Origin of the sequence: Pseudomonas sp. EA_105y_Pfl2_R69 (assembly GCF_963970915.1) — a bacterium.
Classification (GTDB): domain Bacteria; phylum Pseudomonadota; class Gammaproteobacteria; order Pseudomonadales; family Pseudomonadaceae; genus Aquipseudomonas.
In genome coordinates this window covers 167,824-224,982 of sequence record NZ_CAXAOO010000008.1, presented here as the reverse complement: position 1 = coordinate 224,982, position 57,159 = coordinate 167,824, and the positions used below count along the sequence as shown (strand labels likewise).

Here is a 57,159-nt window from a genome sequence, read left to right as displayed (position 1 = left end):
TGCACAACCTCGGCCTGGCCGCGCTGGTGCTGACCACCATCATCCTGCTCAATCGCGCCAAGTCGCCGATGCTGCGCCTGTCGGCTGTGGTTATCGGCCTGACCCTGGGCTTCCTCGCCGCCTGGTACACCGGTATGGTCGACTTCGCCAACATGGCTCAGGTGCCATTGGTCAGCGTGCCGGTGCCGTTCAAGTACGGTTTCCACTTCGACTGGGTGGCCTTCGTCCCTGTAGCGGTGATTTTCCTCATCACCCCGCTGGAAACCTCCGGTGACCTGACCGCCAACTCGATGATCTCGCGCCAGCCGGTCAGCGGCCCGCTGTATCTGTCGCGGATCAAGTCCGGGGTCCTGGCCGACGGCATCAACTCGGCCATGGCCGCGCTGTTCAACAGCCTGCCGATGACCACCTTCAGCCAGAACAACGGGGTGATCCAGCTGACCGGCGTGGCCAGCCGCCACGTGGCCTTCTATATCGCCGGCATCTTGGTGCTGCTCGGCCTGTTCCCGCAGATCGGCGCGGTGCTGCAGCTGATGCCCAAGCCGGTGCTCGGCGGTGCCACCCTGATCATGTTCGGCACCGTGGCGGTGGCCGGCATCAAGATTCTCAGCGAGGCGGGCCTGGGCCGGCGCAACATGCTGATCGTGTCGATTTCCATCGGCCTGGGTCTGGGTGTTGCCGGCGTCCCCGAGGCGTTGTCGCAGATGCCCGAGGCGCTGAAGAACATCTTCGGCTCGCCGATCACCATCGGTGCCTTCGCGGCCATACTGCTGAATATACTGATGCCGGAGGAGGCTAACGAAGAGCTGCCAGAGCTTGCCGCCGACGGGTCTCAGGCGCAAAGCAAGGTCAGCTCCGAACTGGGCTAACCGGCAACCAGCCCGGCTGTATCGACCCAGGTCGATACAGCCGGGGCATACCTTCTCGGCCTGTTCGGGCCGCTAGAACACCGACCAGCCGATCCGCTCGCTAAGCAGCTCCAGGGCCTTGATCCCGGCCAGGGAGTTGCCGGCGGCATTCAGTTCCGGTGACCACACACAGACGCTGAAGCGCCCCGGCACCACCGCGACGATGCCGCCGCCGACGCCGCTCTTGCCCGGCAAACCGACCCGGTAGGCAAAGTTGCCGGCCTCGTCATACAGGCCGCTGGTGGCCATGATCGCGTTGACCTGCTTGGTCTGTCTGGGCGTGAGAATCTGCACACCGCTGTGCTTGCAGAAGCCGTCGTTGGCCAGAAAGCAGAAGGCCCGCGCCAGGTCGACGCAGCTCATGCGCAGGGCGCAATGGCTGAAATAGCTGCGCAGCACCGTCTCCACATCGTTATGAAAATTGCCGAAGGACTGCATCAGGTAGGCCGCCGCGGCGTTGCGCGCGCGGTGCTGGTATTCCGAATCGGCCACCCGGTTGTCCACCGCCACCAGCGGGTTGCCGGCCAGGCGGCGGACGAAATCGCGCAGCGACGGCACCGGCGCGGCGAAGCGCGACTGGTTGATATCGCAGATCACCAGGGCCCCGGCATTGATAAAGGGATTGCGTGGCCGGCCACGCTCGAACTCCAGCTGCACCAGGGAGTTGAACGGCTGCCCGGACGGCTCGTGGCCCAGGCGCTGCCAGATAGCCTCGCCGGAATGCTCGATGGCCTGCACCAGGCCGAACACCTTGGAAATGCTCTGCACCGAGAACGCCGTTGCGGCATCGCCGGCGCAGAACAACTCACCCTCGTTGCTGTACACCGCGATGCCCAGCTGGTTGGCCGGCACATCGGCCAGAGCGGGGATGTAATCGGCCACCTTGCCCCGGCCGATCAGCGGGCGGACTTCATCGAGAATCTCATTCAACAGCGCTTGCATGCTCGGGCTCGCAGCAGGGCCCGGGGCCACCCCGGACGATGGCTGATAGACGCCCACGCGGCGCAGCGGATCACACCGCAATGGCATCCCGAAGCCTGGATTCCCTGTCGACGACCCGTAGGGTGGATGACGCTTTACCCATCCAGCAGACCGCGATGGTGGATGAAAAAGGCGTCATCCACCCTACACAGCCATCGCGCACGGGAGCGCGCTTGCTAGAACTTTTCCGCGCGCAGCACTTCCACCTGGGCCAGGTAGCAGACCATGGCGAAGTTGGCGTAGTACCTGTCCTGCAGGTGGGTGGCGATGCGTTCGGCCACGTCCCGGGCGCAGATGATCTCCACGCGGATATTGCCTTCGGCCTCCCAACCGGCGCTGCGCACACCGCGGCCGCCGCGACCGCGGGCGTCGGAGAGGGTCCAGCCGGGCGCGCCGAGGGTTTCCAGGTCGGCCAGCAGTTTCTTCTCCAGGGCCGCCTCGCAGATCACGGTAAGCAGGGTGCGGGTGTGTGCGTTCATCTCAAAGCCCCCAGGCGATCAGTTGTTCGGCCAGCGCCAAGTACAGCGGGATGCCGATCAGGATATTGAAGGGGAAGCTGATGCCCAGCGAGGCGGTCAGCGACAGCGACGGGTTGGCCTCCGGCAAGGCCAGGCGCATGGCCGCCGGCACGGCGATATAGGACGCCGAGGCGGCCAGGGTGGCGAGCATCGCCGTGCCGCCCAGGCTCAGCCCCATCATGCGCCCCAGCAGTGCACCGACCAGCGCCCCGAGTAGTGGCATCAGCAGGGCGAAGCCGAGCAGGCGCAGGCCGAACTGTTTCAGCGCGCCAAGCTGCCCCGAGGCGATCAGGCCCATCTCCAGCAGGAAGAACGCCAGCACCGGCTTGAACATGCTGGTGTACAGCGGCTCCAGCGGCTTGATGCCCTCCTTGCCGGCAACCGCGCCGATAATCAGACCGCCGAGCAGCAGCATGATGCTCTTGCCGAGAAAGATCTCCCGGCCCAGTTCGCGCCAGTCGGTGTCCCGCGACAGACCCTTGGCCAGCAGGATGCCGACCAGAATCGCCGGGATCTCGAGGATGGCGACGAACAGCGGCATATAGCTTTCGAACGCGATGCCCTTGGCCAGCATAAAGGCCACCACCACCGCGAAGGTGCCGGCGCTGACCGAGCCGTAGTGCGCCGCCACCGCCGCCGCATTGACCCGGTCGAAGCGCAACCCGCGCAACACGGCAAAGGCCAGCAGCGGCAAGGCCACGCCCAACCCCAGCACCAGCCCCGCCTGGCCCAGCAACTGCCAACTGGCCTGCTCGGCCAGTTCCACCCCGCCGTGCAGACCGATGGCCAGCAACAGTATGATCGACAGCGTCTCGTAGAGCGCCGGTGGCAGCTTCAGCTCGCTTTTCAGCAGGCCGGCTGTCAGGCCGAAGACGAAGAACAGCACCACCGGATCCAGCCCCACCGCGCAACCCTCTCGTTGACTACCTGACCATAGACGCTTGCCGCGTCACATGGCGCTAACAGTCCGTTGAAAAACGACCTGCTGAAGAAAAGGCTATGCCCCAGCCCAGGCAGTGCTGAAACCCGGGCCGTGCGACCTGCCCGCCGGCGGGGAGCTGGCGTAACAGGTCGCGCGGGGCATAGCCGGAAAAAATGGAGCCTTGCGGCTCCCAAGGGACTTAACCCTGTTGCGTCTAGCTAGCGCCGCCGAGTCTCGTAGGGTGCGCTGTGCGCATCTGTGGTTCCTCGCCTGATTGGTGCGCACGGCGCACCCTACTGAAAGGCAGCGCGCCGCTCGTGAATAAAAAAGAAGCCCCGGCAATCTGTTCGAATGCCTGTCCAAGCAGCCCGGGGCTTCGAGGTTAACCTTCGATTTCCACCAGTACGTCGCCCGGGTTGACCCGGTCGCCCTTGGCCACATGCACCGCCTTGACGGTGCCGGCAATCGGGGCCTGCACTTCGGTTTCCATCTTCATCGCTTCGCTGATCAGCACCGCCTGGCCGGCCTTGACCGCGTCGCCGACCTTGACCAGCACATCGACGATATTGCCCGGCATGCTGGTGCTGACATCGCCTGGGGCGCTGGCCTGCTTGCGCTTGCCGCCGGTGCCGGCGACGAAATCGTTGAGCGGCTCGAACACCACCTCTTCCGGCATGCCATCGATGGACAGGTAGAAGTGGCGCTTGCCATCGGTCTTGACGCCGACCCCGGTGATGTCGACCCGGTAGCTCTCGCCGTGCACGTCGACGACGAACTCGGTCGGCACGCCCTCGCCACCCGCCTGGGCCACGCCGCCGGCTTCGGGGATCGGCAGCAAGGGTTCGGCGGCCAGGGTGCCGGCCTCGCGCTCCTCGAGGAACTTGCGCCCGATGTCCGGGAACATGGCGTAGGTCAGCACGTCTTCCTCGGACTTGGCCAGGGCACCGACCTCGCCGCGCAGCTTGGCCATTTCCGGCTTGAGCAGATCGGCCGGGCGCACGTCGATCACCTCCTCGCTGCCGATCGCCTGCTTGCGCAGCTTCTCGTTGATCTTGCCTGGGGCCAGGCCGTAGCGGCCCTGCAAATACAGCTTCACCTCGTTGGTGATGGTCTTGTAGCGCTCGCCGGCAAGCACGTTGAACACCGCCTGGGTGCCGACGATCTGCGAGGTCGGGGTGACCAGCGGCGGAAAGCCCAGGTCTTCGCGCACCCGCGGGATCTCCGCGAACACTTCGTTGATGCGGTCCAGCGCGCCCTGCTCCTTGAGCTGGTTGGCCAGGTTGGACATCATCCCGCCCGGCACCTGGTTGACCTGCACCCGGGTGTCCACCGTGGTGAATTCGCTCTCGAACTGGTGGTACTTCTTGCGCACCGCATAGAAGTACAGGCCGATCTCCTGCAACAGCTCCAGGTCCAGGCCGGTGTCGTACGCGCTGCCCTTGAGCGCGGCGACCATCGACTCGGTGCCCGGGTGGCTGGTGCCCCAGGCCATGCTGGAGATGGCGGTGTCGATATGGTCGGCACCGGCCTCGATCGCCTTGAGCTGGCACATCGCACCCAGGCCCGCAGTGTCGTGGCTGTGGACGAACACCGGCAGGTCGACCTCGGCCTTCAGCGCCTTGACCAGGTCGAAGGCCGCATAGGGGGTCAGCAGGCCGGCCATGTCCTTGATCGCCACCGAGTCGATGCCCATCGCCTGCATGGCCTGGGCCTGCTTCACGTAAGCCTCGACCGTGTGCACCGGGCTGACGGTGTAGGCCAGAGTGCCCTGGGCATGCTTGCCCGCGGCCTTCACCGCCTCGATCGAGACGCGCAGGTTACGCACGTCGTTCATCGCGTCGAAGATGCGGAACACATCGATGCCGTTGACCGCCGCCTTGGCCACGAACGCCTTGACCACGTCGTCGCTGTAGTGGCGATAGCCGAGCAGGTTCTGTCCGCGCAACAGCATCTGCAGACGGGTATTGGGCAGCGCCGCCTTGAGCTGACGCAGGCGCTCCCAGGGATCTTCCTTGAGGAAGCGGATGCAGGCGTCGAAGGTCGCGCCGCCCCAGACTTCCAGCGACCAGTAACCGACCTTATCGAGCTTGTCGCAGATCGGCAGCATGTCCTCGGTGCGCATGCGCGTGGCCAGCAGCGACTGGTGGGCATCGCGCAGGATGGTATCGGTAACGGTGATTTTCTTGGACTTGCTCATGTTCTGAATCCTTCCCCTACAGGCCGGCGTGGGCGGCAATGGCGGTGGCGATGGCGATGGCCAGGTGCGACGGGTTGCGTTTGATCGAGTACTCGGTCAATTCCGGGTGGCTTTCGACGAAGCTGGTGTTGAACTCGCCGCTGCGAAACTCCGGATTACGCAGGATTTCCTGGTAATAGGCGGCGGTGGTCTTCACCCCCTGCACGCGCATGTCGTCGAGGGCGCGCAGGCCGCGGTCCATCGCCTCTTCCCAGGTCAGCGCCCAGACGATCAGCTTCAGGCACATCGAGTCGTAGTAGGGCGGAATGGTGTAGCCGGTGTAGATCGCCGTGTCGGTGCGCACGCCGGGGCCGCCGGGGGCGTAATAGCGGGTGATCTTGCCGAAGCTGGGGAGGAAGTTGTTCTTCGGGTCTTCGGCGTTGATGCGGAACTGCAGGGCGAAGCCGCGATGGATGATGTCCTCCTGCTTGACCGACAGCTGCAGGCCGCTGGCGATGCGGATCTGCTCGCGGACGATGTCCAGGCCGGTGATTTCCTCGGTGATGGTGTGCTCCACCTGTACCCGGGTGTTCATCTCCATGAAGTACACCTCGCCCTCGGCCAGGAGGAACTCCACGGTACCGGCGTTCTCGTAGCCCACCGCCTTGGCCGCGCGCACCGCCAGGTCGCCGATATAGGCGCGCTGTTCGGGGGTCAGCTGCGGGCTGGGGGCGATCTCGATGAGCTTCTGGTTGCGCCGCTGGATCGAACAGTCGCGCTCGAACAGGTGCACCACGTTGCCGAAGCTGTCGCCGAGAATCTGCGCCTCGATGTGCTTGGGATTGACGATGCACTTTTCCAGGAACACCTCGGCGCTGCCGAAGGCCTTGGTCGCCTCGGAAATCACCCGGGGAAACGCCTGTTCCAGTTCTTCCCGCGAGTTGCAGCGGCGAATGCCGCGGCCGCCACCGCCGCTGGTGGCCTTGAGCATGACCGGATAACCGATGCGATCACCCTCGAGCAGCGCCTCGGCGATATCGGCGACATTGCCCTCGGTGCCCGGCGTCACCGGCACGCCGGCCTTGATCATGCTACGCCGCGCCTCGGTCTTGTCGCCCATGCGGCGGATCACTTCCGCCGAGGGGCCGATAAACTTGATCCCACGCTCGGCGCAGATCTCCGCCAGCTCGGCGTTTTCCGAGAGAAAACCATAGCCCGGGTGCAAGGCATCGCAGCCGGTTTCCACCGCCAGATTGACCAGCTTGCGCGGGTTCAGGTAGCCGGCCAGCGGGTCGGCACCGAGGCTGTGGGCTTCATCGGCACGCTTGACGTGCAGGGCCATGCTGTCGGCATCGGAATAGACCGCCACTGAGCGAATGCCCATCTCGGCGCAGGCGCGCACGATGCGCACGGCAATCTCGCCGCGGTTGGCTATGAGAATTTTCTTGATCACGGGCCTGGGTCCTCGATCGCGTCAGCAGGCGACCGCGGAAAGCGGTCGACGGATGACCGCAGCTCAGCTTGCGGTTATGCAATTAAGCTACGCTCCGCCAGCGATTAACAAAAATCAGTATTTATTGGGCTAAGCATTAGTAAAGACTTATAGTCAGCCCGAAACGGCCTTCTGGCGAAGGCCCGCAGCCACCCTGCGCCGCTCAGAGCGCAACCCTTCGCGAGCCAATAACCATGCGTAAGTCACTGCTGCGTATGACTTTTCGTCAACTGCAGGTGTTCCGTGCGGTGTGCGCCCAGCGCTCCTACAGCCGCGCGGCCGAGGAAATGGCCCTGACCCAGCCGGCGGTCAGCCTGCAGATTCGCCAGCTGGAGGAACTGCTCGGCCAGCCGCTGTTCGACTATGTCGGCAAGAAGCTCTACCTGACCGACGCCGCCGAAGCCCTGCAGCTTGCCAGCGCAGATATCTTCGGCCGCCTGGAGAGCCTCGACATGCAGCTGGGCGACTTGCGGGGCTCACTGCAGGGGCAACTGAGCCTGGCGGTGGAGTCCAGTGCCAAATACTTCGTTCCCCACCTGTTCGCCGCTTTTCGTCGCCAATACCCCGAAGTCAGCCTACAGATGGTGGTCACCAATCACAGCCAGGCGCTCAAGCGGCTGAACGCCAACCGCGACGACCTGCTGATCATGTCCCAGGTACCGACCGACCTGAATCTGGAGTTTCTGCCCTTTCTCAACAACCCGATCATCGCCGTGGCTCCGGCCGACCACCCGCTGTGCGGCCAGAACGGGCTGACCCTGCACGACCTCAGCGCCTGGCCCCTGCTGATCCGCGAGGCCGGTTCCGGCACCCGACAGGCCTGCGAGGCTTACTGCCACCAGAAGCGCGCGCACTTCGCCCAGACCCTGGAAGTCGGCTCCATGGAAGGCCAATGCGAAGGGGTGATCGCCGGCCTCGGCCTGGCCCTGCTGCCCCGTCACGCCGTGCGCCGCGAGCTGGACTGCGGCGCATTGCGCGAACTGCCGGTGGCCGAATTGCCGCTGCTGCACAGCTGGTGCCTGGTGCACCCGCGGAGCAAATACCTGTCGCCGGTGGCCCAGGCGTTTTTCGCCTTCGTGCGCGATCAGCGCAGCCAGATCAACGCCCTGGCTGAGCGCTTCGCCGCCCCAGGGCCTGGGCGGCCGTCAGGTAGTTAGCCGCGATCAGCTCGGGAAAGTCGGCCAGTTGCTGCTGCAATTGGCGCTGCTCGGCATAGCTTTCGATGGCGCGACGGTATTCCATGCGGCGCTGGTCAATCACTTTGCGCCGGGCACGGGCCTCGCTGGTGGCGTGACTCTGGGCTTTATCCAAGTAAGCAGACATAGGGTGCAACTCCCAAGCTGAATAACGGGAGTCACAGCATCGGCCAGGGATATGACGCTTTGATGGCCGCGCAATAGGTTATGTATCAATGACCTTGCTGCATGGGCCGCCTGGGGAAAAGTGGCACTGCCTGCAGAGACCGCAATGGGTAGGGTGCGCCGTGCGCACCGAGCATCTGCAGCCGACGCTGGTGCGCATGACCTAGGCGGCCCCGCGTCACCCTACGAAGTCAGCGCCTAGCCCTTTCAGTCTTCGACGTTCTTATGCGCCTTGGGCGACAGGCGCAGGCTGCGCAGACTGCGCTTGACGCTCTTGAGGTGGTTTACCAGGCCCGGGCCGCGGGCCATGGCCACGCCCATGGCGAGCACGTCGATCACCACCAGGTGGGCGATACGTGAGGTCAGCGGGGTGTAGATCTCGGTGTCTTCCTGCACGTCGATGGCCAGGTTGACCGTGGCCAGGTCGGCCAGGGGCGTCTGGCTGGGGCACAGGGTGATCAGGGTCGCGCCGGTTTCGCGCACCAGGTTGGCGGTGATCAGCAGATCCTTGGAGCGCCCCGACTGGGAAATGCAGATGGCCACGTCGGTGGGTTTCAGGGTCACCGCGCTCATCGCCTGCATATGCGGGTCGGAATAGGCGGCGGCGGTCAGCAGCAGGCGGAAGAACTTGTGCTGGGCGTCCGCCGCCACCGCACCGGACGCACCGAAACCGTAGAACTCCACGCGCTGGGCATTGGCGATGGCGGCGATGGCGCGCTGCAGGGCCTGGGTGTCGAGCTTCTCGCGCACCTCGATCAGGGTGTGCAGGGTGGTGTCGAAGATCTTCAGGCTGAAGTCGGCCACCGAATCGTCTTCATGGATCGCGAACTGGCCGAAGCTGGCACCGGCGGCCAGGCTCTGCGCCAGCTTCAGCTTGAGGTCCTGAAAGCCGGTGCAGCCGATGGCGCGGCAGAAACGCACGATGGTCGGCTCGCTGATACCGACACTGTGGGCCAGCTCGGCCATGGAGCTGTGCATCACCGAGGCGGGATCGAGCAGCACGTGGTCGGCCACCTTGAGTTCGGATTTGCGTAACAGATGACGCGACTGGGCAATGTGCTGCAACAGGTTCACAGAAATAGGCTCGATTTTGGCTAGCGAATCCATCAAGCACGCCTCATGGGAGTAATGACTCGGTTATGATCGGCGCACGACGGGTTGTAGTGGCCTTGTAGTTATACTACATGGCCGCCTCCCTCGCACTTATAAACCGAGTCGGAGTTCCCACCTTGAGCATTCCCTGCGACATGCTGGTGTTTGGCGGCACCGGCGATCTGGCCCTGCATAAACTGCTGCCGGCGCTCTACCACCTGCATCGCGCCCGCCGCCTGCATGGCGATACGCGCATCCTCGCCCTGGCCCGCAGCCAGCACAGCCGCGAAGCCTATCAGGCCCTGGCCGAACGTCATTGCCGGGCCCAGGTGGCCCGCGCCGACTTCGACAACGACACCTGGGCCAGCTTCGCCGCGCGCCTCGACTACTTCGCCATGGACGCCAGCCAGAGCGCCGACTTCGGTCGCCTGGGCAAGCGCCTGGGCAGCGACCCCGAGCGGGTGCGCATCTACTACCTGGCCACCGCCCCGGACCTGTTCGAGGACATCGCCACACACCTGCAGGTGGCCAACCTGGCCGGGCCCAAGAGCCGCATCGTCCTGGAAAAACCCATCGGCCACTCGCTGCAGTCGGCCCAGGCGATCAACGCCGCCATCGGCGCGGTGTTCGACGAATCGCGGGTGTTCCGCATCGACCACTACCTGGGCAAGGAAACCGTGCAGAACCTGATGGCCCTGCGCTTCGCCAACGCGCTGTTCGAGCCGATCTGGCGCGCCGGGCATATCGACCATGTGCAGATCAGCGTGTGCGAAACCCTCGGCGTAGAGAATCGCGGCGCGTACTACGACAACGCCGGCGCGATGCGCGACATGATCCAGAACCACCTGCTGCAGCTGCTCTGCCTGGTGGCCATGGAAGCCCCGGTGCGCTTCGACGCCGAGGCGGTGCGCAACGAGAAGGTGAAGATCCTCGAAGCGCTGAAACCCATCTCCGGTCTGGATGTGCGCGACAAGACCGTGCGCGGCCAGTACAGCGCCGGCAAGATCGGCGGCCAGGAAGTCCCGGCCTACTACTTCGAAAAGAACGTCGACAACGACAGCGACACCGAAACCTTCGTCGCCGTGCAGGTCGAGATCGACAACTGGCGCTGGGCCGGCGTGCCCTTCTACCTGCGCACCGGCAAGCGCCTGGGGCACAAGAGCTCGGAAATCCTCATCCAGTTCAAGCCGGTGCCGCACCAGCTGTTCGGCGGCGGCGAAGCCAACCGCCTGCTGATCCGCCTGCAGCCGGAAGAACGCATCAGCCTGCAACTGATGGGCAAGAGCCCAGGCAAGGGCATGCACTTGCAGCCGGTGGAGCTCGACCTCAACCTGGCCGACGCCTTCAACAAGCAACGCCGTTGGGACGCCTACGAACGCCTGCTGCTGGACGTGATCGAAGGCGACTCGACGCTGTTTATGCGCCGCGACGAAGTGGAAGCCGCCTGGGCCTGGATCGACCCGATCATCAAGGGCTGGCACCAGCACCACCAGAGCCCGCGCCCCTACCCGGCCGGCAGCAACGGCCCGGAACAGCTACAGAACCTGCTGGAACGCCACGGTCGGCAGTGGATGGAATAGCCGCCCGGCCCGACCATTCCGTGGGGTGCGCCGTGCGCACCGAGAACCGGCTATCTGCCCAGGTGCGCATGGCGCACCCGAAAGATTCAAGCGGTTAAACCGGGTTGAGCGGATAGAGCCGCTCATCGAACTGCTCCAGGCGTGGAAATGTCAGGGGCTGCTCCTGCGCCAGCCCCTCAAGACGCTGCTGGTAGGCCCGCAGAAAATCCTCGCGGGCCTGGTGGCTGATATAGGGCACATGCCAGGCGACGAAAGGTTCCAGCACCTGCAGGCCGACATAGGCCAGGGTGCCGCGCAGCAGCGGGCGCAGCATGTCCTCCAGCGGACCGTGGATCGCCCCCTCGCCGAACATATGCTCGCGCCCGCCCAGGGTCAGGCTGACCAGGGCCTGCTTGCCGGCCAGACCGCCCTGGTCGTAGAAACGCTTGCCGCCATAGCAGACGCCGGAGACCAACACCCGGTCGATCCAGCCCTTGAGCATGGCCGGCACCGAGAACCAATACAGCGGAAAATTGAGGATCAGCAGGTCGGCCCAGAGCAGCTTGTCCAACTCGGCCTGGATGTCGGCCGCCAGCTCGCCGCTCTTGACCCCTTCGCGCTGCTCCAGGGCATAGACCAGGTAATCCGGATTGGCCCGCGCGGTGAAATCGGCGGCCGAGGCCACCGGGTTCCAGTTCATCGCATAGAGGTCGGAGACCTGCACCTCATGGCCCTGGCCCTGCAGGGTCTCCTGCGCCAGGTCGCGCAAGGCCGCGGTAAAAGACTGGGGTTCGGGGTGGGCGTGGACTATCAGTACCTTCATAACAACTCCTTCACCGGGGCGCGCCTTGCGCACCGATTCGATGGCTGGTGCGCACGGCGCACCCTACGGATCACAACTGGATGGCCTTGGTCTCGACGAATTCGGCCAGCCCTTCTTCCCCCCACTCGCGGCCATTGCCGGACTGCTTGTAGCCGCCGAAGGGCGCGCGGTAGTTGAAGGCCGCGCCGTTGACGAAGCACTGCCCGGCGCGCAGTTGCCGCGCCAGTTGCAGCGAGCGTTCGCGGCTGACGGTCCACACCGCGCTGGACAGGCCGAACGGCGAGTCGTTGGCCATGCCAACGGCCTCAGCCTCATCGGCATAGGGAATCAGGCACAGCACCGGGCCGAAGATCTCCTCCTGAGCGATGCGCATGCGGTTGTCGACATCGGCGAACAGCGTCGGTCGCACATAATAACCACGCTCCTGCCCCGCCGGCGTGTCGCTGCCGCCACAGAGCAGGCGCGCGCCCTCCTCCTGGCCCAGACGGATATAGTCCTGCACGGTGCGGCGCTGACCGGCCGAGCACATGGGGCCGATAAAGGTCAGCGGATCAAGCGGGTCGCCGAGGCGCAGCGTCTCGCACTCGGCGCGGGCCAGCTCCAGGGCCTCGGCATAGCGGCTGGCTGGCAGCAGCATGCGGGTCAATGCGGTGCAGGTCTGCCCGGAGTTGATCATCACGTCCTGCACGCCATGGCGCACCGCCGCCGCCAGATCCGCATCCGCGCCGACGATAAAGGGCGACTTGCCGCCCAGCTCCAGGCACACGCGCTTGACCGTCGGGGCAGCGGCTTCGGCCACCCGCACCCCGGCACCGGTGGAGCCGGTAAAGGAAACCATGTCCACGTCCGGGTGCCGCGCCAGCGCCTCGCCGACCTTGCTGCCGGGGCCACTGACCAGGTTGAACACCCCGGCCGGCAAGTCGCAGGCCTGGATTATCTCGGCCAGCAGAAAGGCGTGTAGCGGGGTTTCCTGGCTGGGTTTCAGCACCACGGTGCAGCCCGCGGCCAGGGCCGGCGCCAGTTTGCCGAGCAGCTGGTGCAGCGGGTAGTTCCAGGGATTGATAAAGGCGCACACGCCCACCGCTTCGCGTAGCACCAGGGAGTTACCGACCTCGCGCACCTGATCCATCAACGCGGCCATCTCGGCGTAGCTGCGCAGGCCTTCGATCGGCCCATCTACCTGCACCGCGCGGCACCATTGCACTGGCATACCCAACTCGGCAGTGATCAGCGCGGCCATCTCGTCGGCGCGCGCCTGCAACCGCTCGGCCAGGGCGCGGATATAACCGGCACGCACGCTGGACGGGGTGCGCGACCAAGGACCGAAGGCGCGCCGCGCGGCCAGTACGGCGCGATCCACATCGCGCTCGTCACCCAGCGGCACGCGGCCGATCACGCGTTCCGTGGCCGGATTAAGTACCTCGGCCAGGCCGCCACCATGGGGGGCTTGCCAGGTGCCGTCGATAAACAGCTTGTTGTGGTTATGCACACACTTTCTCCTGCATCAGTTCCGCAGCGCAGCGGGCGATTCGTCGGCAGGCCTCAGCCAGCGGCGCGCTGCCCAGCACCAGGCCGACGCGGATATGCCCGGCGGCGCTGGGGCCGAAGGCTTCGCCGGCCAGCACCGAGACGCCGTGCAGGTCGAGCAGGCGCTCGGCGAAGGCCTGGGCGGACAAGCCGGTGGGACGAATATCGACCATGACGAACATGCCGCCGTCCGGCTTCAGGGCGCGCAGGCCGGGGCAGTCCTGCAGGGTGGTGCAGACCAGGTCGCGGCGCTGGCGATAGGCTTCGCGCATCGCCTCAAGCTCCGGCAGGTTGGCTTCCAGGGCCACGCAGGCGGCATCCTGAATAAAGTCGGGCAGACCGTAGAGCATGCACAGGGCGAGGTTCTCCAGGTGCCCGGCCAGCGACCGCGGGGCCACCACCCAGCCCAGCCGCCAGCCACTCATGGCGTGGGACTTGGACAGGCTGTTGAGCGTCGCCGTGCGTTCGGCCATACCCGGCAGGCTGGCCGGGCTGATGTGCTCGCCCTCGAACAGCAGCTCGCTGTACACCTCGTCGGAGATCAGCCACAAATCATGATCGATGCACAGCGCGGCGATGGCCTCCCAGGTGGCCCGCGGCAGGCTGGCCCCGGAGGGGTTGTGCGGGCTATTGAGCGCCAGGGCGCGGGTACGCGGGGTAATGGCGGCCGCGACATCGGCGGCCTGCAGGCGAAAGCCGTGTTCGGCGCGCAGCGGCACCGCCACCACCTTGGCCCCGCAGGCCCCGAATACCGCTTCGTAGGTCACGTACATGGGCTCCGGCACGATGATCTCGTCGCCGGGATCGAGCAGGCACTGGGCCACGCTGAACAGCCCGCACTGGGCCCCGGGCAGCACCACCACCTGCTCGGCGTCCACAGCCTGGCCACTGCGGCGGCTGTGGCGCGCGGCGATGCGCTGACGCAGCTCGCGCTTGCCACGCACCTCGGCGTAGTGGGTGTTGCCGGACAGCAGGCTGTCGATGGCGGCCTGGATGATCGGCTGCGGGGTGTCGAAGTCCGGGTCGCCCACCGACAGCAGAAGAATGTCCTCGCCACGCGCCTGGCGCTCCAGGGCACGGTAGTGGATGGTCCAGGCGGCGGCACCGTCGCCGGCGATACGTTGGGTCAGTTGCGAATAACGCATAGATGTCTCCTTTGGCTGGCAGCGGGGCGGCCAGGCTTCGTAGGGTGCGCACGGCGCACCCTACCCATTGCCCCGGTTATTGGGCGCAGGCGTGCTTGAGTTCGATCAGGGTCACACCGGGGTGGGCGAAACCGGCCGCGAGGTCGACCTGCAAGTCGTCCAGGCTCTGCGGCTGACGCACCGCGCAGCCGAAGGCACGGGCCAGGCCGATAAAGTCCGGGTTGCGCGGCAACACGCCGATGGGCTCGATATCCAGACCGAGCATGTCGTCGCGGATCTGCCCCAGGGCATCGTTGTTCCACAACAGCACCACCAGCGGGCTGTCCAGCTCCTCCACGGCGGTGGCCAGTTCCTGGGCGGTGTAGAGAAAACCGCCATCGCCGACCAGCACCAGCCCCGGGCGTTGCGGTGCCCCCAGCTTGGCACCGATGCCGGCGGGCAGGCCGTAGCCCAGCGTGCCGTAGCCGGTGGGATGCAGCCAGCTACGCGGCGCGCGGCTGGCGAACAGGTAGTTGCCGGTGTAGGCCAGCTGGGTCATGTCGGTGCTGATAAAGGCGTTGTCCGGCAGCTCGGCGGCGACCCGTTGAAGAATCGCCTGGTGGATCAGCTGCAATGGCCCGTGCCCGGCCTTGACCGCCGCACGCAAGGCGCTGACCGCGGCAATCGCCGCGCTGGCTTCGCGCGGTTGTTCCGGCAGGCGCGCCAGCAAGGCCGCCAGGGTTTCCCGTGCATCGCCATGCAGGGCCACGGCGCAGGGGTAGAAGTCGTTGAACTTGCGCGGGTCGATGTCGATGCGCAGCACTTCGCCGGTCAGCGGCAGGCGCTCACGCCAGTAGTCGGTGTCGGCCATTTCGGTGCCGACCGCAAGGATCACATCGGCCTCGGCGATCAACTCCCAGCCCGGCTCGACGCACAGGGTCGAGCCGGCATGCAGCGGCGCGTCAGGCGGCAGCAAACCCTTGCCGGCGACGCTGGTGAACAGCGGCGCGGCCAGGCGCGTGCTCAGTGCCTGCAATTCCGCGCCGGCCTGCAGCGCTCCGCCACCGGCGATGATCATCGGCCGCCGCGCCGCTTGCAGCTTCGCCAGCGCCTGTTGCAGCACAGCGCTGGCTGGCACACCACGGCTTGGGCGGCGCACCACTTCATGGCTCCAGTCCCGTGCGATGGGCGCGGCGAGCACATCCAGCGGCACCGAGATATGCACCGGGCGCGGGCGCTCGCTGTCGAACACGGCGTAGGCGCGGGCGATCAGCTCGGGCAAGTCTGCGGCGGTCAAGGCCACCGCCGAGAACGCGGTGATCGGCGCGGTCATGGCGCGCTGATCCTGGGTTTCATGCAGGCTGCCCCAACCCTTGCCGAGGCTGGCAGTGTGGTTGACGCTGGAAATCACCAGCATCGGAATCGAGTCGGCGTAGGCCTGGCCGATACCGGTGGCGGCATTAGTCACGCCGGGGCCGGTGATGATGAAACACACACCCGGCTTGCCGCTGACCCGCGCATAACCGTCGGCCATAAAGCTGGCACCCTGCTCGTGGCGAGTCAGCACATGGCGAATGCCGCTGCCGGGCAAGCCGCGATAGAGCTCCAGGGTGTGCACCCCGGGAATGCCGAACACGGTGTCGACGCCGTAGTTGGCCAGCAGGCGGACCAGGGCTTGGCCGCCGGTCAAGGTTTGTTCTGATTGCATGTCAAATCCTCATCAATACCTGGGCTAGAACAAGGGCTAGCCGAGGCGAATCAGCGCGTCGACCGCGACGGCACCTTGCGCATTCACCAGCAGAGGGTTCACGTCCAGTTCCAGCAGCTGCCCGGCGTTCTCGCAGGCGTAATCCGCCACGGCGCGAATCGCCTGCACCAGCGCGTCCAGATCCACCGCCGCACGTCCGCGGAACCCTTGCAGCAAGGGCGCGCTGCGCAGGCTGAGCAAGGCCGCGCGGATCGCACAGTCGGTGGTTGGCAGCAGCAGGCTGCGGCTGTCCTTGAGCAGCTCGACGAGGATGCCACCGGCACCGATCACCAGTGCCAGAGCGAAATCGTTTTCACGCTTGATGCCGACAATCAGCTCGGCCAACGGCGCGGGGGCCATGCGTTCCAGCAACACCTGATCGAAAGCCACACCCGGTGCGTAGGCCGCGATGCGCTGGCGCATCTGGCCGATGGCCGCTTGCAGCGCCGCCTCGTCCGCCAGGTTGAGTGCCACCGCGCCGGCTTCGGTCTTGTGCGGCAGATCGCTGCTGACCGCCTTGAGCACCAGCGGGAAACCGAGCTGGCGCGCGGCGTCCACGGCCTGCGCTGGCGTGCTCAACAAGGCTTGCGGCAGTGGCAGGCCAAACGAGCACAAAGCCTGCTTGGAGTGCCACTCGTCGAGCAGCCGACCTTGGCTGTGCAGCGCCTGCGGGCAGAGCGGCACCAGCGCCGCCTCGCCACGCGCCAGCAAGGTTTCTCTCTGCTGGCGGTAATGGGCGATCCGGCCCCAGGCAGCCAGGCCGTCTTCAACGCCCTGCAAAGCAGCGACGCCCTGGTTGTGCAGCAGCTCGCGGGCGTGCGCCGGTAACAGTTCAGGAAAGGCCGAGGCAACGCAGCCGACCTTGGCGTGACGCTTGAGCGCCGCGCAGTACAGCTCCAGCAGCAGGTCACATTGCAGCCGCTCACCGGTTTCCTCACCTGGGTAGTCGAGCACCAGCAAGGCGGCATCCGCGTCGGTGCGCAGGGCGCAGTCGAGCATTTTGTCCAGCGCCGCGCCGTCACCCCAGATGGCGGTGGTGAAGTCCAGCGGGTTGGCGATATTGGCGTAGCTCGGCAGCACCTCGACCAGCTCCGCACGTTGGCTGTCGTCGAGCTTCGGCAAGCTCAGGCCATTGCGCTCGGCGTAGTCGGCGATCAAGCCGGCATCGCCACCGGAGCAGGCCAGTGCCACCAGGCTCGGGCCGCTCGGCAGATTGCCGCAGGCGGCCGCCTTGAGGGTTTCCATAAAGCTCACCGGGCCGCTGACGCGAATCACCCCGAGACGCTCGAACAACGCGTCGTACAACGCGTCGGAGCCGGCCAGCGAGCTGGTGTGGCTGAGCGCCAGTTCGGCACCGATCTCGGACACACCGGTTTTCAGCGCGATGACCGGGATGCCCTGCTGCAACGCCTTGTAGGCGGCGCGGGCGAAGCCGGGAATATTCTTCAAGCCTTCCAGGTGCAGGCCGATGGCGGTGACGCGCGGTTCGTCGAGCAGCACGTCCATCAGTTCGGCGACGCCGAGTTGCGCCTGGTTGCCGACCGAGGCCATGTAGGCGATGGGCAGCGAGCGGTCGCTCATCGACAGGTTGTAGGCGAAGTTGCCGCTCTGGGTCAGCACCGCCACGCCCTGCTCAACCGCCTTGCCGCCATGCGCCACCGGCCACAGAGCGGCGCTGTGCAGGTAGTCGAGCAGGCCGTAACAGTTCGGCCCGAGCAGCGCCATGTCACCGGCGGCTTCGAGCAGTTGCTGTTGCAGAGCCAGGCCCCCGGCTCCGGTTTCGGCGAAACCCGAGGCGTAGCAAATCGCCCCGCCCGCACCCTTGGCGGCCAGTTCGGCCACGCACTTGAGGGTCAGCTCGCGGTTGGTGGCGATAAACACCGCATCCGGCCCGCACGGCAGCTCGGCCACCGAACGTACGCAGGGCACGCCTTCAAGCTCGGCGTGCTGCGGGTTAACCAGCCACAGCTGGCCTTCGAAACCACCCTCGGCGCAGCGTTTGAGTGCCTGGGCCATGCTGCGCCCGCCGATAAAAGCGAGGTGCTTGGGTGCCAGCAGGCGCTTGAGATTTTCACGTTGGCTCATGCTCAGACCCTCAGCGCAGCAACGGCCGCAGCAATTCGCGGGAGATGATGTGGCGCTGGATCTCCGAGGTGCCTTCCCAGATCCGCTCGATCCGCGCGTTGCGCCAGATGCGTTCGACCGGGCCTTCGTCCATCAGGCCCATGCCGCCGAAGATCTGCACCGCGTCGTCGGCGACCGTGCCGAGGGTTTCGCTGGCGAACAGCTTGGCCATGCCGGCCTCGCCGTCGGTCATCGTGCCCTGGTCCATCTTCCAGGCGGTGTGCAGGGTCATCAGTTCGGCGGCGCGAATCTGCGTGGCCATGTCGGCGAGTTTGAAAGAGATGCCCTGGTAAGTGCCGATCGGCTGGCCGAACTGCTTGCGGTCCGCCGCCCATTGCAAGGACACGTCCAGCGCACGTTGGGCCTGGCCGACGCAGTTGGCGGCAACCATCACCCGGCCGGCAGTCAGCCAGGCGTTGGCCACTTCCCAGCCCTTGCCGACTTCACCCAAAACCTTGGAGGCCGGTACGCGGCAGTCGTCGAAGAACATTTCATAGGTGTGGTAGCCACGGTTGCTGACGCATTTCGGCCCGCGGCGGATCGTCATGCCCGGGGTGCCCTTGTCGACCAGAAAGGAGGTCACGGCGTTGCGCTTCTTGCCGTTGTGCTCGTAGGTGTCGGTAACGGCGAAAACGATGGCGAAATCGGCATGCCCAGCGTGGCTGATGAAGTGTTTGCTGCCGTTGATCACGAAGTCGTCGCCGTCGCGCACCGCGCGGGTCTTGATCGCGTTGGCGTCGGAGCCAGCACCCGGTTCGGTGAGGGCGAAGCAGTCGATTTTCTCGCCCTGCACGCTCGGTAGCAGGTAGTCCTGAATCTGCTCGCCCTTACAGGCCATGAGGATCTTCGAGGGACGCGCGACGAACACGTGCAGCGCCCAGGAGACCTTGGACAGCTCACGCTCAATCAGCGCCTGGGACAGATAATCGAGGCCACCGCCACCCACTTCCTCGGGCATGTTGAAGGCATAGAAACCGGCGGCGATGGCCTTGCCGCGAATCTGTGCGGCCAGCTCCGGCGACACCGCATCGGCGCGATCGACGGCTTCTTCATGGGGCAGTAGTTCCTTGGTGACAAAGCTGCGCACCGCGTCGACCAGCATTTCTTGTTCTTGGCTCAGTTGGAAATTCATCATGGTTACCTGTCAAAACGGATTGAGATCAGCGGCCGATAAAGTGCGGGGTGCGCTTTTCCATGGCGGCGCGCAAGGCTTCGTCACCGTCGGTGCTACGCCCACAAAGCAGGCCGGCGGCCAGTTCCGCTCGCAGCTGCTCGGCCAGGCTGCGCTGTGCGCCGTCACGCATCAGCTGTTTGGTTTGCGCGAACGCGAAGGTCGGGCCGCTGGCCAGGCGCGCGGCCAGCTCGCCGGCCACGCTCAGCAGTTGCTCGTCGGCGCAGACTTCACTGACTAGGCCGCTGGCCAGGGCGCGCTCGGAGCCCCACAGTTCGTCGAGGAACAACAGGCGCTTGGCCTGCTCGCTGCCAATCAGCCGCGGCAGGTGCCAGCTGGCACCTGCATCTGGCGAGTAAGCCATGCTGGTGTAGCCGGCCTTGAAGCGCGCCGATTGCGCCGCAATACGGAAGTCGCAGCACAGCGTCAGGTCCATCCCGGCACCGACCGCGGTGCCGTTGATGGCGGCGATAGTCGGCTTATTGAGGTTATGCAGGCAGGTCATCATGGCGTGGGCGGTTTCCGTCCAGCCGTAGCTTTCCAGCGCACCGCGGGCTTCGGCCTCGGCCCATTCAGCAAGATCGGCACCAGCGCAGAAGCTGCGACCGTTACCGCTCAACACCAGCACGCGTACGGCCGGGTCTGCATCCAACTCGGTCAACAACCGCTGTAACGCCTGGAGGCTGGGGATATCCAGGGCATTACGCTGGTCCGGGCGATTCAGGCGGACCCAGGCAATTCCGGCGTCAATCTGACAGAGCAGGCTGGATGTTGCGTTCATGGAGAACCTCGCTTGTTGTTCTGTGGTTCGCGGGGACCTGACGGTCTCCGGGCTTGAGGCAATACTAAACACTTGTTCAGTAACTCGACAAGCTATCGAACAACTGTTCAATTAAATTATTAAGTCATTGATATATATGAAGTTAATTAGTGACCTACAGGAGTCTGTTACAAGTTCGAACAAGGCCTTACAGGGCAAACCGCCATGCCGAGCGCGCCGCTCAATGCAAAAGGCCCGCACCTTGGGGGCGGGCCTGGTGGGACAGGGCTAGCGCTTAGCCGGCACTGGGTAAGGGACGCGCATCGACTGGCAGCTCGGCGGCCTCGTCGGCGTCATCGGCCAGGGGCAGGATCTTGATGCAGAAGATGCCGTAGAGCAGCGCGATGATCGGGTTGATCCAGTTGAAGAAGGCGAACGGCGCATAGGCCAGGGTGGCCACACCCAGGGTCGCGGCCATATACACCGCGCAGGCGTTCCAGGGGATCAGCGCCGAGGTCACGGTGCCGGCATCCTCGATGGTGCGCGACAGGTTGACTGCGGCCAGGCGGCGGCGACGGTATTCCTCCTTCCACATCTGCCCCGGCAGCACCAGGGACAGGTACTGGTCACCGGTCAGCAGGTTGACGCTGAGACTGGTGGCCAGGGTGGCCCCGATCAGCGCGCCGACCGAGTGCACGCTGCGCACGATCAGGCCGAGGAGGAAACGGATAAAGCCGATGCGCTCGAGTACCGCGGTCATCATCATCGAGCAGAACACCAGGAAGGCCATAAACACCATGCCGGCCATGCCACCGCGGCTGAGTAGGCTGTCCACCACCTCGTTGCCGCTGTCGATGGAGAAACCGGTGGCCATCACCGTCCACAGCGCCTTGACCACCATCAGCAGGCCGGTCTGCCCGCTGTCGGCCATAAAGCGCTCGATCGCCGCGCCTTGGAACAACACGGCAAACAGGCAGGCCAGGGCCGCGCTGAGCATGATCGCCGGGAAGGCCGGCACCTTGCGCACCGACAGCCCCAGCAGCACCAGCATGGGCAGCAGGTTGTACCAGGCGATATGGAAGGACTCGCGCAGCTGCGCCTGCAACTCCGGCACATTGGACACAGCGTCGCCGCGCACCTCGGCATTCAGGGCGAGAAAGGTGAACAGGCACAGGGCGATCAGCAGACTCGGCACCGAGACCCAGGCCATATGGCGGATATGGGCGAACAGGTCGACACCGACCACGGCCGGGGCCAGGTTGGTAGTTTCCGACAGCGGCGACATCTTGTCGCCGAAGTAGGCACCGGCCACCACCGCACCGGCGGTGATCTCCGGCGACAGACCAAAGCCGTAGGCGGTGCCCATCAGGCCGACGCCGATGGTCGCCACGGTGGTCCAGGACGAGCCAATGCAGATCGACACGATGGCGCAGATCAGGCACGCCAGCGGATAGAAGAAGCCCGGCGAGAGCAGGCTCAGCCCGGCATAGAGCAGGGTCGGTACGGTACCGGCGAGGATAAAGGCACCGATCAGCACGCCGATGGCGAGAAAGATAAAGATCGAGCCGATGGTCTTGGCGTTGGTGGCGATGATCTCGCTTTCCAGGTCGGCCCAGCCGATGCCGTTCTTCATGCCGATCAGCGCGGCGAAGCAGCCGACCATGATCAATGCCAGTTGCAGCGGCCCCGACATGGGGTCGTCGAACAGGCTCAGCGAGCCGGCGATCAGGGCCAGCAGCACTGCACCGACCAACAGCGCATCGAGCGCCGAGAGGTTGCGGAGTTTCATTGTTTTTATCTCCCAGTAACCGAAAGTTGGCCGGACTCGAAGGACCGACCTCGACTCGATTATTGGCAGGCGATGTAAGCTGGCGTTGTACGCGAGGAAAGAAGATGTAAGAAGTGGTAACGCCGCTGTTACAAGTCCGCCAGGCCCCGCACGGCCTGGCTTATAGCCTGCGCGGTGGCGCTCAGACGTTCGCCCAGCGCCTGCCGCTGCGCGGCGCACTGCGCCAGCTCGCCGGCTTCGGCGAGGGCCTCCAGGCGCTGCAGCTGCCGGGCCAGGGCCACGCCACCGAGGGATTCGCTGGCGCTGGCCAGGCGATGGGCCAGCGCGCCGATCGCCGCGGCGTTTTCCTCATCCACAGCCTTGAGCAAAGCCGCCCCCTGCTCGTCCAGACTGCAGCGCAGCAGCCCCAGCAGCTCGGCCAGCTTGGCGCTGCCGAGCATCTGCCCATGCGCCTGCAGCACGCGCGCATCCAACAGCGCCGCCGCGTCCTCCTGCGGCACCGCCTGCGGGATACCGTCCAGCGCCTGGTACAGCTCGGCCAGACGCATGGGCTTGCCGATCACCCCCTGCATGCCGGCCTCCAGATAGCGCTGCACCTTGCTCGCCTGCAGGCTGGCGGTAAAGGCGAAGATCGGTGTAGCACGGTTGAGGCCTTGCAGATCGCGGCGCAACCGCCGACACAACTCGACACCGCTAAAGCCTGGCAGGTGTACATCCAGCAGGATCAGGTCAAAACGCTGCTGGCGACATAGCTGCAGAGCCGGCTCGGCATCCTCGGCCAGAGTGACCCGGTGGCCATCGCGCTCTAGCAGGCCCTGAGCCACCTGACGGTTCAGCTCAACATCCTCGACCACCAGCACGTGTAGGCTAATCGCCTCCCGGCGCGGCACCTGAGGCAGCAAAGGCAGATCGCTGACCACCGGCAACCAAAGGTCGAACCAGAAGCAACTGCCCTCGCCTTCACGGCTGTGCAGTTCGATCTGCCCGCCCATGGCCTGCACCAGGCGTTTGCAGATGGCCAGGCCCAGGCCCGCACCGCCATAACGCCGGGCCACCTGCTCATCAGCCTGGACAAACCGCTCGAAAATCCGCGCCTGCACTGCCTCGGCAATACCAATACCGTTGTCCTGCACGGCGATACGCAGTTGCTGGCGATCTGCTGTACTGGTCAATAACTGCACACGCAGTGTCACCCTACCCGCCTCCGTGAACTTGATGGCATTGGCCAGCAGGTTGGTCAGTACCTGGCGCAAAAACTGTTCGCAGCCCAGCAGCCAAGGGCTCACCCGCGGATCCAGACACACCTCAAGGTGGCTGCCATTGGCCTGGGCACGGGGTTCGAGCAGGGTGATCACCTCATCCAGCAGTTCGCCCATGGCGAACGTCACCGGTTCGGCCTGAGCCTCGCCTTCCTCCAATTTGGCGAAGTCCAGCAGGTCGTTGAGGATCGCCAGCAGGCCCTCGCCGGCCTTGTGCAGGGCACGCAGGCGCAGGCGGTCGCGCTCGACCGGCAGCGCGTCGCGAAGCAGTTCGGCCATGCCGAGGATGCCGTTGAGCGGGGTGCGCAGCTCGTGACTCATGGTGGCGAGGAAGCGCGACTTGGCGCGGTTGGCCGCCTCGGCCTGCTCCTTGGCCTGGTGCAGGCTGGCGGTGCGCCGCTCGACCATCAGCTGCAGCTCGTCCTGCTTGCCCACCAGGGCCTGGCGATCCGCTTCGCGGCGACGCATATCGGCGACTATCGCCTGACGCATCTCGTCCAGGGCATGGGCCACCGCATCGATCTCGTCCTCGCGCTCGCCCTTGTCCAGTTGCAGCGGCTGCTCCCAGCCGCCCTCGGCCAAGCGCCGGGAAAACTCGGCCATGGCCAGCAGGTGGCGGGTGACCAGGCGGTGGAACAGCCACGACAGGGTAATCGCCAGGCCGCAGATAAACAGGCCCATCCACAGCAGGTTGGCCAGGCCGCTGGCATACAGGCGGCGGTGGATGGCGGCGATATCCACCGCCACCTCGAGGCTGCCGAGGGCGCGGCGCTGGCCATCGGCGAGGCTATAGACCAGCTCGAAACGCTGGCTGCGGATCCGATCATCGGTCGGCGCACGGCCCTGGTGCAGGTCGAAATCGCTGCTGCTCAGGTGCACCCAGGCGATATCCGGAAAGTCCACCAGACCGCGCAGCTGCACTTCCAGCTGCTCCTGATTGAGGTCCCACAGGCTGCGCTCGAGGCTGGCCAGGTAGCCGCTGCGGATCAGCTCCAGACGCGAGTCGATGCCCTGCATCTCGCGGCGGTACTCGAAGTACAGTTGCAGGCTGCTGGCCAGCAGGGTGAAACACAGGCTGAACAGCAGAATAAAGCCCAGCAGACGGCGCGACAGGCCGGTCGCCGCCAGCTCGGGCCAGGGCTTCACGGGGCCGTCACCGGCTGCTGGGCGGCACGGTAGGCGGCGGCGCTTTGCGCCAGCCACTGCTCGGCCACGCCGCTGTCCAACAGGCGCTGCAATTCGGCATCCACCTCGGCGAGCCGGGCGGCCAGGGGCGAACGCCTGGAGATGGCGAAATGCAGGTGATCCACCGCCAGGGTCAGCGGCAGCATGGCGATCTGCTCGGCCCCCGGCAGGAACTCGATCAGCAACTGACCGGTGCGCCGCTCGTGGGCGATAAAGTCGATACGGCCGCGGATCAGCTTGCCGAAGTTCTGCTGGCTGCTGGCCACCCGCTCGATATTGCCGGCGCGGGCCACCAGCTGGTCGAAAGCCTGACCGTAGCTCTCTCCGAACAGCAGGCCGCCGCGGTACTGCGTCAGGTCCTCAAGGCCGCGCACCTGCAGCGGTCGGCTGCGGTTGTAGAACAGCACCACCTCCTCGCGCAGCAAGGGCACCCGGCTGAACAACAGGTCGCGCTCGCGGGCCTCGGTGCGGTAGGCGATCACCAGGTCGACGCGGCCCTCGGCGGCATCGCTCAGGCAGCGCTGCCAGTTGCCCAGCTCGACTATCTGCAGTTGCAGGCCGAGGTTGCCGATTACCTCGCGCACCGCCTGCGGGGCCATGCCCTGCACCTTGCCGGTGCTGTCGCTCCAGGAAATCGGCGGGTACACCGGGTAGTCGCAATAGCGCACCGTCGCCGCCTCGCCACGGACCAGGCCAGTCAACAGCACCAGGCCGCAGGCCAGCAGCCACCGCGTCATGCGCGGCTACTCACCGCAGCACTGAACAGGTAACCGGTGCCATGGATGGTGATGATCAGTTGCGGGTCGGCGGGGTCGTCGCCCAGCTTGCGGCGCAGGCGGCCCACCAGCACGTCGATGGAGCGGTCGTTGGGCAGCCATTCGCGGTTGCGGATCTGGTCCATCAACTGGTCGCGGCTGAGGGTATGCCCGGCATTGCGCAGAAACACACTGAGCAGCTGGAATTCGCCATGGGTCAGCAGGTTCTCGCGGCCATCGCTGGCCAGCAGGCGGCGGCGATCCAGGTCCAGCGCCCAGTCGGCAAAGTGCTTGAGCTGGCGCGGCTCTTCGGCTGCACTGAGCGCCTGGGCATGGCGCACCCGACGCACCAGATTCTTCGCCCGCGACATCAGCTCGCGAGGGTTGAAGGGCTTGGCCAGGTAGTCGTCGGCCCCGCACTCCAGGCCGACGATGCGGTCGATCTCGTCGTCGCGGCCGGTGATCAGGATGATGCCGACCTCCGAGCGCACGCGCAGCTCGCGGGTCAGGGTCAGGCCGTCCTTGCCGGGCAGGCGGATATCCAGCATCAGCAGATCCACCGGCTGCTGCAGCAGGTGGGCCTCGGCCTGTTCGGCGGTCTCGGCGCAATGCACCACAAAGCCGTCGCGCTGCAGATAGGAGGCGAGCAGCTCGCGAATCACCGGATCGTCATCGACGATCAGCACACGGGGTGTTGCCGTCATTACCTTGCTCCCGCCGCGCCTCAGGGGCACAGCCGTTCTTGTAGTTATGTGATGTAGCAATCAGCCAGGGGCCACTCTAGCCACTGCTGAACAGATGATCAACAGACTCCGGGTTCACGCATAAAACGTCGATAACCACCCGCCTGCAGGCCATCGACCCAAGCCTCGCAGATCTGCACGCCTTGCGCCGGGCTGAAGGTGCTGGGGTTGAGCCCGGACTCCAGCCACAGGCCGTCGAGTAGCGCGCTGAGGCCGATGGCGGCCAGGTTCATATCGACTGCGGCCCAGCCCTGTTCGGCGGCCAGCAGCTCGAGGGTCTGCGTCAGCATGCGACGGTATTCGCCATAGGAGTGTTCATGGGCCAGGTTGATCGCCTCGGCGGTCTTCACCGCCCCCCAGAAGGCCAGCCAGGTCTCCAGCAATTGCGGATCGAGCAGTTCGGCCGAGAAGGACGCCTGGAAGAACGCCGAGAGCTGGTCCCGCGCCGCCGGCCCGGCCTCGGCGAGCGCCCCTTGCAAGAGCCCCATCACCCGCCCGGTAACGGTCAGATAGGCCTCGGCCACCAGCTCGTCCTTGCCGCCGTAGTGGTGGTTGATCAGGCCCACCGAGACCCCCGCCTCGGCGCAGATCTTGCGGATCGAAGAGCCCTGAAAGCCGTGCAGCTTCAGGCATTTGAGGGTCGCCTCGACCAGATGCGCCTTGCGCAATTCCGGCTCCAGGCGGGCAAAACGTATTTCGTGGGCCATGCCGACTTCCCCTGCTGTCATAGGCACAGCCCGGATCACGGCCGGGCTGTGCTGAACGACTGTACAGGATCGTCGGCGAGGCGTCAGCGCCCCTCGGCGAGCGCCAGCGCCGCGACCTGCTGCGCCGCCTGGCCGCGGATCAGCCACTCGCCGATGGCCAGCGCCAGGCCGACCCCCGCGAGGATCTTGCCGGCATAGTTCCAGTCCATCGGCTCACCGGGCGTGACCACGAACAGCACGATGCCGGCCAGCACATGCAGCCCTACCACGCCCGCCCACAGGCAGGCCCAGGTCGTGCCCAGCGGCATGCGGAAGGCGCGCGGCCGCGGATCGCTCAGGCGCAGCTTGATAAAGGCCAGGCACATCAGCACGTAGGGCAGCATGAAAATCATCGCGAAGATCGACAACAGGGTCCAGAACAGCTCCTCGGCGCTGTTCGCCACCAAGCCATAGACCAGCATCACCACAATGCTCACCGCCGAGGCCAGCAGGGCCGGGCCGATGGGCGTTTGGTAACGCGGGTGCACCACGCCGAACAGCGCCGGCAGCTCGCCGGCCCGCGCCGCCGCCACCGCCGCACGGTTGGTGCCCATGCTCCAGGTGACCATATTGGTGAACAGGGTAAACAGCACGAAACAGGCGATCAGGCTGGCGAAGGCCCCACCCAGGCCGTCGTGGCCATACATCTGGTACAGCGACTCGGCGAAGATCTTGGTCACATCGGTCTGCTCGGTGGGGACCGCGGCCAGCACGCCGAGGGTGCCGAACACATTGAAGGCGGCAATCAGCAACCCGGCGACCAGTACCGCGCGGGGAATGTCGCGGCGCGGATTGCGCATCTCCGGCGCACTGCAGCAGGCCAACTCGGTACCCATGATGCCGTAGACCATGATGCCCAACGCGGCGATCTCCATCCCGGAAGAAGGAATGATCGTCTCCAGAGTCAGCGGATTGGCGAAGCCATTCTGCAGGCCATAGCGGATACCGCCGATGCCAAGGGCCAGCACGGCGACCAGCTTCATCAGCGCGCCGATGTTGGGCAACCACTTGCCGATACCCAGCTTGACCGCGTTGAACAGCGCGGTGAGCAGGGCCAGGACGATGCCGATGGCGATCTTGCTCCACAGGCTCAGCTCGGGCAGGAAGAACTCGCTGAGCATGGCGGCGAAGAGGATATACACCGAGGGCATCCACAGGGCGTTGTTGACCCAGTACATCCACGACAGGCGCGCGCCCCAGCGCTGGCCGAAGGCGGTGCGCACCCAATGGTAGACCCCGCCGCCGCCCGGATAGGTGGTGCCCAGTTCGGCGGTCATCATGGCCATCGGCAGAAACAGCAGCACCAGCACATAGGCCCACCAGAACAGGCTGGTGGCCCCCAGGGATGCGGCCAGGGCGATCTGGTCCATAAACAGCATGGCCGAGACGGTGTAGAGCGTGACATCGCGAAAGCGCAGGACCTTGTTCTTGTTGTCGTCCATCGGAAGCCTTCCTCTGTTGATTTAGGTGGCGGCGCGCCGTCCCCGGCACGCCGGGGCGAAGCTAGTAGTGACCGGCCTGGCGCAGGTCCTCCAGGGTTTCCAGGATGCTTTCGCGCAGCACGCGGACGATAAAGTCGACCTGCGCGCGGGTCAGAATCAAAGGCGGCGACATCACATTCAGGTGCACCATGGGGCGCACCAGCAGGCCGCGCTTCTGCGCCCGCAGGTGCACCCACTCGCCGATATTCAGTTCCTCGGGGAACAGCGCCTTGCTCGCCTGGTCGGCGACAAACTCGACGCAGGCCATAAAGCGCAGGCCACGCACATCGCCGACTATGGGCAGGTCGCGCAGGCTGCGCAGCTGCTCCTCGAAGTAGCGGCCGACCTCCTCGACGTGCTGCAGGATGCCCTCGCGCTGGATGATCTCGATATTCTTCAGCGCCGCGGCGCAGGCCACCGGATGCCCCGAGTAGGTGAAGCCGTGGGTAAAGCAGCGGCCCTGATCTGGCTCGGCGATCACCTGCCAGATGCGCTCGGAGAACAGGCAGGCTCCCAGGGGCTGGTAGCCGCTGGTCAGACCCTTGGCGGTGGTGATGATGTCCGGCTGCACGCCGAACACCGCCTCGCTGGCGAAGAAATGGCCGAGACGGCCGAAGGAGGTGACCACCTCATCGGCGACATAGAGGATGTCGTAACGCTGACACAGCGCCCAGATGCGCTGGTGATAGCCGGCCGGCGGCACCATCACCCCACCGGAGCCGAACACCGGTTCGCCGATAAAGGCCGCCACCTTGTCCGCCCCCAGCTCCAGCACCTTGGCCTCGAACTCCGCCACCAGGCTCTCCAGGTAGGCGGCCTCGCTCATGCCCTGCGGCGCGCGGTAGCTGTAGGGGCAGCTGAGGTGATGGATGCCGTCCTGGATAAAGTCGAACTCGCCCTCGCGGTCCACCCGCTTGCCGCCCAGGGACATGCCCAGGTAGGTGGAGCCGTGGTAGGCGTTGTGGCGGGTCAGGATCTGCTTCTTCTGCGGCAGGCCGCGGCAGTTCTGGTAGTAGTGCACCAGGCGGATGGCGGTATCCACCGCGGTGGAGCCGCCGGTGGTGAGGAACACATGGTCGAGGTCACCGGGGGCCAGTTCCGCCAGCTTGGCGCACAACTCCACCGCGCGCGGGTTGGCCATATCGCAGAAGGGGTTGGCATAGGCCAGCTGGCGGGTCTGGGCGGCGATGGCCTCGACCATTTCCTCACGGCCCAGGCCGATATTGGTGCACCACATGCCGCCGACCGCATCCAGATAGCGATTGCCGGCCAGGTCCTGGATATAAGCCCCGTCACCGGCACCGATCTGCAGCGCATCCTGCTGGCGGTGCTCATCGAACAGGTGATAGCCGTGCATATAGTGGGCGCGATCGAGGGCGGCCAGGCCGGCCTGGTCACGAATGGCGGTGGGCAATGGGGTTACAACGGACATGGGCGAACTCCTGCTTGGCTAGTAGCTGGAGCCTAAAAAGCCCGGGCCAGCAGGGCCATACCTCATTTGAGGGTATGCCCGCCCATGGCGGCATGCCTGGGTTATGCTCGGCACAACAGCACAACCGCAGTCGAGGTGGTCCATGCAGGAGCTTGCCCTGGAGGCATTGCAACGCTGGCATCAGGCCCTGGCCCGGGCCGTGGCGGCCAGTCACGGCCCGGCGTTCGCCGGCGCACTGGTGGATGCCCTGGCCAGCCTGGTGCCGGTGGAATCGGTGATGATCAACCTGGAGCGCAGCGGCGCGGCACCGACCCTGCTATACGAACGCGGCATCCCGGCAGAGAGCCGCGAGCTGCTGCTGCAACGCTACTTTTCCCGCGGCTACCTGCTCGACCCCTTCTGCCTGGCGGTGGACCAGGGCCTCGGCGAAGGTTTCTACACCCTGGGCGAGATCGCCCCGGACGACTTCTTCGATAGCGAGTACTACAAGACCTACTACCTGGGTGCCGGCTCGGTGGAGGATTGCTACTTTATGCTCGAACTCGACCAGCACCGGCGCATCTCCATCAGCCTGTACAACGGCCTCAGCGCCCGCCCCTTCCAGGCCGCGCAACTGGCCGTGCTGCGCAGCCTGGCCGCGGTCATCCTGGAACTCGGCCGGCAGCACTGGCAGCACGCCCCGGGCGAGCGGCAACACGCCGGCCCGGACCTCAACCAGCAACTGCACAGCGCCTTTATGAGCTTCGGCGACGGCAAGCTGACCGCCCGCGAACTGGAAGTCTGTCACCTGCTGCTGCGCGGCCACTCGGCCAAGTCCAGCGCCAAGCACCTGGCGATATCCCCGGAAACCGTGCGCATGCACCGCAAGAACCTCTATATCAAGCTGGCCATCAGCTCCCAGGCGGAGCTGTTCTCGCAGTTTATCCAGTGGCTCGGCTCACCCGCCGCCGGCCCGGCCGAGCCAGCGGAGCTCGCCCCAGCGGCCGCTCGAACGGCGGCAACGCCGCGGCCGGCAGAGGCTGAAATAACCCCCGGCCCGACCATTCCATAGGGTGCGCCGCGCGCACCAAAGATACCGCCGGCCCTGCGGCCCAGCGCCCTAGCTCAACTGCGCCTCATACGCCTGCAACACCGCCTCCTGCAGCTGCTCGCGCAGACCTTCGCCGCTGATCAACAGCAGCATCGGCAACAGGTTGCGCAGGGTCGCTGGCTGCAGGCCAGCGCAGACATCGGCCTGGCGCGCCAACGACAGCCCCCCGAGCACCTGGGCCGCCACCGGCAGATTGCGGTCGACCGCGGCGGCCTCGGTCAGCTTGCACAGGTAACCCGTGGAGAAGCTGCGCAGGCTCTCGCTGATCAGCGGCATATCGACGATATGCCGGGCGATCTGCAGCACATGATCGACATCGTGAATGCCGAAAATCAGCACCTTGATCTGCTTGGCCGACAGGCACTCGGCATAACAGGCCGCCGTGGCGAAGGCCCCGTCGGCGCAGAGCTGACGCGCCACCTCCAGGTGCAGGCTGTCGGGCAGGCTGAGGTACGCCTCCAGCACCAGACGCGGATCGAGGCGAGTGACCACCCGGGCGACGAAGGGCACCGGCAACCCCAGAATCAGCTCGCGCAACTGCCCGGCCGGCATATGCGGGGCCAATAGCGCGGCCTTCTCGGGCCCCAACTGCTGCACCAGGCTCAGCTTTACCGCCAGCGGAGCCATGCCCTGGGACGCCAGCAATAAACGCAGACCGACACTCAGACTCGCGGGTTTGGCCATACGCACCTCCTTCACTCCATAAAGGCCGTGAGGATTGCGCCAATAAGCGCGGAAGGCAGCCATCTTTGATTGGGTACAGCCCGTGCCGACAGAGCTGCACTGATACCGACGGGCCGGGTGGATCAACAGATGGGAATGGAAGAAACGCCAGCCCCGAAATCGGGGCGAATGGACAAGCCCGCGCGGGTGGCATAACTTCGGGAAAAACAGTCAGGCAGAACGACACCGCCCGGCAAACCGGCTTGCCATCCTCTGTCGCGTTTCCCCTTAAGCACAGCCGTTTTTCCACCGGCCAAGCTTATAAAAAACAAGGACACAGCCGATGACAAGGAAGTTTATGCGACACGCCTCGCGATAGAGCGCGACATACGTGTCGCCTAATTGATAGTTATGGCACAAAACAACAAAGCTAAAGCATGACAAATCCATGAGGAGATAATAATGGCTATTGAATTTGGACTTGAAGAAGCTTCAAATATTTATTTGATCAACGTATCTAAAAAACTGGGCACTGAAGAACTGAAACAAGCACAAGAAAAGTGTGCTTCGACTATTAAGGCTGTAGGCAATATAAAACTCTTGGTAGTTCTTAGTGATTTTCAAGGATGGGAAAAAGCGCAAGGGTGGGAGGATATGAGTTTTGCGGAAAAAAATGATGCTTACATTGATAAAATCGCGATCGTTTGTGATAAAGAACGATGGGAGCATTTGGTTTATGCGTTCACCACCAAAGGTCTAAGGCCAGTGCCCATTGAGTTTTTCGGAGAAACAGAGATATCGGCTGCCAGGGGGTGGCTTGTTGATGGCGATCAGAATGCAACGAAATACTGAGAGTTGGTTAAATGCATAACAATTACATCAAAGACGACGCTCGTACCTCGCGCGCTTTATGTAGGCGTTATGCCTCAAGGATCGGCCTATGCAAGCGCTTGAACTGAAAGTTCCCCCTGTCGCCCTCGTGCTGGTTATTGCGTTGGCCATGTGGGGCGGATCGTTGGTGAGCCCGCCAATTGAACTGCCTATTATCGATCGTGCCATTGCCACGGCGGTTCTCGTTGTTGTCGGCACCAGCGTCAGCCTGGCTGGCGTAGTCTCGTTTCGGCGAGCCAGAACGACCGTCAACCCAACAATGCCAAATACGACATCGACCCTGGTTAGCTCAGGGATCTATGCAATCACTCGAAACCCGATGTACTTGGGCTTCCTACTCATTCTCGTAGGGTGGACTGTATTCCTGTCAAATACACTGGCAATTATTGGTCCATTCGCCTTCGTCTTCTACATGAATACTTTCCAAATCTCACCTGAAGAAAGAGCACTCTCGGAGATATTTGGCGCGGAGTTCTCCGCATACAAGACAGCAGTGCGGCGCTGGCTATGAGGCATAACCCGGTGTTTAATCTTGGTTAACTCTACGTAGGCCTCAATCCAAATTTATCGCCTAGGCGAAGTTAAGATGAACAATCCAAAAAGGCCAATCAATATACATTAAGGCGATCATGCCCATGTCTATTTCGATCAGGAAACATTGGACTTTGCTTCGGCGCTTTGTACAGAAGCAGGAGAAAGACTTTACTTAAAGATCGGGCGCATGCATCAGCGGTTGGTTGGCCCTCATACCAAGTGGAGTTGCCAAATTACATTTAGCCACAAGCCCTTTGACGAGTTTATTGCTTGGCTAGATGGACATAAAGGGGGACATAAAGGGGTCGGAGTGAATAAAAACACCCCCTTTAGTTCTGTTATGCACTCATTCAATAACTTACAAACCAAGCAGGCAAACATGAATCGCCGTAAAAAGATAAATCAACTACTAAAGGCTCACGCCAAAAAGGCCAGTGCTAAATTGGCACCCAAAAACAAGTCTACATACATCAGCAAAGCTGACCGATTGAAACTAGCTGCCGAGCTTACGCCAGACCCCGTCATTTCCTCTGAGAGCTGAGCCATGTATCTTACGCACCAGAGCAGTTCAACTTGATGACCAAGGCACGCTATCTGCACAGGCGCGCATAACAAGACGCTCCAGTCACTTACTTCGCTCGCCGGGACGGGCTAAAGCCCACCTCCTGGCTTAATCGTTAGCTGCAAACGCGCACGAGACATACATGGATGACATAAAGGAATGTAATAGCCGAAATATCCCTCTCCCCATACAACGAGAGGTAAGACAGCGTTGCGGCTTTGGTTGTGTGATATGCGGCATGCCTTTATATGAGTACGAGCATATGGAAGAGTGGGCTCAAGTTAAGCGTCATGTTGCTGATGAAATAGCTCTTCTTTGTGATCAGCATCATCGAGAAAAAACGGGAGGGCTTTTACCAAAAGAAGCCGTGAGAGAAGCCAATGCATCCCCTTTCAACCTCAGAGAAAATGTGTCAAAACCGTACAACTTACACTTCTCTGGAAAAGAGGCATGCGTTGAAATTGGTGGAAATAGTTTTACCTGTGAAGATCATGGCTATGGAACAGCAATGGCACCAATTAGTGTTGACGGCACCCCTCTAATTGGGCTGATTCTAGCTGATGGTCATTTCCTATTGAATCTGGTTGTTTTTGATGAATTTAACCGCCCTATTCTTCATATTAAAAACAACCAGCTGTTCTATTCAACAGAGCCATGGGATATCCAGTTGGTAGGCACAACCTTAACCGTCAGGGAAGCTCACCGAAAAATACTTATAGAAATAGACTTTCAACCGCCAAACAAAATTGTAATAAACCGTGGCCGCTTCCTACACAACGGCGTCGAAATTTTAGTTCGACCCACTAATATTCTTATAACTAATAACGCCATGGTATTGAAAAACTGCCATGCACATAATTGTTCTGGCGGCATAATTATAGGGCACCATAAAAACCCTATAGGTGGCTTTATGGCTCTAGATGGAGTACCTCGATATCTAGGCGATAGGAAGGAGGCTCTAAAATTTGAAAAAGAGTGTCTAGCTATAGATATGGTGCCATCCGGCGAAGAAAACTAACAAAGTGCTGCTAAGGACAAACCCACGCAGCGCTTCAGTTTGCTCAGAACAAGATGTTAGCGATATACAGAATTTCGGAGGCAGAGATGACATATCCAATCGAAGGCGCATGTCAATGTGGCGGAGTGAAGTATCGATTATTGTCGGCACCGTTGATGGTTATTGCCTGCCACTGCAAGGAGTGCCAGAAGCTCTCAACAAGCGCGTTTAGCATTACTGCGGTAGTAGCTGCTGATGCAGTGGAGTTCCAGGGTGAGATGGTTGAATGGAGAAGAACCGCAGACAGTGGCAACACCAACGGGGCAAAGTTCTGCCCAACCTGTGGCAACCGGATATATCACTTCAACCCAGAAGAGCCTGAGAAGATCAAACTCAAGCCCTCAACCTTGTCGGACACCAGCATCATTAGGCCGACGGCACATGTTTGGGTAAGCGAGAAGCAAGACTGGTATTCCATACCAGAAGGTGTCGCCGTATATGACAGGCAGCCGTAACTCAGTTGTCGCCTGTCGTCAGCGCGGCTGCATCTATATCCGTCCGGCGTCAAAACACGCCCAGCCCTACCCCGCCAGAAGTACAGCCCCACCAGGCCGGCCAGCAGCAGTTGCACGCTGGCCTGCAGGATAAAGTCGGCCCCTTCATGCTCGGGGCGGCACTGGCGCATCATCACGGCGCACATGGCTCCGGCGGCTTGTGCCAGGTCAAAAGTGATACTAAAGTGTCACTTTCGTCTAATTCGGGGTGCTCCCATGAAAGTTGAGCTCGTTACCAATCTCAAGCGCCAAGCCACGAAAATCCTGGCAGACCTGCATATTTCAAAGGAGCCGGTACTGATAACCGAGCATGGTCAGCCATCGGCGTATCTCGTCGATGTGCAGGATTACGAATTTATGCAGCGCCGACTGGCCCTGCTTGAGGGACTCTCGCGTGGCGAGCGCGCTGTACTGGAAGGAAGGACGTACAGCCAAGGTGAGGCCAAGGAGAAACTGAGCAAATGGCTGAAGTAATCTGGACGGAGCCGGCCCTCCAGGAACTGGATGCCCTAGCCGAGTACATCGCCCTGGATAACCCCGCAGCAGCACGTCAGTTGGTCAGCACTGTTTTCGAAAAAACCAAGCGCCTGGAAGATTTCCCTCAATCCGGGCGGACGCCTCCCGAGCTTCCCAACTCCGTTTATAGGGAGCTAGTGGCAGCACCCTGCCGGCTTTTTTATCGTGAAGATGGCCAACGGGTTTTCATTCTCTATGTCATGAGAGAAGAACGGCAGCTTCGTGCTTTTATGCTTGGCAATAGCTAACGAATGCATATGGACTCGCCCCACACGCAGTGAAGAACCGCTTTGTCGATCCTGCCGTCAGCACGGTTGCATGCGTATACCCAGCCCAGCCAATAGCTTCCACCCGCTCCCACCTTCGCCCGGCAAAAGCCCAGCCCTACCCCGCCCGCGCGACCCGCCAGAAGTACAGCCCCACCAGCGGCAGCGCCAGCAGGCCGAGGACTCCGGCGCTGATAAACAGCGCCTGATAGCCCAGCTGTTCGGCCAGCCAGCCGCTGCTGGCGCCCACCAGGCCGGCCAGCAGCAGTTGCACGCTGGCCTGCAGGGTAAAGTCGGCCCCTTCATGCTCGGGGCGGCACTGGCGCATCATCACGGCGAACAGGGCCACGGTGGACATGCCGTCGGCGGCCTGTTCGAACAGGGCCACGGCGTACACCAGAGCAGGCTGCCCGCCGGCACCGACCAGCCAGGCCATGGCGGCGATGCCCGCCGCCTGCAACAGACCGAACAGCAGCAGCGCACGCAGGGCACCGATGCGTGCATAGAGCAGGCCGCCGAGCAACGCGCCGGCAATGCCGACCAGGCTGCTGATCAGGGTCAGCCGGCCCAGGTCGGCGTTGCTCCAGCCCTGGTCGACCAGCATCGGCTTGATCATCGGCGACCCCAGGGCGTCGCCCAGCTTGAAGCTGAGCAATACCGCCAGCCATAGCAGCATCCCCGGCTGCAGCAACAGGCCGCGGTAATGCCGCAGCAGCAGGCCGGGCCCGGCCGGTTCGGCCAAAGCGGGCTGGAACGGCAGCTGACGGTTTTCCGCGAAGCGCCAGATCGGCACGGTCATCAGCACCAGCAGCGCCGCCACCAGGCCCAGGCTTAGGTGCCAGCCGAGCCAGTCCATGGCCAGCAACAGGCCGCTGCCGCTGACCAGCATGCCGACCTTGTAGCCGCCCACCTGCAGGCTGTTGCCCAGGCCGCGCCAGCGCTCCGGCAACAGGCGTACGGTGAGGCCGTCGGTGGCGATGTCCTGGGTGGCGGCGGCCAGATTGACCAGCAGCAACAGGCCGATCAGCAGTAGAAAATAGCGCTCGAACAGCAGCTGCGGGCTCAGCAGAGCCAGGGTCGTGATGATGGCGACCACCGTCAGTTGCAGCGGCAGTATCCAGCCGCGGTGATGGCCCAGCCGCTTTGATGCCAGGCGGTCGACCCAGGGGGCCCAGAGCACCTTGAGCAACCAGGGCAATGCCAGCAGCTTGAGCAGGCCGATCAGCGCCAGGTCGACGCCGTGCTGGCGCAGCAGCACCGGCAGCGCGTGGGCCAGCAATCCGGAGGGCAAGCCCTGGGCGCAATACAGCGAGGCCAGCAGGATCAGGGTGGCAGTGGCCGGGCGGCGATCGGGCGGCAACATCGAGGTATCTCGCGGCGAACAGGCGGCGACAGTAGCGGCAAGCGCGCCGGGGCGACAAGCCCCGATGCGGGGCGGGTCGAGCGGGTTCGACCCGATCATCGATGGCAAACTGCGACACTACCGAGCCCGTGGCCCTACCCGGCGGGCCGCAGCGGGCCAGCCCGCTGCGAGCGCTGACGCGGCGCAAGTGAAAGACGGTACCCGCGAACAGGCACCGTGCGAGGGAGAGGCGGGTTACCCGTTGCGCGGCAAGCCAGCGGCGCTGGCCTACTTCAACGAACGCAGAAAGCTGATCAGGTAATCCTGTTCGGCTGGGTCGCTAATGGCGACGTGACGCATGCGGGTGCCCGGAACAAACGCCTCGTTGTCGCTAATCCACTTGCGCAGGTTGTCTTCGTTCCAGGTGATCCCCGAGGCCTGCATGGCGTTGGAGTAGGCAAACCGCGGCACGGAAGCCGCCGGGCGACCGACCACACCGAACAGGCTGGGGCCGAAGGCGTTCTCGCTGGTATCCAGCGAGTGGCATGCCGTGCAGTGGTGCGCAAACAACTGACGGCCGGCCGCTTCCATCCCGCCCTCGACGGCCTGGACAAACGGGGCCGCAGCCAGTGCGGTGCAGAACAACGCTAATGATGACGACAGACGCATTTTCATTCTGTGATTCCCTCTCTGATGACTAGGCAATAACAGTATATTTTGTAGGCCTATTGATCGGCTCTTGTACAAAAGCAGCAATTGCATGGCACCAAAGTGCTTTTCTGCAGGGCGCGGGGAGCGGCGCACCGATTGCACGAACACCGGCGCGCGCCCTACTTAATTAGCGAGTCTGTGGCCCAGAAAAAGCCCGCCCTTGAGTGATCAAAGACGGGCTTTTTGCCGTTTATTGCACGGCTGTCAGGCCGGTAGGCGCGGCGTGACGCCCCGTTCCATGGCCACGATTGCGGCTTCGCGGGCATGGCCCGCTCCTACGGTGTCTGGGTTAGCCGCCAGGCACCGAGGGTGCGCCCTGCGCACCAAGAATCTGCAGAGGGTCGCGGTGCGCATGGCCTAGGCGGCCCCGCGTCACCCTACCAAAGGCCCCTCACACTTAAGCGCCAACGCCTGAACGCCACCCGGCACTGCGACATAGTCAAAATAAAACCCAGGAAAAACAAATAGTTATAAAGATATACCGGGGCTGCCTTTACCCTGCGCAAGGCCTGTGATTAGAATGCTGGCAAAATGCCTCATAGAAGTATTTGAGCGCATAAGGGATTTTCTATCTGTCATCAAGGAATAAAGGGAATGATGATCAAACGCTGCCTGGTACTTTCTATCGCCGCCGTACTCGCCGGCTGCCAAGCCACTGGTGAGCAGTATCAAGCCGATGTCTTCGATGCGAGCCAGGTCAATACGCAGCAGGAAGCCAAGACCGTCAAGATCCTCACGGTCTCCCCCACCAAGATCAAAGTCAGCAACGAGAAGAACCAGAAGGCCGCGATGATGGTAGGCGGTCTGCTCGGTGCAATCGGCGGCGCGGCTCTTGGCAACCAGAACAACACCGACACGGCCATCGTCGGCGGCGTCGCAGGTGGCGCGGCAGGGGCCATGGCCGGTTCGCTGGTCAGCGATTCCACCCTGGTGCCCGGCGTGCTGATCGGTTATTCCGAGAACGGCAAGATCTTCACCTCTGCCCAGGTTGGCCGCCCGTGCGAATTCAAGATCGGCGAAATCTCCCTGATGGTCATGATGGTGTCCAACGAGACCCGCATCCAGCCTAACGCCGCCTGTCCTGAACCGACCCAAGGCTGAGGGGCACGCAGATGAAATATATCGTTCTAGGTTCTGCCCTGGCACTGCTGAGCCTGCCTGCCCTGGCCAATCAGTTCGACCAGCTGTACCAAATCGAACAGGAAACCAAGCAGGCGCAAGCCAATGCCGAAGCGGAGCGCATTCGCCAGGCAGCCGCCGAGCAGGCGAGCGCTGAGGCGCGTGACGCCGCCAATCGTCGCCAACGCGCCGCGGCGCAACAAGCCGCCGCACAACAGGCGGCCGCCAAGCGCCAGGTTCAGGAAGCGGAAAACCAGCGCGTGCGCAGCCGCGAAGAGAGCTTTGAAGACGAGTTGCGCGCGCTGGAGCTTGAAGAGCGTCGCCTCGAGCTGCAGGCCAAGCGCGCCCGCGCCGCCCGGGCCAACGACTATATCGACGCGGAACTGCGCGAAAGCGCGGCCAAGACCGATGTGATCCAGTCCGACGCCGATGCCTCGCGCAACCTCAGCTCCGGCACCAAGGCTTTGCTGGAAGACAGCGGCAAGGCCGAGGTCAACCGCTCCAACCGTCTGTTCGGCGAATAGCCCCATTTCCTGCCCTCGGCTCAGCGCCGGGGGCAGGCATCCAAGAGAATTGATCATGCTGCGTTTAGTGACGCTGGTAGCCGCCAGTTTGCTGCTGGCTGCCTGCAAGGAAGAGCAAGTACCCGAGTTCCCGACCGTTGACCTGCATGGCCGCCTGGTGGTCGACCAGGCCATGACCGCCAGCCGCCAGGCGCAAGGTATTCAGGGCGAGTACTACCAGCGGGTAGTGACCGTGAACGAGCAGGACATGGCCTTCGCCGACTTTATCAAGCAGTACTGCGCGGACCCCAACAGCCGCAACGAAACCTGCCAGAAAGCCCTGCGTATCAAGAAAATCGACGACGTCAGCGGCGCTACGCGCTTTCTCCCCAACGGCCTCTAGCCGCCCGCCCGGACGCGCCTGAACGCCTGCGCGGCGTTCGGTACGCGCGGCGCACCCTACGGCAAGCTAAACCGCGGCCGGTGCCGTTCGGTTTTAAACGGCGAGCAGCACGGCAACTCGTTTACAAGCCCCTGGCCTGATCGCGCAGCAGCTCGGCGAACTGCTCGGCGGGCACCGGCTTGCTGATCAGGTAGCCCTGGATCTCGTCGCAGCGCTGGCTCTTGAGGAAGTCCATCTGGCTCTGGGTTTCCACCCCCTCGGCCACCACCTTGAGTTCCAGGCTGTGGGCCATGGCGATGATCGCCCGGGTGATGGCGGCGTCTTCGCTGCCCGGGGTGAGGTCGCGGATAAAGGTCTGGTCGATCTTCACGTAGTCCACCGGGAAGCGCTTGAGGTAACTCAGCGAGGAGTAGCCGGTGCCGAAGTCGTCGATTGCCAGCTTGACCCCCATATCGCGCAATTGCTGGAAGGTGGTGATCACGCTCTCGACGTTATCCAGCAGCTGGCTCTCGGTTAATTCAAGCTCGAGGAAGTGCGAGGCCAGGCCGGTTTCGTCGAGTACCTGGCGCACCAGACTAAGCAGATTGCCCTGACGCAGCTGATGCACCGAGAGGTTCACCGAGACGCGAATCTGCGCCAGACCTTGCGCTTGCCAGGCGCAGGCCTGCTTGCACGCCTGGCGCAGGACAAATTCGCCAATCGCGCCAATCAACCCGGTTTCCTCGGCCAGGCCGATAAAGTCGCTCGGCGGTACCAGTCCCAACTCGGGATGCCGCCAGCGCACCAGCGCTTCGGCAGCATTGAGGCTGTCGTCGGCCAGGCACAATTTGGGCTGATAGAACACTTCCAGCTGGCCTTCCTGGATGCCTTTGCGCAGCTGGTTTTCCAGTTGTAGGCGTTCCAGGGTGCAGGCCTGCAGGTTGTCGGTGAAAAACTGGAAGGTGTTGCCGCCCAGGTGCTTGGCGTGTTGCGTGGCCATATTGGCCTGGCTGATCAGCGCGGAAATTTCCCGGGCGTTGTCCGGCAGTAGGCTGATACCCAGCGAGGCGCTGACCACCAACTCATGGCCGCCCACGGTCATCGGTACGCGGAGCTTACTGAGCAGGCGACTGGCCAGCCGCGCCAGGCTGGACAGACTGCCGTAGGAGTCGAGCAGGATGGCGAATTCGTCACCGGACAGGCGCGCGATGCAGTCGGCCTCGGACACGGTCTGGGTCAGGCGGCGGCTGATCTGGCGCAGCAGCTGGTCGGCCACTTCATGGCCGAGGCTGTCGTTGAGCAGTTTGAAGCGGTCCAGGTCGATATGCAGCAGGGCGATGCTGCGCCCGCTCTGCCGTGCACGCTGGCTGGCCTCGTGCAGGCGCGCGCGGAACAGGCTGCGGTTGGCCAGACCGGTCAGTTCGTCATAGTGCGACAGGTAGCGCAGGCGCTCCTCGGCCTCGCGCCGCGACGACAGGTCGGCGAAGAAGCCGACGATATGGCTGGCCTGGCCGCAGCTGTCGCGCACCACGTTGAGCTGCAGCCACTGTGGATACAGCTCGCCGTTCTTGCGCGTTTCGATCAGCTCGCCCTGCCAGCTGCCACGGCTTTCCAGCTCCAGGCGGATCAACTGGTACTGGTGGCGGCTCTCGCGGCTGTTGATCAGCACGGCCACGTTGCGCCCCAGCACGTCCTCGCGGCGGTAACCGGTGACCTGGGTAAAGGCCTGGTTGACCGCCAGCAGGCGGTAATCCGGGTCGAGGATGACGATGCCTTCGCTGGCCGCCTCGAATACCGTGGCGGACAGCCGCTGCTGTTCTTCCTGCAGCTTGCGCGCGCTGATATCGCGGCGCGTACCGAGCATGCGCAGCACCCGGCCGGCGGCATCGCGCTCCACCGCGCGGCCGCGGTCCTCGATCCACACCCAGTGCCCTTCGGCGTGCTTGATCCGGTATTCCACCTGGTAGCCGTCGCTGCGCCCCTTCATGTGTTCGACCAGGGCGCGACGCAGCGCCGGCAGGTCGTCCGGGTGCAGGCGCGGCTTGAGGTCGCGCAGCATCACCTGCACCTCGCCCGGCTCCAGGCCGAAGATCTCCTTGAGCTGGGAGTGGTGCACTTCATCGCTCTGCAGGTTCCAGTCCCACAGGCCCAGCTCGCTGGCCTCGATGGCCAGGCTCAGGCGCGTCTGGCTCTTGCTCAGGGCGTGGGTGGCGGCGTCCAGCTCCAGGGTGCGTTCGGCCACGCGCATTTCCAGCTCGTCATGGGCATCGCGCAGTTCGCGCTCGGCGCGGCGGCGCTGTTCCACCTCATGAGCCAGCTCGCTATTGAGCGCCTCGGCCTGCAGCTTGGCCTGTTCCAGATTGCCGATCAGCGCCTGGTTCTGGAAGCGCTGCAGCAGGCTGCGCTGCACCAGGCGGTTGACCTGCCAGGCCACCACCAGCAGCGACACCAGCAAGATCAGGCCGAGCACGCCCCAGCCGCGCAGCTGGGTGCTGCCGCTGAGCAGCAGATAGGCCACCGCCGGCAGCAGGCAGGGCAAGGCGAAGGAGAGAAAAGCCGACAGGCTGACCGCATAGGCCACGCTGGCGGAGAGGATGGCGGCGGCGATCAGGCCATAGACCAGGGCCTGTAGATGAAAGACGTCGGCCGGCACCAGAAACACCGCGGCGAACGCCAGGGTCAGCCCGGAAATCCCCGCGCCCAGCTGGAAGCGCCTGCGCCAATGCGGCTCGGCCTGAGCGCCGGGCAGTGCCACATCGAAGGCGCGCACCTGGACCAGGCGCAACACCGCCAGCAGCACCAGCCACACCAGCCAGCCGACGAGCAGCCCGTGGGCCTGGGAACTCCAGAGCAATAGCGCACAGGCCACGCCGTTGAGCAGCATAAACAGGGTCGGCAGCCGTGAGCCCTGATAGAGCAGACGGGTGCGTTCGGCAGCTATATCGGTGGCAAATGCCTGGGCGACCTCACGCGCGGGGGTCGGTTGCAGATCATGTGCCCCGGCAAAAAAAGTCGGTGCAGTCACAGGCGATATTCTTGTAATGGTTGCCTTGGTGTCGGCGGAGCATACCCGAGCTAGACGCATCGCCCAAGGTGGAACCGGGGCAATTCGTCGCCCCGCTGGCCAACTTTTGATCAGTCCGACGGGCGACCGTACAGCTCTGGATGCGACCGACCGGTCGTCGCCCATCGCACAGCTCGGCAGCGCGGTTTGCCCTGCCTGGCGCAGCCCCCTAGAATGCCGCGATGCAAAATGACCCCGAACTCCTGATCGCCTCTCTCAACGATGCCCAACGCCAGGCTGTCGCCGCGCGCGTGGGCCGCCAACTGGTGCTGGCCGGTGCCGGCTCCGGTAAAACCCGCGTGCTGGTGCACCGTATCGCCTGGCTAATCCAGATCGAACGCGCCTCGCCGCATTCCATCCTGTCGGTGACCTTTACCAACAAGGCCGCCGCCGAGATGCGCCAGCGCATCGAGCAGATGCTTGGGCAAAGTCCAGCGGGCATGTGGGTCGGCACCTTCCACGGCCTGGCCCATCGCCTGCTGCGCGCGCACTGGCAGGAAGCCGGCCTGGCCGAGAACTTCCAGATTCTCGATTCCGACGACCAGCAGCGCATCGTCAAACGGGTGATCCGCGAGCTGGGCCTGGACGAGCAACGCTGGCCGCCTAAACAGGCCCAGTGGTTTATCAACGGGCAGAAGGACGAAGGCCTGCGGCCGAAGAATATCCAGCCCGGCGGCGACCTGTTTCTCGCCACCATGCTGAAGATCTATGAAGCCTATGAAGCGGCCTGCGCCCGCGCCGGTGTGATCGACTTCTCCGAGCTGCTGCTGCGCGCCCTCGACTTGTGGCGTGACAAACCGGGCCTGCTGGAGCACTACCAGCGGCGCTTCCGACATATCCTGGTCGACGAGTTCCAGGACACCAACGCGGTGCAGTACGCCTGGCTGCGCCTGCTCGCCAAGGGCGGCGACAGCCTGATGGTGGTGGGCGATGACGACCAGTCGATCTACGGCTGGCGCGGGGCGAAGATCGAGAACATCCAGCAGTTCTCCGACGACTTTGCCGATGCCGAAGTAATCCGCCTGGAGCAGAACTACCGCTCCACCGCCGGCATCCTCAAGGCCGCCAATGCGCTGATCGCCAATAACCAGGGCCGCCTGGGCAAGGAACTGTGGACCGAAGACGGCGACGGCGAGCCGATCAATCTGTATTCGGCGTTCAACGAGCACGACGAAGCGCGCTACGTGGTCGAGTCGATCGAGGACGCCCTGCGCAAGGACGGCCTCAAGCGCAGCGAGATCGCCATTCTCTACCGCTCCAACGCCCAGTCGCGGGTACTCGAAGAAGCCCTGTTGCGCGAGAAGATCCCCTACCGCATCTATGGCGGCCAGCGCTTCTTCGAACGCGCCGAAATCAAGAACGCCATGGCCTACCTGCGCCTGCTCGACGGTCGCGGCAACGACGCGGCGCTGGAGCGAGTGATCAACGTGCCGGCGCGTGGCATCGGCGAGAAGAGCGTCGAGACCATCCGCGAATACGCCCGCGCCCATGACGTGTCGATGTGGGAAGCGATTCGCCTGATGGTCGCCAACAAGGCCCTGCCGGGACGCGCCTCGGGGGCCCTGGCCGGCTTTATCGAGCTGATCGAGAACCTCGCCGCCAAGGTGCTGAGCATGCCGCTGCACCTGATGACTCAGACGGTGATCGAGCAGAGCGGGCTGATCGCCTATCACAAGGCCGAGAAAGGCGAAAAAGCCCAGGCGCGCATCGAAAACTTGGAAGAGCTGGTCAGCGCCGCGCGCACCTTCGACAACAACGAAGACGACGAGCTGAGCCCGCTGCAGGCCTTCCTCAGCCACGCCTCGCTGGAAGCCGGCGACACCCAGGCGGCGGAAAACGAAGACAGCGTGCAGCTGATGACCCTGCACAGCGCCAAGGGCCTGGAGTTCCCCCAGGTGTTTCTGGTGGGCATGGAAGAAGGCCTGTTCCCGCACAAGATGAGCCTGGAAGAACCCGGCCGCCTGGAAGAGGAGCGCCGCCTGGCCTATGTCGGCATCACCCGCGCCATGAGCAAGCTGGTGATCACCTACGCCGAGACGCGTCGGCTGTACGGCAGCGAGACCTACAACAAGGTGTCGCGCTTCGTCCGCGAGATTCCGCCGCAGCTGATTCAGGAAGTGCGCCTGTCCAATAGCGTCAGCCGGCCCTTTGGCGCGGTCAGCCGCAATATGGGCGGCAACAGCATGAGCGGCGACAGTCTATTCGCCGGCAGCGCCGTACCGGACACCGGCTTCAACCTCGGCCAGCGCGTGCAGCACTCGCTGTTCGGCGAGGGCACCATCCTCAACTTCGAAGGCGCAGGCAGCCAGGCGCGGGTGCAGGTGAATTTCGAGAACGAAGGCAGCAAGTGGCTGATGCTTGGCTATGCCAAGCTGCAACCGCTGTAAGGCTTACTGACCGGTAGAGCTGCAAACAAGCGGTAGGAGCGGCGGGGACGCCTAGTCCATGCCCGCGATGCTTTTTTCGGGTGCCTGCTGTCGCGGCCATGGGCCGCTCCTACAAAGGTTCCCCTGCGTGATTGATCGACCATAAAACAACAAGGAGCCTCAATGATCCGCCGCCCTCTGCTGCTCGCCAGCGCCCTGCTCGCCGCCCTCGGCCTGAGCGCCTGCAAGGAAGAACCTGCCGCGCCGCAGGCAACCGCCACTCCCGCCGCCGAAAGTTTCCAGTGGAAGATGGTCACCGCCTGGCCGAAGAACTACCCCGGCCTGGGCACCGCCGCCGAGCGCCTGGCCGAGCGGGTCAGCGCCATGAGCAACGGCCGCCTGACCATCAAGGTGTATGCCGGTGGTGAGCTGGTGCCGCCGCTGGAGGTGTTCGACGCGGTATCGCGCGGCACCGCCGAGCTGGGTCATGGCGCGGCCTACTACTGGAAGGGCAAGGTGCCGGCGGCGCAGTTCTTCACCGCCGTGCCGTTCGGCCTGTCCACCAGCGAAATGAACGCCTGGCTGAGCAAGGGCGGCGGTCAGGCGCTGTGGGACGAGGCTTATGCCCCCTATGGCGTAAAGCCCATGGTGGTGGGCAATACCGGCATGCAGATGGGCGGCTGGTACAACAAGGAAATCAATTCCCTGGCTGACCTCAAGGGCCTGAAAATTCGCATGCCGGGCCTGGGCGGCGAGGTGCTGAGCCGGCTCGGCGCGACCACCGTCAACCTGCCCGGCGGCGAAGTGTTCACCGCCCTGCAGACCAACGCCATCGACGCCACCGACTGGGTCAGCCCCTACAACGACCTGGCCTTCGGCCTGCACAAGGCAGCCAAGTTCTACTACTACCCCGGCTGGCAGGAACCCCAGGCGGTGCTCGAACTGCTGATCAACCAGAAGGCCCTGGACAGCCTGCCGGCCGACCTGCAGGCGATTCTCACCGAGGCCGCCCGCGCCGCCAGCCAGGACATGCTCGACGACTACGTCTACCACAACGCCATGGCCCTGGATGAGCTCAAGCAGCAGGGCACCCTGCTCAAGCGCTTCCCCAACGAGGTGCTCGACGCCATGCAGCACGAAAGCACCCTGGTGCTCGGCGAACTGGCCGCGCAGAGCGAGCTGAACGGCCGCATCTGGGCCTCGATGCAGGCCTTCCAGGCCCAGGTCAGCCAGATGCACAAGCTGTCGGAAAAAGAGCTGTACGACTGGCGCTAAGCCGCGCTCACCGCTCCCTGTAGGAGCCAGCTTGCTGGCGATAGTGTCGCCAGCAAGCTGGCTCCTACAACAAGTCCCCCCAGCTTCCGTTGGTCGACTCCACCCCGCCTCCCGCGCACCTCGGCCCATACTGCTTGGCGAGGTGAGCCGATGAAAAAACCGACAATCACAGCTGCGCAGATTCTCGACAGCGCCCTCAAGCTCGCCGATGTCTGCGGCTGGGAGCGCCTGCACCTGTTCGATGTGGCCGCCGACCTGGGCGTCGGCCTGGACGCCATCGCCAGCCATTACCGCGAGAAGGACCAGCTTGTAGAGGCCTGGTTCGACCGCGCCGACCAGGCCATGCTGACCCGCGCCAAGGCCGCCGACCTGCCGCCCCTGACACCAGCCAAACGCCTGGAGGAGTTGCTGCTGACCTGGCTCGCCAGCCTGGCGACGCACCGCACGGTCACCGGGCAGATGCTGCTGTACAAGCTGGAGCCCGGGCATATCCATCTGCAGATCCTCGGCCTGCTGCGCATCAGCCGCACCGTGCAGTGGTGGCGCGAGGCGGCCCAGCGCGAGACCCTGCACCTGCGGCGCATCGCCGAGGAGAGTCTGCTGAGCGGCGTCTACCTGCGCTGCTTTGTCCACTGGCTGCGCCACCCCGAGCAAGACCCCGCCGAGTTCCGCGCCCTGCTGCGCAGCCAGTTGCGCTGCGGGCCGCTGCTGGCACTGCTGCGCCAATAGCCTCGGTAGGGTGCGCCGCGCGCACCAGGGCGTTCGTCAGGGGCTCGCCCGGCGCGGCGCTGGGGCAAAAAGCAAAAGCCCGAAACATTCTATGGCTAGCCAGCGGCGGCCATGCCGGGCAAGATGCCGCGCGTAGATCCAATCACCAAGAGACAGCCAACCATGCAGCGTTTTCTCAGTGTCGCCCTGGCCATGTGCCTCAGCCTGGGCCTTACCATGAGTTTCGAAGCCGAAGCCAAACGCTTTGGCGGGGCCAAATCCTTCGGCTCCGCACCGAGCCATCAGACCCGTCAAACCACGTCGCCAACCTCGAGCAGCACCGCCGCGCCGACCGCCGGTCGTCAGCCTGCTGCCGCCAGCGGTGCCTCGCGCTGGTTGGGGCCATTGGCCGGTCTGGCCGCCGGTGGCCTGCTCGCCTCGATGTTTATGGGTGACGGCTTCGAAGGCCTGCAGATCATGGACATGCTGATCTTCGGCCTGATCGCCTTCCTGCTGTTCCGCTTCCTCGCCGCCCGTCGCAAGCAGGCCGGCCCGGTAACCGCCAACGGCGCGCCGATGCAGCGCGAAATGCCCGGCCAGGCGGCCCCGGCCTCGATCTTCGGCGGCAGCAGTGCGGCAGCCGCGATCAAACCGGTAATCAACGCCCCGGCCTGGTTCAATGAGCAGAGCTTCGTCGCCGCCGGTCGCGAGCACTTCCTCAGCCTGCAGCAGCACTGGGATGCCAACGAGATGGAGAAGATCGGCGAGTTCGTCACCCCGCAGCTGCTGGAGTTCCTCAGCCGCGAACGTGCCGACCTGGGCGAAGGCTTCCAGTCCACCTATATCGACGACCTCGATGCCCAGCTCGATGGCGTCGACGACCTCAGCGACAAGACCGTCGCCACCCTGACCTTTACCGGTGTGGCCAAGACTTCGCGCTTCGACCAGGGCGAGGCCTTCAGCGAAAGCTGGCGTCTGGAACGCGCGGTCGGCGACAACCAGCCGTGGCTGGTGGCCGGTATCCGCCAGAACGGCTGATTCCCCACGCGATAGAAAACCCGGGCTTGCCCGGGTTTTCTTTGCGCCTGATTCGGCGGGGGCATTTGCCAGGCAGCGGTAGATTCAGGTACACAACGCAGACAACCCGCCACATCACCCGAGGACGCGACGATGATCGGATACACAACGGTCGGCACCACTGACATGGAAAAAGCCAAGTCTTTCTACACCCCCTTGCTGGCTGAAATGGGTGCCAAGGTGGTCATGGATATGGGCCGTATCGCCTTCTACGGCATCGCCAAGGGTCAGCCGATGTTTGCCGTTTGCCTGCCCTATGACAAGCAAGCGCCCAATCCTGGGAACGGCAACATGGTGGCCTTACCAGCAGGTTCTCGCGAGGGCGTGGACACACTCTACGCCAAGGCCATCGAGCTCGGAGCAAGCTGCGAAGGCGAACCCGGCGAACGCATTCCGGGCTTCTATGGGGCCTATTTCCGCGATCTGGATGGTAATAAGCTGGTCTTTTTCCATATGGGCTAAGACGGCCTTCCCCGGTGCTGTGCGGCCCCGCACAGCACCGCCCGCGCGGAGTAATGCGATGCGCACGCTTTATCTGGATACCGAATTCACCCGCCTCGACCTCGACCGCCGGCTGATCAGCCTGGCCCTGGTCGAGCCCGCCGGGGTGGAGTTCTATGTCGAACTGCTGGATGGCTGGACGCTCGCCGACTGTTCCGAGTTCGTCGTCGACATCGTGCTGCCGCAGCTCGATCACGCTCGCCATGGCCACAGCCGGCAAACCGCCAGCACGGCCCTGCGGGCCTTTCTCGCCGAGCTAGGTGAACTGGAGATCGTCAGCGATGCGCTGGCCTGGGACTGGCCCCTGCTGCTGGAACTGCTCGGCCGCCCCGGCCTGCCGCCGACGACCCTGGGTTGCCGCGAGCAGAGCGACCTGCTCGACGATCTGGAGCCGGCGGAAATTCCCCACCACGCCCTGCTGGATGCACGGCTGATGGCCCGCGCCGGCTGATCAGGGCTGCTCCTGCGCCGCCTGCTCGGCCCAGGCCTGGATCTCCTCGCGGCGCTGGCGACTGTTGAGCAGGGCGCGGTCGATCGGCTCGTAATACAGGTTCAGCCAGCTGCGCGAACCCGGCAGCATATTGGCCAGATCGGCCATGCCCACCTTCAGCCCCTGCAGCACCGCCTGATAGTCCGCCTCCTGGGCCTGCAGCACCTTGCTCACCTGGGCGATGCTGTCGGGATCCTCGGCGCGCTCGAACAGGCCGGTCAGTTGCCGGCTCTGCTGGCTGGCCAGCAGCACCTCCTGATTGCTCAGGGCGACCTGCTGCACGGCCAGCTGTTTCTCCAGGCGGGCCACCTGCTGCTCCAGGGCGACGAGCCGCGACTCGTCTCCGGTCCACAGCAGGCCATACAGATTGAGCCCCGCCGACAGCAGCATCAGGCTGCCGAGTACGCCGGCCAGGACAAAGATCAGCAGACGATTGCGCTGGCCGGCACGGGTCAGCAATTGCAAGCGCTGCTCCTCGCTGAGGGCGTCGTCGCTTGTCTCTTCGCTTTGCTTGTTCATGACGGGACCGTTTAATGGCGTTCAATAAATGACGCACCGCTAAAACTGCACAATAGCACCCGCCCGGCTGTTTGCCTGTACTCGGCTAGGGTATAAGACGCAGCCATATCCACCGCTACCCAGGAGGCTCACCCCGTGGAAGAAGTCATCGAACAACTGCGCGAACTCAACGAACCGGTGCCCGTGCCGCTGGAGCTGCCGGAAGAGGAGTTGCTGGTGGAGATCGAGGAGCAGCTGCTGATCAACCTGCCGTTCGAGCTGCGCGAATTCCTCCTCAAGGTCAGCGACGTGGTCTACGGCCGCCTGGAGCCGGTGACCGTCACCGACCCGCACTCGCACACCTACCTCCCGGAAGTGGCCTCGGTGGCCTGGTCCCTGGGGGTTTCCCGCGAGCTGGTGCCGATCTGCGAAGACCACGGCAACTACTACTGCGTCGAGCTGGACGGCACCGTGCTGCTCTGGGAAAGCGACAGCGGCGAAGTCAGCGAGGAAGAAACCTGGGAGTCGGTCTGGCACTGGGTGCGCGACGTTTGGTTGGAAAGCTAAGCCATCGCATCTTCCGTCAAACCAGCACAGGCCGCGTAGCGGCCTGCTCCAAATCCAGTAGGTTAAGCAGAAAGCGCGCGAATACCTATGCGCACAGCGCGAGCAATTCGTAAACCTCGCGGAGACACAGCCAATTACGGCTGATGAGCATTAGAGACCAAAAGTATGCGGTAGCCCGCGCAAGCCTACCTTACCGGTACTGCGACTGTGGCTGAGTTCGCTTATAAAGGAATTCGTAAGGCTAACCTACGCCTCCTTAGGCCTGACACACCGCGAAAGCAGCACTAACAATACCAAGACCAGCCAGAGCAAAGGGGCTATGAAGAACACCAAGGCAGTGACAGATTGCCGGCCAACTTCCGTGTGATAGAGCAAACGGACACTGCCATCCTCAGGCTGCTCCACCGCGACGATTACGGCGTTCTGTAGGTTACCCAAGGTACCTATTCGCGGTATCTCCACGGGGAGTTTGCGCAAAGTACTTTTCAGCTTATTCCAGGCATCAACGCTATCGTCGATAAACGGTAGCGATCTCAGCGAAAAATACCGGGGTGCCAGATCCCTCAAACTCAAACTACGCGCCTGGGCTTCGGTATACACCGCTACGATGCCCGCGACCCTTTTATCCAACTGAGCCCGAATGTCCGGGGCAAGAATCTCGATCAGACTCTCGCGCTCGTCGTACGATAGACCATCGTAGACACGCGATAACTGCCCATCCTCCACCACCAGCCAATCCAGAAAGTCGCGCCAACGCTCATGACCAAATAGCGTCATCAGGGCCTGCTTACTGGCCAGGCAATCATTGCTTGCAGGGCATAGCAGCTGAAAGTCGGCCATCGCAAGAGGCGTCAGCGTCGCCCCCAGCGATCTCGAGTACCGCCCTCGCTCGTCTTCTCGCCAGAGAACAGCCAGCCCGTACAACGCTGGCACCTCAGGGATGACTGCATGCCTGGGCGAAACCATCGCCCGGCCCCAGTAATAATTCAGGCAGTCGACACTATATGGCAGAGCAGCAGCATGAAGCGGTTCAGGGTCAGTTACTAGCCCACAGGAGAGCTCCTGCCCGGCAGGCTCGAATATCACGCGCGTACCTGGCGCAGGCACATGAGTACCCAAGTCCTCGCCGGTGTGCAGCACCAGATCGGGATAGCCCATGATCGACGCCTGCAACCGATAGAACGTCGCCGGCCAGAGTTGCTGGCTATCGAGCAACAGCAATAGAGCCAGCCCTGCTGCCAGCACAAAAGCTGCACCCAAAGGCCGTTTGCTTTGCCGTGGGGCCAACAGCGCGATACTGCTGGCATAGATCAATGGCAACCCCAGCAGCAAGCCCGGCAAGGAGCGATACATGTCCGACGCCCAGATAAACAGCAGGTAATGGCTGCTGCATAAAACCGCCAGCACCCCACACAGCAAGCTAAACACTGCAGCGATCGTCTCACCTGCCCTGATACAACGAAGCAGCAGAGCAGCCGCTCCTGCGGCCACCAGTGCCAGGGATATCCACAAGACAGAATCCGGGGATGCAAGCGTCTCTAGCATGGCCATTCCCACCCTTCACAGGTGAACACGCGCTGGCCATGGATATGGACCTGTTTCCAGGCCAGACGGCCATCACCTTCCAGGGCATAGGAAATACCATGCTCAGTACCTGCCTGGTCGAAACGCCAGACGCCTGACAATGCCCCCGCCGCAGCCAGCGCCAGCCACGTTCCCGTTCTTTGCCCTGCATGATACCAGCCGTGCATGAAGTAGCCGTCCTTTGCATAAACCCAGTAGCCATCTCGTTGATCGTTCACAAGCATCCCGCACGCGACGAGTACACCGTCGGTATTGCGTTCGGTATGCCGTCCAGCAGCGGGCAGAGCGCAACCATCAGCATCGAGAGCAGGAGGAGATAGCTCTTTGACAAGCGCAACGGGTACCTGCACGAGGGCATACGCCGGGGTCATCAGCAGCATCAGCGCCACTATCAATAACCGCATATCAGTTGACCTCCAGTGTCATGAACGCGTAGACCCAACGCACCGAACGCGGTGCAGCATCCGCCGTTACCAACTGCTCGACACGCACGACCTCTCCCTGAAACTTGAATACCTCCCCAGGGAACAGGAACGCCTCCACATGGGGGTCGGCAAGATCGCTGGAGCGCGCAATGGGCATCAGCGCCTGCCCACTCGCATCAAGGAAACGAAAACGTCCGAATAGCTCCCGCGCAGGTTGCTCAGGCTGCACCACCCCAGCCGGCAGCACATCCGCCGCCACCAGCCAGGGCATTTCACCCGCCTCATAAGGCAGCGTTTGCCAGGCCATCCGCGCCGGGCAAAGCAACTCACTTGCAACCCGAATATCGTGGAAAAAGCGCTGTACCCCATCTGCGCTCTGCAGTTCCCAGCGCACACGATCCAGATCGTCCTCAGGTAGTTGTGCGTAACGCCTGTACTTCTCTATAGGCAGTCGCGCCACTGCCCGCCAGCGCAAGGAAGGTAGATCGGAATCTACGACGCGCAGCTGACAGACCGCACTCAGCGTGATGGGCAGAAACAGCTCGTGATACTCCTGACCCTGGGCTTGCGTCGGCAGCGCCAGTGGGATGTCGAGCTCGCTATGGGCCAATGGGATGTGCCAGGTTGGCGCGATGGCGGGGTTACTGCGTAGCTCGACGTCCGTCGAGAAACGCACATCCGCAAGTCGCTCTTCTTTACCGCGCAACAGCCTGACGGGCAGGCCTGCGGGTGGGCTACCTTCGAAGCGTATCTGGTAGGTGTCTGCAGCCAGAGACGCCTCGTTACGAACGAGCAACTCCCACAGGCTTTCGTACCCCCAGGTGTGTGGCCACCTGACACGATGCCAGGCCTGATGGGCCGGATAGTCACCCGGCACAAAATGCAGGCTTTGCTCGTCCAGGTTGAGCACTTCGATCCACCACTCCCCCGGCAATGCGCCAGGCCGCGAGGTTATTGAACTGTTGCCGGCCCGGATGACACGCTCCCCATCTGCAAGCTCCAGCCATAACTCTTCCTTGTCGGCAACCGTACGTTTGATAACCACATCGGCAACGGCCCATGCTGGCTCTTTGTATGGGCAAGACGGATTCTGGCTGTATCGAGGTGCCCAAACCACCTCGAAGCGGTGCCCGCTGATCTCACGCACCGGGTATTCAACGGACTGCTGTGACAACTCCAGGTCCGCACCAACCCCCAAGGTAGAAGGGCGCCGCTCAGCATCCAGACGCATATCTAGGGAGCACAGCAACGTGCCAGACGGGTTGAACAAGCGGAGGTTCTCCAGCGCTACGACAGCCTCAGGTGCCAAGACTTCGCTGCCAGCGGCGGGAAGCTGCAGCTCGAACCAGTCGCGCTGGTCATAGTTAGCACTGAAACCGCCGAAGCCAGCGTCGCGTTTGAGGGTCCCTGCCCAAACAACCGGCGGCGGTCGCTCAACTGTCTCCAGGCTTGGTAACTGGAAGGGTTCGTAGGTTTGCGATTGGGCATTTTCAAACAGACCGCGCCCCTCTCGGGCACTCAACGTAAGCAGCAGCGCCAGCCATATCACAGCAACGATGCAGCTCAGTACAAAACGGCGAGTGCACATCTCCTTATAGGCACTCGTGACGATACGTTGCCCGAATGCCAAAACAACCTGAATGACTCTAGAAGCGCCGGGGGCATCCTGCATATGTTCAAAGTTTCCATACTTTCACACGAAGGCCGCAAGGGTGCCGCCAAAGGTAAATAGATTCAAGAAGGGAGCGTCTATCTTGATAACTGATATGGGTTTTCGAATTGCGACGTCAGTGTTGGCACCAATTCTAGGCCGCCTGGCGCACACAGCCCCTGATCTGCACGTCCGAGAGCGCAGACGCTGCGGTCAGATGTCCGCCCATTGGCGCACCCGGTTGTGGTGCACGCCGCTCAGCTGCAGCACGCTGGCGTGACCACTACCCCGCTCCCGCGAGAGCGGCTGAGCACTCTGATCCAGCTCAAACAGCAAACGCCGCTGCTCGGCAGCGTCCACATGCAGACCGTAAGCTTGCCCAGTCTGATGACAATTGAAACGGGGCGGCAGTACTCGCCGCGGCAATGCGCAAGACATAAACAGCGCGTTATTTTCCAGCGCGACAGCGGCCCAGCGGTTTACCTGCCGTCCATCCATTGCGCGCGCAGGAGAAGCTCGCGGCACTCAGTAACCTGTTGCGGGTTTAGCACCCGAGGAATATGCATCATGAGGGGGGATATCTCTCCACTCTCCGCAAGCCGGAGGGGTATCAGGGTAAGTAAATGCGAAACTCGCCGCCACCCAGTGGCCCACCATTAGCCAGCTCAATGTGCCCACAGTGCTCGCCGCGGCGATGCAGTCCGGCAATACGCGCCGAGAAGTAAAGTCCCAGGCCGGTACTGCCACTGCTCTGGTTGAGACCGAGCACGTAATCGTCTTGCTGCTCGATCATGGCCTGCGGATAACCAATGCCGTCGTCATTGACACTGGTCAGCAGGCCGCCCTGTTCCTCACGGGCGCTGATCAACAGGGCACTGCACGCATAACGGATGGAGTTGGCGATGATATTACTCAGCACAGAACCGATCAGCTCTTCGTCGAAAAAGCCCATGAGGTCAAAGCTTTCCACTTCGCTTCGGGCATTAATCCCACGGCTGTTGAGTACATCCTCGTGGCGTGCCAATTGGGCACCGATGACGTCATCCAACTCATGATGCCCTGGGTGCAGCGGTAACTGATTGACCCCCAGTTTGTACAACCCCAGCATCTGCACCAGCATGCCGTTGAGGCGGGCAAACTCGTATTCGATCACGCCCTGCTCGCTGGCCTGTTGCTGCTCGGGCGGCAGCTGCGCCTGCCATTGGGCATGGGCGCGGGTAAGCATGGCCAGGGAATTTTTCATGTCGTGCACGGTGGAGGCGATCACCGTGGAGAAATCCAGCCCGCCGGGATTATCACTCATTGGCCAGTCGCCCGCCGCTGCAGCTGTAGATAACGCGCATGCCGGGCATCCGTCTCGGGCATCTGGCTGACCACCTCCAGGCAGCGCCGGGATTCTTCCAACAGAGCCGCTGACATCTCGCCACCAGCAGATTGCAGCAGCGACTGCGCGGTATTGAGGGCGATACTGATATTTTTCGGCTGCAAGGCAAAGGCCTGACGGAACAGCCGGAGCGCCTCCTCGAACTGCTTCTGCTGGTAACAGCGCACGCCCTGGCGGTTGAGCTCAACGGCCTCTTTGCCGCCGGAGAGAATGTCGGCGTTGTCGGTCTGCCGAGCCACGCCCTGCATGACCTGCGGATCGTCGCCGTAGACCTCGACACAGCTTTTCAACAACGCATCACTGGCCTCCGCCTGGCCAGCGCGCGCAACTGACTGGCGATGCTGAGGGCGGTATCGGCGGCAAACAGCTGCGGCAACTTTTCCATCGCGGCGGCGGCTTCGGCGGCCAGTTGCGCGGCGCGCTTGGGTTCCCCGGATTTATTCAGGCTGCTGGCCAGAGCCAGGCGTGAACGCACCTGCACATTGGGGTCATTGCCATAGGTCTTGTCCAGCTCACCGAGAGCCTGGTTGACTTCGATCTGTAGGCGCTTGTCGAGCGTGCCGTCGCCGGACTGGGCGGTGATCGCCTGGGTCAGACCGAGGTAGTTTTCCGGGCTCTTGAATTTGGAGGTACGGCCCTGCTCCATGACCTGCCTATAGGCCTTGCCGGCGCTGTCAAAGTCCTGGTTATCCAGCGCCAGCTTGCCCAACTGCATCTGTCGGCGAATCGCCAGCGGGGCAAATTTAACCGCATCTTCCAGGGCTTGCTGACGCCCTGGGCCAGCAGCACGGCGGCCAGGCCGTCATACAGCGCCGGCATCATCGGAAACAGCTGAAAACCCTTCTCGTAGAGACTCTGCGCGCGACTCAGCTCGCCGCGTTTGTGCATCAGGCTGGCCAGCGCCACCTGCGCCCAGGGCAACGGTCGCTCGGCCAATACGCCATTAAGCAGCTGCTCCAGCTCATCCAGCCGGCCCAACTCGCGCAGCGCCGTAGCCTGATAGCGCTGGCACAAGGGCAGGTAGCGCTTGTCCTGCTGGCTGAGGGTTTTGCAGGCATCCAGTACGGCGGCCGGGTCCTGTTTGTCGAGGCCCTGGAGAATGCCCTTGAGCGCAGTCTTGCGCTCCACCAGCTTGTCCAGGCGCTGATCAAGGCTGGCGCGGTTGAACGGCTTGGTCAGGTAGGCATCCGGCTCGTGCTCAAGAGCGCTGAGCACCATGGCCTGGCTGCTTTCGGCGGTGACCATAACAAAGATGCACTGGTGGCTGATCAGCTTGCCGGCGATCAACTCCTCCAGCACCTGCTGGCCGTTCTTGCCGCCGCCCAGGTTGTAGTCATGCAGGATGATGTCGTAGCGCTTGTTGCGGCACAGCGTCAGGGTTTCTTCGCCGAGGTCGGCAGTGTCCACATCGCGCGCACCGAGGTCGCGCAACATGGCTTTGACCGAACTACGGAAATCGGAGAAGTCATCGACAATCAGAAAGCGCTTGCTGCCGTAATCCAGCATCGAGAGAGTCCTTGAACTGCAGGGTCAGAATCACCCCAGTGTAGTTGCCGGCCCACTCGCTGCCAGCTCGTCAACGCTGGCCTGGTTCCAGATCGAGCAAGTTGAGAAGGAAACGCGCGAAGTAGGTCAGGTCCTGCTCCATGGCCTGCCGCGCAGCCTTGGCGTCACCGGCTTCGATGGCGGCAAAAGCATCCTCGTGGAAGTCGTTGAGGCGCAGCGACAAATCGGCGTCGGTGAACAGTCGGTTGAAGAACGGCC

At 63.5% G+C, this 57,159-nt stretch carries 53 protein-coding genes and 2 pseudogenes (2 of these 55 cut by a window edge); 22 read left to right on the top strand and 33 right to left on the bottom strand.

Annotated elements, in window-relative coordinates; genetic code table 11:
* Positions 1-869, top strand: partial view of a nucleobase:cation symporter-2 family protein gene (locus AACY13_RS20300; protein ID WP_339463389.1) — the 3' portion only. Its footprint begins 562 nt before the window's first position; 869 of the gene's 1,431 nt are visible here — the last part of the coding sequence; the start codon falls outside the window, past its left edge; its stop codon occupies positions 867-869.
* A gap of 72 nt (positions 870-941) precedes the next feature.
* On the opposite strand, the gene glsB is transcribed toward AACY13_RS20300, so the two are convergent.
* The 5 genes from glsB to AACY13_RS20275 form a co-directional block, all read right to left on the bottom strand.
* Positions 942-1,850 carry a glutaminase B gene (glsB, locus tag AACY13_RS20295; protein WP_339463388.1) on the bottom strand — a complete coding sequence of 303 codons (909 nt, stop codon included), beginning with the start codon at positions 1,848-1,850 and terminating at the stop codon, positions 942-944.
* Positions 1,851-2,065: 215 nt separating this feature from the next.
* Positions 2,066-2,368, bottom strand: coding sequence for a P-II family nitrogen regulator (locus AACY13_RS20290; protein ID WP_339463387.1), 303 nt, complete (start codon positions 2,366-2,368; stop codon positions 2,066-2,068).
* A gap of 1 nt (position 2,369) precedes the next feature.
* Positions 2,370-3,311 carry a sodium-dependent bicarbonate transport family permease gene (locus AACY13_RS20285; protein WP_339463386.1) on the bottom strand — a complete coding sequence of 314 codons (942 nt, stop codon included), beginning with the start codon at positions 3,309-3,311 and terminating at the stop codon, positions 2,370-2,372.
* Positions 3,312-3,711: 400 nt separating this feature from the next.
* The gene (gene oadA / locus AACY13_RS20280) at positions 3,712-5,526 is read right to left on the bottom strand and encodes a sodium-extruding oxaloacetate decarboxylase subunit alpha (RefSeq protein WP_445262598.1); all 1,815 of its coding nucleotides are present in this window, start codon (positions 5,524-5,526) and stop codon (positions 3,712-3,714) included.
* Between the two features lie 16 nt (positions 5,527-5,542).
* Positions 5,543-6,958, bottom strand: a complete 1,416-nt coding sequence (locus AACY13_RS20275; RefSeq protein ID WP_339463385.1) for an acetyl-CoA carboxylase biotin carboxylase subunit — start codon at positions 6,956-6,958, stop codon at positions 5,543-5,545.
* A gap of 233 nt (positions 6,959-7,191) precedes the next feature.
* Here AACY13_RS20275 and AACY13_RS20270 point away from each other — a divergent pair, with 233 nt between their 5' ends.
* A complete protein-coding gene (locus AACY13_RS20270) occupies positions 7,192-8,154 on the top strand; it encodes a LysR family transcriptional regulator (RefSeq protein ID WP_339463384.1) in 963 nt (320 codons plus the stop codon).
* Here the strand turns inward: AACY13_RS20270 and AACY13_RS20265 are convergent.
* Together AACY13_RS20265 and hexR are read right to left on the bottom strand one after the other, a co-directional pair.
* Positions 8,096-8,320 (bottom strand): PA3496 family putative envelope integrity protein, encoded by a 225-nt coding sequence (locus tag AACY13_RS20265; RefSeq protein ID WP_339463383.1) that lies wholly within the window; start codon positions 8,318-8,320, stop codon positions 8,096-8,098. The two genes, AACY13_RS20270 and AACY13_RS20265, sit on opposite strands and share 59 nt — an antisense overlap.
* A gap of 245 nt (positions 8,321-8,565) precedes the next feature.
* Positions 8,566-9,432, bottom strand: a complete 867-nt coding sequence (gene hexR, locus AACY13_RS20260) for a transcriptional regulator HexR (protein WP_339463399.1) — start codon at positions 9,430-9,432, stop codon at positions 8,566-8,568.
* A 110-nt stretch (positions 9,433-9,542) separates the two neighbouring features.
* Between hexR and zwf the strand changes: the two genes are divergently transcribed.
* A complete protein-coding gene (zwf, locus tag AACY13_RS20255) occupies positions 9,543-11,030 on the top strand; it encodes a glucose-6-phosphate dehydrogenase (RefSeq protein WP_339463382.1) in 1,488 nt (495 codons plus the stop codon).
* Positions 11,031-11,124: 94 nt separating this feature from the next.
* On the opposite strand, the gene AACY13_RS20250 is transcribed toward zwf, so the two are convergent.
* From AACY13_RS20250 to AACY13_RS20185, 14 genes are all read right to left on the bottom strand, one after another.
* Complete coding sequence (locus AACY13_RS20250) at positions 11,125-11,832, bottom strand: NAD(P)H-dependent oxidoreductase (protein WP_339463381.1); 708 nt, start codon at positions 11,830-11,832, stop codon at positions 11,125-11,127.
* A gap of 70 nt (positions 11,833-11,902) precedes the next feature.
* The gene (locus AACY13_RS20245) at positions 11,903-13,321 is read right to left on the bottom strand and encodes an aldehyde dehydrogenase family protein (RefSeq protein ID WP_339463380.1); all 1,419 of its coding nucleotides are present in this window, start codon (positions 13,319-13,321) and stop codon (positions 11,903-11,905) included.
* Positions 13,314-14,504, bottom strand: coding sequence for a pyridoxal phosphate-dependent aminotransferase (locus AACY13_RS20240; RefSeq protein WP_339463379.1), 1,191 nt, complete (start codon positions 14,502-14,504; stop codon positions 13,314-13,316). The genes AACY13_RS20245 and AACY13_RS20240 overlap by 8 nt, the downstream gene beginning before the upstream one ends.
* Positions 14,505-14,580: 76 nt before the next feature.
* A complete protein-coding gene (locus AACY13_RS20235; protein WP_339463378.1) occupies positions 14,581-16,191 on the bottom strand; it encodes a 5-guanidino-2-oxopentanoate decarboxylase in 1,611 nt (536 codons plus the stop codon).
* 36 nt (positions 16,192-16,227) lie between these two features.
* Positions 16,228-18,315 carry an acetate--CoA ligase family protein gene (locus AACY13_RS20230; RefSeq protein ID WP_339463377.1) on the bottom strand — a complete coding sequence of 696 codons (2,088 nt, stop codon included), beginning with the start codon at positions 18,313-18,315 and terminating at the stop codon, positions 16,228-16,230.
* Positions 18,316-18,325: 10 nt separating this feature from the next.
* Positions 18,326-19,486, bottom strand: coding sequence for an acyl-CoA dehydrogenase family protein (locus AACY13_RS20225; RefSeq protein WP_339463376.1), 1,161 nt, complete (start codon positions 19,484-19,486; stop codon positions 18,326-18,328).
* A gap of 28 nt (positions 19,487-19,514) precedes the next feature.
* Positions 19,515-20,306 (bottom strand): enoyl-CoA hydratase/isomerase family protein, encoded by a 792-nt coding sequence (locus AACY13_RS20220; protein ID WP_339463375.1) that lies wholly within the window; start codon positions 20,304-20,306, stop codon positions 19,515-19,517.
* A gap of 274 nt (positions 20,307-20,580) precedes the next feature.
* Positions 20,581-22,074, bottom strand: coding sequence for a Na+/H+ antiporter NhaC (gene nhaC, locus AACY13_RS20215; RefSeq protein ID WP_339463374.1), 1,494 nt, complete (start codon positions 22,072-22,074; stop codon positions 20,581-20,583).
* A 128-nt stretch (positions 22,075-22,202) separates the two neighbouring features.
* Positions 22,203-24,479 carry an ATP-binding protein gene (locus AACY13_RS20210; protein ID WP_339463373.1) on the bottom strand — a complete coding sequence of 759 codons (2,277 nt, stop codon included), beginning with the start codon at positions 24,477-24,479 and terminating at the stop codon, positions 22,203-22,205.
* A complete protein-coding gene (locus tag AACY13_RS20205) occupies positions 24,476-25,255 on the bottom strand; it encodes a substrate-binding periplasmic protein (RefSeq protein WP_339463372.1) in 780 nt (259 codons plus the stop codon). The genes AACY13_RS20210 and AACY13_RS20205 overlap by 4 nt, the downstream gene beginning before the upstream one ends.
* Entirely contained in the window at positions 25,252-25,977 is a 726-nt protein-coding gene (locus AACY13_RS20200; protein WP_339463371.1) for a response regulator, read from the bottom strand. Before AACY13_RS20200 ends, AACY13_RS20205 begins: the two co-directional genes overlap by 4 nt.
* A 98-nt stretch (positions 25,978-26,075) precedes the next feature.
* Positions 26,076-26,723, bottom strand: a complete 648-nt coding sequence (locus tag AACY13_RS20195) for a TetR family transcriptional regulator C-terminal domain-containing protein (RefSeq protein ID WP_339463370.1) — start codon at positions 26,721-26,723, stop codon at positions 26,076-26,078.
* A gap of 83 nt (positions 26,724-26,806) precedes the next feature.
* Positions 26,807-28,204 (bottom strand): APC family permease, encoded by a 1,398-nt coding sequence (locus AACY13_RS20190; RefSeq protein ID WP_339463369.1) that lies wholly within the window; start codon positions 28,202-28,204, stop codon positions 26,807-26,809.
* 61 nt (positions 28,205-28,265) lie between these two features.
* The gene (locus AACY13_RS20185; protein ID WP_339463368.1) at positions 28,266-29,675 is read right to left on the bottom strand and encodes an aminotransferase; all 1,410 of its coding nucleotides are present in this window, start codon (positions 29,673-29,675) and stop codon (positions 28,266-28,268) included.
* A 142-nt stretch (positions 29,676-29,817) separates the two neighbouring features.
* Here AACY13_RS20185 and AACY13_RS20180 point away from each other — a divergent pair, with 142 nt between their 5' ends.
* Positions 29,818-30,726 (top strand): helix-turn-helix transcriptional regulator, encoded by a 909-nt coding sequence (locus AACY13_RS20180; RefSeq protein WP_339463367.1) that lies wholly within the window; start codon positions 29,818-29,820, stop codon positions 30,724-30,726.
* A 48-nt stretch (positions 30,727-30,774) separates the two neighbouring features.
* On the opposite strand, the gene AACY13_RS20175 is transcribed toward AACY13_RS20180, so the two are convergent.
* Positions 30,775-31,449: a hypothetical protein gene (locus AACY13_RS20175; protein WP_339463366.1), complete on the bottom strand. Its 675-nt coding sequence runs from the start codon at positions 31,447-31,449 to the stop codon at positions 30,775-30,777.
* 441 nt (positions 31,450-31,890) lie between these two features.
* Here AACY13_RS20175 and AACY13_RS20170 point away from each other — a divergent pair, with 441 nt between their 5' ends.
* The 8 genes and pseudogenes from AACY13_RS20170 to AACY13_RS20135 all read left to right on the top strand — a co-directional run bounded on the left by AACY13_RS20170 (position 31,891) and on the right by AACY13_RS20135 (position 35,730).
* On the top strand, positions 31,891-32,280 hold the full coding sequence (locus tag AACY13_RS20170) for a SpoIIAA family protein (RefSeq protein ID WP_339463365.1): 390 nt from the start codon (positions 31,891-31,893) through the stop codon (positions 32,278-32,280).
* An 88-nt stretch (positions 32,281-32,368) separates the two neighbouring features.
* Positions 32,369-32,830 (top strand): methyltransferase family protein, encoded by a 462-nt coding sequence (locus tag AACY13_RS20165; protein ID WP_339463364.1) that lies wholly within the window; start codon positions 32,369-32,371, stop codon positions 32,828-32,830.
* A gap of 129 nt (positions 32,831-32,959) precedes the next feature.
* Positions 32,960-33,136, top strand: a pseudogene (locus AACY13_RS20160) (DOPA 4,5-dioxygenase family protein); the annotation flags it as partial.
* Positions 33,137-33,232: 96 nt separating this feature from the next.
* Positions 33,233-33,394 carry a DUF2986 domain-containing protein gene (locus AACY13_RS20155; RefSeq protein ID WP_339463398.1) on the top strand — a complete coding sequence of 54 codons (162 nt, stop codon included), beginning with the start codon at positions 33,233-33,235 and terminating at the stop codon, positions 33,392-33,394.
* 163 nt (positions 33,395-33,557) lie between these two features.
* Positions 33,558-34,433, top strand: coding sequence for a hypothetical protein (locus AACY13_RS20150; protein ID WP_339463363.1), 876 nt, complete (start codon positions 33,558-33,560; stop codon positions 34,431-34,433).
* A gap of 86 nt (positions 34,434-34,519) precedes the next feature.
* On the top strand, positions 34,520-34,927 hold the full coding sequence (locus AACY13_RS20145; RefSeq protein ID WP_339463362.1) for a GFA family protein: 408 nt from the start codon (positions 34,520-34,522) through the stop codon (positions 34,925-34,927).
* 255 nt (positions 34,928-35,182) lie between these two features.
* Positions 35,183-35,440, top strand: a complete 258-nt coding sequence (locus tag AACY13_RS20140; RefSeq protein WP_339463361.1) for a type II toxin-antitoxin system Phd/YefM family antitoxin — start codon at positions 35,183-35,185, stop codon at positions 35,438-35,440.
* Positions 35,428-35,730 carry a type II toxin-antitoxin system RelE/ParE family toxin gene (locus AACY13_RS20135; protein ID WP_339463360.1) on the top strand — a complete coding sequence of 101 codons (303 nt, stop codon included), beginning with the start codon at positions 35,428-35,430 and terminating at the stop codon, positions 35,728-35,730. Before AACY13_RS20140 ends, AACY13_RS20135 begins: the two co-directional genes overlap by 13 nt.
* A 136-nt stretch (positions 35,731-35,866) precedes the next feature.
* Here the strand turns inward: AACY13_RS20135 and AACY13_RS20130 are convergent, their stop codons facing one another.
* Both AACY13_RS20130 and AACY13_RS20125 read right to left on the bottom strand, forming a co-directional pair.
* On the bottom strand, positions 35,867-37,111 hold the full coding sequence (locus AACY13_RS20130; protein ID WP_339463359.1) for an MFS transporter: 1,245 nt from the start codon (positions 37,109-37,111) through the stop codon (positions 35,867-35,869).
* A gap of 267 nt (positions 37,112-37,378) precedes the next feature.
* Positions 37,379-37,765 carry a c-type cytochrome gene (locus AACY13_RS20125; protein ID WP_339463358.1) on the bottom strand — a complete coding sequence of 129 codons (387 nt, stop codon included), beginning with the start codon at positions 37,763-37,765 and terminating at the stop codon, positions 37,379-37,381.
* Between the two features lie 630 nt (positions 37,766-38,395).
* Here AACY13_RS20125 and AACY13_RS20120 point away from each other — a divergent pair.
* From AACY13_RS20120 to AACY13_RS20110, 3 genes are read left to right on the top strand one after another with little or no spacing between them, the layout of a single operon-like run.
* On the top strand, positions 38,396-38,902 hold the full coding sequence (locus AACY13_RS20120) for a hypothetical protein (protein ID WP_339463357.1): 507 nt from the start codon (positions 38,396-38,398) through the stop codon (positions 38,900-38,902).
* A gap of 11 nt (positions 38,903-38,913) precedes the next feature.
* Positions 38,914-39,444 (top strand): DUF5384 family protein, encoded by a 531-nt coding sequence (locus tag AACY13_RS20115; protein WP_339463356.1) that lies wholly within the window; start codon positions 38,914-38,916, stop codon positions 39,442-39,444.
* Positions 39,445-39,499: 55 nt separating this feature from the next.
* The gene (locus AACY13_RS20110; RefSeq protein ID WP_339463355.1) at positions 39,500-39,826 is read left to right on the top strand and encodes a hypothetical protein; all 327 of its coding nucleotides are present in this window, start codon (positions 39,500-39,502) and stop codon (positions 39,824-39,826) included.
* Positions 39,827-39,947: 121 nt separating this feature from the next.
* On the opposite strand, the gene AACY13_RS20105 is transcribed toward AACY13_RS20110, so the two are convergent.
* The gene (locus AACY13_RS20105; protein ID WP_339463354.1) at positions 39,948-42,830 is read right to left on the bottom strand and encodes a putative bifunctional diguanylate cyclase/phosphodiesterase; all 2,883 of its coding nucleotides are present in this window, start codon (positions 42,828-42,830) and stop codon (positions 39,948-39,950) included.
* 221 nt (positions 42,831-43,051) lie between these two features.
* Between AACY13_RS20105 and uvrD the strand changes: the two genes are divergently transcribed.
* The 6 genes from uvrD (at position 43,052) to AACY13_RS20075 (ending at position 49,247) form a co-directional block, all read left to right on the top strand.
* A complete protein-coding gene (gene uvrD, locus AACY13_RS20100) occupies positions 43,052-45,256 on the top strand; it encodes a DNA helicase II (RefSeq protein WP_339463353.1) in 2,205 nt (734 codons plus the stop codon).
* A gap of 162 nt (positions 45,257-45,418) precedes the next feature.
* A complete protein-coding gene (locus AACY13_RS20095; RefSeq protein ID WP_339463352.1) occupies positions 45,419-46,510 on the top strand; it encodes a TRAP transporter substrate-binding protein in 1,092 nt (363 codons plus the stop codon).
* Between the two features lie 150 nt (positions 46,511-46,660).
* Positions 46,661-47,239 carry a TetR/AcrR family transcriptional regulator gene (locus AACY13_RS20090; protein WP_339463351.1) on the top strand — a complete coding sequence of 193 codons (579 nt, stop codon included), beginning with the start codon at positions 46,661-46,663 and terminating at the stop codon, positions 47,237-47,239.
* Between the two features lie 162 nt (positions 47,240-47,401).
* Complete coding sequence (locus AACY13_RS20085; RefSeq protein WP_339463350.1) at positions 47,402-48,256, top strand: Tim44 domain-containing protein; 855 nt, start codon at positions 47,402-47,404, stop codon at positions 48,254-48,256.
* Between the two features lie 132 nt (positions 48,257-48,388).
* Entirely contained in the window at positions 48,389-48,757 is a 369-nt protein-coding gene (locus tag AACY13_RS20080; protein WP_339463349.1) for a VOC family protein, read from the top strand.
* Between the two features lie 58 nt (positions 48,758-48,815).
* Positions 48,816-49,247 (top strand): hypothetical protein, encoded by a 432-nt coding sequence (locus AACY13_RS20075; protein WP_339463348.1) that lies wholly within the window; start codon positions 48,816-48,818, stop codon positions 49,245-49,247.
* Here AACY13_RS20075 and AACY13_RS20070 read toward each other — a convergent pair whose 3' ends face one another.
* Positions 49,248-49,805, bottom strand: a complete 558-nt coding sequence (locus tag AACY13_RS20070; RefSeq protein ID WP_339463347.1) for a hypothetical protein — start codon at positions 49,803-49,805, stop codon at positions 49,248-49,250.
* Between the two features lie 135 nt (positions 49,806-49,940).
* Between AACY13_RS20070 and AACY13_RS20065 the strand changes: the two genes are divergently transcribed.
* Entirely contained in the window at positions 49,941-50,351 is a 411-nt protein-coding gene (locus AACY13_RS20065; protein ID WP_339463346.1) for an SMI1/KNR4 family protein, read from the top strand.
* Positions 50,352-50,597: 246 nt separating this feature from the next.
* On the opposite strand, the gene AACY13_RS20060 is transcribed toward AACY13_RS20065, so the two are convergent.
* The 7 genes and pseudogenes from AACY13_RS20060 to AACY13_RS20030 form a co-directional block, all read right to left on the bottom strand.
* Positions 50,598-51,863: a hypothetical protein gene (locus AACY13_RS20060; protein WP_339463345.1), complete on the bottom strand. Its 1,266-nt coding sequence runs from the start codon at positions 51,861-51,863 to the stop codon at positions 50,598-50,600.
* Between the two features lie 26 nt (positions 51,864-51,889).
* Positions 51,890-52,339, bottom strand: coding sequence for a hypothetical protein (locus AACY13_RS20055; protein ID WP_339463344.1), 450 nt, complete (start codon positions 52,337-52,339; stop codon positions 51,890-51,892).
* A gap of 1 nt (position 52,340) precedes the next feature.
* On the bottom strand, positions 52,341-54,032 hold the full coding sequence (locus tag AACY13_RS20050) for a hypothetical protein (protein ID WP_339463343.1): 1,692 nt from the start codon (positions 54,030-54,032) through the stop codon (positions 52,341-52,343).
* A gap of 192 nt (positions 54,033-54,224) precedes the next feature.
* Positions 54,225-54,371 carry a hypothetical protein gene (locus AACY13_RS20045; RefSeq protein ID WP_339463342.1) on the bottom strand — a complete coding sequence of 49 codons (147 nt, stop codon included), beginning with the start codon at positions 54,369-54,371 and terminating at the stop codon, positions 54,225-54,227.
* 250 nt (positions 54,372-54,621) lie between these two features.
* Complete coding sequence (locus AACY13_RS20040) at positions 54,622-55,314, bottom strand: sensor histidine kinase (protein WP_339463341.1); 693 nt, start codon at positions 55,312-55,314, stop codon at positions 54,622-54,624.
* Positions 55,311-56,901: pseudogene (locus tag AACY13_RS20035) on the bottom strand (response regulator). Before AACY13_RS20035 ends, AACY13_RS20040 begins: the two are co-directional and overlap by 4 nt.
* A 70-nt stretch (positions 56,902-56,971) precedes the next feature.
* Positions 56,972-57,159, bottom strand: the end of a protein-coding gene (locus tag AACY13_RS20030; protein ID WP_339463340.1) for a GntR family transcriptional regulator. 466 nt of this gene lie beyond the right edge of the window; 188 of the gene's 654 nt are visible here — the last part of the coding sequence; the start codon falls outside the window, past its right edge; it ends in the stop codon at positions 56,972-56,974.

Coding starts and splice junctions, on each gene's coding strand:
- AACY13_RS20075 (WP_339463348.1), top strand. CDS start 48,816: ATGCGCACGCTTTATCTGGATACCGAATTCACCCGCCTCGACCTCGAC.
- AACY13_RS20225 (WP_339463376.1), bottom strand. CDS start 19,486: ATGAATTTCCAACTGAGCCAAGAACAAGAAATGCTGGTCGACGCGGTG.
- AACY13_RS20190 (WP_339463369.1), bottom strand. CDS start 28,204: ATGGACGACAACAAGAACAAGGTCCTGCGCTTTCGCGATGTCACGCTC.
- AACY13_RS20250 (WP_339463381.1), bottom strand. CDS start 11,832: ATGAAGGTACTGATAGTCCACGCCCACCCCGAACCCCAGTCTTTTACC.
- AACY13_RS20090 (WP_339463351.1), top strand. CDS start 46,661: ATGAAAAAACCGACAATCACAGCTGCGCAGATTCTCGACAGCGCCCTC.
- AACY13_RS20050 (WP_339463343.1), bottom strand. CDS start 54,032: ATGCAGGATGCCCCCGGCGCTTCTAGAGTCATTCAGGTTGTTTTGGCA.
- uvrD (WP_339463353.1), top strand. CDS start 43,052: ATGCAAAATGACCCCGAACTCCTGATCGCCTCTCTCAACGATGCCCAA.
- AACY13_RS20220 (WP_339463375.1), bottom strand. CDS start 20,306: ATGAACGCAACATCCAGCCTGCTCTGTCAGATTGACGCCGGAATTGCC.
- AACY13_RS20270 (WP_339463384.1), top strand. CDS start 7,192: ATGCGTAAGTCACTGCTGCGTATGACTTTTCGTCAACTGCAGGTGTTC.
- AACY13_RS20115 (WP_339463356.1), top strand. CDS start 38,914: ATGAAATATATCGTTCTAGGTTCTGCCCTGGCACTGCTGAGCCTGCCT.
- AACY13_RS20070 (WP_339463347.1), bottom strand. CDS start 49,805: ATGAACAAGCAAAGCGAAGAGACAAGCGACGACGCCCTCAGCGAGGAG.
- AACY13_RS20240 (WP_339463379.1), bottom strand. CDS start 14,504: ATGCGTTATTCGCAACTGACCCAACGTATCGCCGGCGACGGTGCCGCC.
- AACY13_RS20110 (WP_339463355.1), top strand. CDS start 39,500: ATGCTGCGTTTAGTGACGCTGGTAGCCGCCAGTTTGCTGCTGGCTGCC.
- AACY13_RS20125 (WP_339463358.1), bottom strand. CDS start 37,765: ATGAAAATGCGTCTGTCGTCATCATTAGCGTTGTTCTGCACCGCACTG.
- AACY13_RS20135 (WP_339463360.1), top strand. CDS start 35,428: ATGGCTGAAGTAATCTGGACGGAGCCGGCCCTCCAGGAACTGGATGCC.
- AACY13_RS20145 (WP_339463362.1), top strand. CDS start 34,520: ATGACATATCCAATCGAAGGCGCATGTCAATGTGGCGGAGTGAAGTAT.
- AACY13_RS20235 (WP_339463378.1), bottom strand. CDS start 16,191: ATGCAATCAGAACAAACCTTGACCGGCGGCCAAGCCCTGGTCCGCCTG.
- AACY13_RS20085 (WP_339463350.1), top strand. CDS start 47,402: ATGCAGCGTTTTCTCAGTGTCGCCCTGGCCATGTGCCTCAGCCTGGGC.
- AACY13_RS20205 (WP_339463372.1), bottom strand. CDS start 25,255: ATGACGCGGTGGCTGCTGGCCTGCGGCCTGGTGCTGTTGACTGGCCTG.
- AACY13_RS20290 (WP_339463387.1), bottom strand. CDS start 2,368: ATGAACGCACACACCCGCACCCTGCTTACCGTGATCTGCGAGGCGGCC.
- AACY13_RS20195 (WP_339463370.1), bottom strand. CDS start 26,723: ATGGCCCACGAAATACGTTTTGCCCGCCTGGAGCCGGAATTGCGCAAG.
- AACY13_RS20230 (WP_339463377.1), bottom strand. CDS start 18,315: ATGAGCCAACGTGAAAATCTCAAGCGCCTGCTGGCACCCAAGCACCTC.
- glsB (WP_339463388.1), bottom strand. CDS start 1,850: ATGCAAGCGCTGTTGAATGAGATTCTCGATGAAGTCCGCCCGCTGATC.
- AACY13_RS20140 (WP_339463361.1), top strand. CDS start 35,183: ATGAAAGTTGAGCTCGTTACCAATCTCAAGCGCCAAGCCACGAAAATC.
- AACY13_RS20055 (WP_339463344.1), bottom strand. CDS start 52,339: ATGCGGTTATTGATAGTGGCGCTGATGCTGCTGATGACCCCGGCGTAT.
- AACY13_RS20175 (WP_339463366.1), bottom strand. CDS start 31,449: ATGGCCAAACCCGCGAGTCTGAGTGTCGGTCTGCGTTTATTGCTGGCG.
- AACY13_RS20165 (WP_339463364.1), top strand. CDS start 32,369: ATGCAAGCGCTTGAACTGAAAGTTCCCCCTGTCGCCCTCGTGCTGGTT.
- AACY13_RS20080 (WP_339463349.1), top strand. CDS start 48,389: ATGATCGGATACACAACGGTCGGCACCACTGACATGGAAAAAGCCAAG.
- AACY13_RS20150 (WP_339463363.1), top strand. CDS start 33,558: ATGGATGACATAAAGGAATGTAATAGCCGAAATATCCCTCTCCCCATA.
- AACY13_RS20130 (WP_339463359.1), bottom strand. CDS start 37,111: ATGTTGCCGCCCGATCGCCGCCCGGCCACTGCCACCCTGATCCTGCTG.
- AACY13_RS20180 (WP_339463367.1), top strand. CDS start 29,818: ATGCAGGAGCTTGCCCTGGAGGCATTGCAACGCTGGCATCAGGCCCTG.
- AACY13_RS20120 (WP_339463357.1), top strand. CDS start 38,396: ATGATGATCAAACGCTGCCTGGTACTTTCTATCGCCGCCGTACTCGCC.
- AACY13_RS20095 (WP_339463352.1), top strand. CDS start 45,419: ATGATCCGCCGCCCTCTGCTGCTCGCCAGCGCCCTGCTCGCCGCCCTC.
- AACY13_RS20185 (WP_339463368.1), bottom strand. CDS start 29,675: ATGTCCGTTGTAACCCCATTGCCCACCGCCATTCGTGACCAGGCCGGC.
- AACY13_RS20170 (WP_339463365.1), top strand. CDS start 31,891: ATGGCTATTGAATTTGGACTTGAAGAAGCTTCAAATATTTATTTGATC.
- AACY13_RS20200 (WP_339463371.1), bottom strand. CDS start 25,977: ATGACGGCAACACCCCGTGTGCTGATCGTCGATGACGATCCGGTGATT.
- oadA (WP_445262598.1), bottom strand. CDS start 5,526: ATGAGCAAGTCCAAGAAAATCACCGTTACCGATACCATCCTGCGCGAT.
- AACY13_RS20155 (WP_339463398.1), top strand. CDS start 33,233: ATGAATCGCCGTAAAAAGATAAATCAACTACTAAAGGCTCACGCCAAA.
- zwf (WP_339463382.1), top strand. CDS start 9,543: ATGGCCGCCTCCCTCGCACTTATAAACCGAGTCGGAGTTCCCACCTTG.
- AACY13_RS20040 (WP_339463341.1), bottom strand. CDS start 55,314: ATGAGTGATAATCCCGGCGGGCTGGATTTCTCCACGGTGATCGCCTCC.
- AACY13_RS20265 (WP_339463383.1), bottom strand. CDS start 8,320: ATGTCTGCTTACTTGGATAAAGCCCAGAGTCACGCCACCAGCGAGGCC.
- nhaC (WP_339463374.1), bottom strand. CDS start 22,074: ATGAAACTCCGCAACCTCTCGGCGCTCGATGCGCTGTTGGTCGGTGCA.